Source organism: Paenibacillus sp. NRS-1782, from assembly GCF_050467685.1.
Classification (GTDB): domain Bacteria; phylum Bacillota; class Bacilli; order Paenibacillales; family Paenibacillaceae; genus Paenibacillus; species Paenibacillus terrae_A.
Genome location: NZ_JBITPH010000039.1, coordinates 1 through 57,671 on the forward strand (window position 1 = coordinate 1; position 57,671 = coordinate 57,671).

The 57,671-nt window shown below is 44.3% G+C and carries 42 protein-coding genes and 1 pseudogene (1 of these 43 running past the window's edge); 9 read left to right on the forward strand and 34 right to left on the reverse strand.

Annotated features, from left to right (window positions below):
* Window positions 1-83: 83 nt before the first annotated feature.
* Genes ACIFQM_RS14385 through ACIFQM_RS14405 form a run of 5 tightly spaced genes read right to left on the reverse strand, consistent with a single transcriptional unit; the run spans window position 84 to window position 4,880 of the window.
* Window positions 84-911: a glycosyltransferase gene (locus ACIFQM_RS14385; RefSeq protein ID WP_430041097.1), complete on the reverse strand. Its 828-nt coding sequence runs from the start codon at window positions 909-911 to the stop codon at window positions 84-86.
* A gap of 31 nt (window positions 912-942) precedes the next feature.
* Window positions 943-1,674, reverse strand: a complete 732-nt coding sequence (locus ACIFQM_RS14390; RefSeq protein ID WP_404580873.1) for an ABC transporter ATP-binding protein — start codon at window positions 1,672-1,674, stop codon at window positions 943-945.
* A gap of 14 nt (window positions 1,675-1,688) precedes the next feature.
* Window positions 1,689-2,465: an ABC transporter permease gene (locus ACIFQM_RS14395; RefSeq protein ID WP_404580874.1), complete on the reverse strand. Its 777-nt coding sequence runs from the start codon at window positions 2,463-2,465 to the stop codon at window positions 1,689-1,691.
* A gap of 14 nt (window positions 2,466-2,479) precedes the next feature.
* Entirely contained in the window at window positions 2,480-3,415 is a 936-nt protein-coding gene (locus ACIFQM_RS14400; RefSeq protein ID WP_430041096.1) for an NAD-dependent epimerase/dehydratase family protein, read from the reverse strand.
* A 46-nt stretch (window positions 3,416-3,461) separates the two neighbouring features.
* Window positions 3,462-4,880 (reverse strand): class I SAM-dependent methyltransferase, encoded by a 1,419-nt coding sequence (locus ACIFQM_RS14405; RefSeq protein WP_430041094.1) that lies wholly within the window; start codon window positions 4,878-4,880, stop codon window positions 3,462-3,464.
* 176 nt (window positions 4,881-5,056) lie between these two features.
* Here ACIFQM_RS14405 and ACIFQM_RS14410 point away from each other — a divergent pair, with 176 nt between their 5' ends.
* Window positions 5,057-7,513, forward strand: a complete 2,457-nt coding sequence (locus ACIFQM_RS14410; protein WP_430065710.1) for a Wzy polymerase domain-containing protein — start codon at window positions 5,057-5,059, stop codon at window positions 7,511-7,513.
* Between the two features lie 87 nt (window positions 7,514-7,600).
* Here ACIFQM_RS14410 and galU read toward each other — a convergent pair whose 3' ends face one another.
* From galU to ACIFQM_RS14435, 5 genes are all read right to left on the reverse strand, one after another.
* Window positions 7,601-8,482 (reverse strand): UTP--glucose-1-phosphate uridylyltransferase GalU, encoded by an 882-nt coding sequence (gene galU, locus ACIFQM_RS14415; RefSeq protein WP_430041092.1) that lies wholly within the window; start codon window positions 8,480-8,482, stop codon window positions 7,601-7,603.
* 124 nt (window positions 8,483-8,606) lie between these two features.
* Window positions 8,607-12,032 (reverse strand): SNF2 helicase associated domain-containing protein, encoded by a 3,426-nt coding sequence (locus ACIFQM_RS14420; RefSeq protein ID WP_430041090.1) that lies wholly within the window; start codon window positions 12,030-12,032, stop codon window positions 8,607-8,609.
* Between the two features lie 302 nt (window positions 12,033-12,334).
* Window positions 12,335-14,845 (reverse strand): DUF3656 domain-containing U32 family peptidase, encoded by a 2,511-nt coding sequence (locus ACIFQM_RS14425; RefSeq protein ID WP_430041089.1) that lies wholly within the window; start codon window positions 14,843-14,845, stop codon window positions 12,335-12,337.
* A gap of 673 nt (window positions 14,846-15,518) precedes the next feature.
* Window positions 15,519-17,432, reverse strand: a complete 1,914-nt coding sequence (locus ACIFQM_RS14430; RefSeq protein ID WP_430041088.1) for a stalk domain-containing protein — start codon at window positions 17,430-17,432, stop codon at window positions 15,519-15,521.
* Between the two features lie 48 nt (window positions 17,433-17,480).
* Window positions 17,481-18,722 carry a S1C family serine protease gene (locus tag ACIFQM_RS14435; protein WP_430041087.1) on the reverse strand — a complete coding sequence of 414 codons (1,242 nt, stop codon included), beginning with the start codon at window positions 18,720-18,722 and terminating at the stop codon, window positions 17,481-17,483.
* Window positions 18,723-19,064: 342 nt separating this feature from the next.
* Here ACIFQM_RS14435 and ACIFQM_RS14440 point away from each other — a divergent pair, with 342 nt between their 5' ends.
* Window positions 19,065-20,690, forward strand: coding sequence for a nitrite/sulfite reductase (locus tag ACIFQM_RS14440; RefSeq protein ID WP_430041086.1), 1,626 nt, complete (start codon window positions 19,065-19,067; stop codon window positions 20,688-20,690).
* 155 nt (window positions 20,691-20,845) lie between these two features.
* On the opposite strand, the gene ACIFQM_RS14445 is transcribed toward ACIFQM_RS14440, so the two are convergent.
* The 3 genes from ACIFQM_RS14445 to uvrB all read right to left on the reverse strand — a co-directional run bounded on the left by ACIFQM_RS14445 (window position 20,846) and on the right by uvrB (window position 27,489).
* Window positions 20,846-22,060, reverse strand: a complete 1,215-nt coding sequence (locus ACIFQM_RS14445; RefSeq protein ID WP_430045586.1) for a hypothetical protein — start codon at window positions 22,058-22,060, stop codon at window positions 20,846-20,848.
* 406 nt (window positions 22,061-22,466) lie between these two features.
* Window positions 22,467-25,328, reverse strand: a complete 2,862-nt coding sequence (gene uvrA / locus ACIFQM_RS14450) for an excinuclease ABC subunit UvrA (protein WP_430041084.1) — start codon at window positions 25,326-25,328, stop codon at window positions 22,467-22,469.
* A gap of 169 nt (window positions 25,329-25,497) precedes the next feature.
* Window positions 25,498-27,489, reverse strand: a complete 1,992-nt coding sequence (gene uvrB, locus ACIFQM_RS14455; RefSeq protein WP_430041083.1) for an excinuclease ABC subunit UvrB — start codon at window positions 27,487-27,489, stop codon at window positions 25,498-25,500.
* Window positions 27,490-27,697: 208 nt separating this feature from the next.
* Between uvrB and ACIFQM_RS14460 the strand changes: the two genes are divergently transcribed.
* Together ACIFQM_RS14460 and ACIFQM_RS14465 are read left to right on the forward strand one after the other, a co-directional pair.
* A complete protein-coding gene (locus tag ACIFQM_RS14460; RefSeq protein ID WP_430041082.1) occupies window positions 27,698-28,525 on the forward strand; it encodes a flagellar motor protein in 828 nt (275 codons plus the stop codon).
* A complete protein-coding gene (locus ACIFQM_RS14465; RefSeq protein WP_430041081.1) occupies window positions 28,509-29,321 on the forward strand; it encodes a flagellar motor protein MotB in 813 nt (270 codons plus the stop codon). The genes ACIFQM_RS14460 and ACIFQM_RS14465 overlap by 17 nt, the downstream gene beginning before the upstream one ends.
* 232 nt (window positions 29,322-29,553) lie before the next feature.
* Here the strand turns inward: ACIFQM_RS14465 and ACIFQM_RS14470 are convergent, their stop codons facing one another.
* Both ACIFQM_RS14470 and ACIFQM_RS14475 read right to left on the reverse strand, forming a co-directional pair.
* On the reverse strand, window positions 29,554-29,778 hold the full coding sequence (locus ACIFQM_RS14470; RefSeq protein WP_044646902.1) for an aspartyl-phosphate phosphatase Spo0E family protein: 225 nt from the start codon (window positions 29,776-29,778) through the stop codon (window positions 29,554-29,556).
* Window positions 29,779-30,023: 245 nt separating this feature from the next.
* Window positions 30,024-31,442, reverse strand: coding sequence for a DNA-binding protein (locus ACIFQM_RS14475; protein WP_430041079.1), 1,419 nt, complete (start codon window positions 31,440-31,442; stop codon window positions 30,024-30,026).
* A 257-nt stretch (window positions 31,443-31,699) separates the two neighbouring features.
* Here ACIFQM_RS14475 and ACIFQM_RS14480 point away from each other — a divergent pair, with 257 nt between their 5' ends.
* The gene (locus ACIFQM_RS14480; RefSeq protein ID WP_430041078.1) at window positions 31,700-32,059 is read left to right on the forward strand and encodes a helix-turn-helix domain-containing protein; all 360 of its coding nucleotides are present in this window, start codon (window positions 31,700-31,702) and stop codon (window positions 32,057-32,059) included.
* Between the two features lie 111 nt (window positions 32,060-32,170).
* On the opposite strand, the gene ACIFQM_RS14485 is transcribed toward ACIFQM_RS14480, so the two are convergent.
* From ACIFQM_RS14485 to ACIFQM_RS14505, 5 genes are all read right to left on the reverse strand, one after another.
* A complete protein-coding gene (locus tag ACIFQM_RS14485; RefSeq protein ID WP_430041077.1) occupies window positions 32,171-33,568 on the reverse strand; it encodes a helix-turn-helix domain-containing protein in 1,398 nt (465 codons plus the stop codon).
* A gap of 411 nt (window positions 33,569-33,979) precedes the next feature.
* Window positions 33,980-34,249 (reverse strand): hypothetical protein, encoded by a 270-nt coding sequence (locus tag ACIFQM_RS14490; protein ID WP_137060479.1) that lies wholly within the window; start codon window positions 34,247-34,249, stop codon window positions 33,980-33,982.
* A gap of 67 nt (window positions 34,250-34,316) precedes the next feature.
* Complete coding sequence (locus ACIFQM_RS14495) at window positions 34,317-34,484, reverse strand: hypothetical protein (RefSeq protein WP_430045582.1); 168 nt, start codon at window positions 34,482-34,484, stop codon at window positions 34,317-34,319.
* A gap of 139 nt (window positions 34,485-34,623) precedes the next feature.
* Window positions 34,624-35,295 (reverse strand): hypothetical protein, encoded by a 672-nt coding sequence (locus ACIFQM_RS14500; RefSeq protein WP_430065712.1) that lies wholly within the window; start codon window positions 35,293-35,295, stop codon window positions 34,624-34,626.
* A 2-nt stretch (window positions 35,296-35,297) separates the two neighbouring features.
* Entirely contained in the window at window positions 35,298-36,488 is a 1,191-nt protein-coding gene (locus ACIFQM_RS14505; RefSeq protein ID WP_430045579.1) for a HEAT repeat domain-containing protein, read from the reverse strand.
* Window positions 36,489-36,628: 140 nt separating this feature from the next.
* Here ACIFQM_RS14505 and ACIFQM_RS14510 point away from each other — a divergent pair, with 140 nt between their 5' ends.
* The gene (locus ACIFQM_RS14510) at window positions 36,629-36,868 is read left to right on the forward strand and encodes a hypothetical protein (RefSeq protein WP_430041073.1); all 240 of its coding nucleotides are present in this window, start codon (window positions 36,629-36,631) and stop codon (window positions 36,866-36,868) included.
* Window positions 36,869-37,221: 353 nt separating this feature from the next.
* Here the strand turns inward: ACIFQM_RS14510 and ACIFQM_RS14515 are convergent, their stop codons facing one another.
* Window positions 37,222-38,520 (reverse strand): helix-turn-helix domain-containing protein, encoded by a 1,299-nt coding sequence (locus ACIFQM_RS14515; RefSeq protein ID WP_430041072.1) that lies wholly within the window; start codon window positions 38,518-38,520, stop codon window positions 37,222-37,224.
* A 298-nt stretch (window positions 38,521-38,818) separates the two neighbouring features.
* Between ACIFQM_RS14515 and ACIFQM_RS14520 the strand changes: the two genes are divergently transcribed.
* Both ACIFQM_RS14520 and ACIFQM_RS14525 read left to right on the forward strand, forming a co-directional pair.
* A complete protein-coding gene (locus tag ACIFQM_RS14520; RefSeq protein WP_430041071.1) occupies window positions 38,819-39,394 on the forward strand; it encodes an RNA polymerase sigma factor in 576 nt (191 codons plus the stop codon).
* Entirely contained in the window at window positions 39,366-40,511 is a 1,146-nt protein-coding gene (locus tag ACIFQM_RS14525) for a DUF4179 domain-containing protein (protein ID WP_430041070.1), read from the forward strand. Before ACIFQM_RS14520 ends, ACIFQM_RS14525 begins: the two co-directional genes overlap by 29 nt.
* 57 nt (window positions 40,512-40,568) lie before the next feature.
* Here the strand turns inward: ACIFQM_RS14525 and ACIFQM_RS14530 are convergent, their stop codons facing one another.
* The 12 genes and pseudogenes from ACIFQM_RS14530 to ftsE form a co-directional block, all read right to left on the reverse strand.
* Window positions 40,569-40,931, reverse strand: coding sequence for a hypothetical protein (locus tag ACIFQM_RS14530; protein ID WP_044646908.1), 363 nt, complete (start codon window positions 40,929-40,931; stop codon window positions 40,569-40,571).
* A gap of 419 nt (window positions 40,932-41,350) precedes the next feature.
* Window positions 41,351-45,406: a glycosyl hydrolase gene (locus ACIFQM_RS14535; RefSeq protein ID WP_430041069.1), complete on the reverse strand. Its 4,056-nt coding sequence runs from the start codon at window positions 45,404-45,406 to the stop codon at window positions 41,351-41,353.
* Between the two features lie 229 nt (window positions 45,407-45,635).
* A complete protein-coding gene (locus ACIFQM_RS14540; RefSeq protein ID WP_430065714.1) occupies window positions 45,636-45,755 on the reverse strand; it encodes a glycoside hydrolase family 48 protein in 120 nt (39 codons plus the stop codon).
* 222 nt (window positions 45,756-45,977) lie between these two features.
* Window positions 45,978-46,361 carry a hypothetical protein gene (locus ACIFQM_RS14545; RefSeq protein ID WP_430041068.1) on the reverse strand — a complete coding sequence of 128 codons (384 nt, stop codon included), beginning with the start codon at window positions 46,359-46,361 and terminating at the stop codon, window positions 45,978-45,980.
* Window positions 46,362-46,573: 212 nt separating this feature from the next.
* A complete protein-coding gene (locus ACIFQM_RS14550) occupies window positions 46,574-47,785 on the reverse strand; it encodes a DUF4179 domain-containing protein (protein ID WP_430041067.1) in 1,212 nt (403 codons plus the stop codon).
* A pseudogene (locus tag ACIFQM_RS14555) lies at window positions 47,772-48,263 on the reverse strand (RNA polymerase sigma factor); the annotation flags it as partial. The gene ACIFQM_RS14550 and the pseudogene ACIFQM_RS14555, both read right to left, overlap by 14 nt.
* 233 nt (window positions 48,264-48,496) lie before the next feature.
* Window positions 48,497-49,054: a class I SAM-dependent methyltransferase gene (locus ACIFQM_RS14560; RefSeq protein WP_430041098.1), complete on the reverse strand. Its 558-nt coding sequence runs from the start codon at window positions 49,052-49,054 to the stop codon at window positions 48,497-48,499.
* A 176-nt stretch (window positions 49,055-49,230) separates the two neighbouring features.
* Window positions 49,231-50,541 (reverse strand): serine protease, encoded by a 1,311-nt coding sequence (locus ACIFQM_RS14565; protein WP_430041065.1) that lies wholly within the window; start codon window positions 50,539-50,541, stop codon window positions 49,231-49,233.
* 165 nt (window positions 50,542-50,706) lie between these two features.
* Window positions 50,707-52,173, reverse strand: a complete 1,467-nt coding sequence (locus tag ACIFQM_RS14570; protein WP_430045575.1) for a S41 family peptidase — start codon at window positions 52,171-52,173, stop codon at window positions 50,707-50,709.
* Between the two features lie 208 nt (window positions 52,174-52,381).
* Complete coding sequence (locus ACIFQM_RS14575; RefSeq protein ID WP_430041063.1) at window positions 52,382-53,665, reverse strand: murein hydrolase activator EnvC family protein; 1,284 nt, start codon at window positions 53,663-53,665, stop codon at window positions 52,382-52,384.
* Window positions 53,666-53,748: 83 nt separating this feature from the next.
* Window positions 53,749-54,666: a permease-like cell division protein FtsX gene (gene ftsX / locus ACIFQM_RS14580; RefSeq protein WP_430065716.1), complete on the reverse strand. Its 918-nt coding sequence runs from the start codon at window positions 54,664-54,666 to the stop codon at window positions 53,749-53,751.
* On the reverse strand, window positions 54,656-55,342 hold the full coding sequence (gene ftsE / locus ACIFQM_RS14585; protein WP_430041061.1) for a cell division ATP-binding protein FtsE: 687 nt from the start codon (window positions 55,340-55,342) through the stop codon (window positions 54,656-54,658). The genes ftsX and ftsE overlap by 11 nt, the downstream gene beginning before the upstream one ends.
* A 225-nt stretch (window positions 55,343-55,567) precedes the next feature.
* Here ftsE and ACIFQM_RS14590 point away from each other — a divergent pair, with 225 nt between their 5' ends.
* Window positions 55,568-56,986, forward strand: coding sequence for a VanW family protein (locus ACIFQM_RS14590; protein WP_430065718.1), 1,419 nt, complete (start codon window positions 55,568-55,570; stop codon window positions 56,984-56,986).
* Between the two features lie 95 nt (window positions 56,987-57,081).
* Here the strand turns inward: ACIFQM_RS14590 and ACIFQM_RS14595 are convergent, their stop codons facing one another.
* Window positions 57,082-57,671: the 3' portion of an S-layer homology domain-containing protein gene (locus ACIFQM_RS14595; RefSeq protein ID WP_430041059.1), read on the reverse strand. Its footprint extends 541 nt past the window's final position; the window shows 590 of its 1,131 coding nt (coding positions 542-1,131); the start codon falls outside the window, past its right edge; it ends in the stop codon at window positions 57,082-57,084.

A 57,671-nucleotide genomic window follows, 5' to 3' on the forward strand; every position in this document is an offset into this window, starting at 1 on the left:
TGGTACAATAACTGATACCTTTACTTCTCTGTCCATTACACCGCCTACTTACTATTTATATTCAGAGTTTATTAAGAATGGATCTAATAAATTATTTTTTTTACTAATCTCTTAAATGAATTGATGAACCAAAACAATAACATTGTAAAACCCAACATAAAACGTCTGTTTTTAAAGCCCCTACGAAAATATTCCATTCTTATTTTGTAGTCATACTGAATATGCTGCTTTAAATTCGAATTATTATAATTTGATTTTCCATCCATAATTCTTTTGTGATAATTAGAAAGCGGTTCGGCTATAAACCCCACATTACAATTCATAATAAATCTAATGTTAAATTCCCAATCACCCAAAACAGGTAAATCCTCTCTATAATTGCCAACTCCAACCAAAGAGTCTCTTCTATATACAAAAGAATTTGTAGTAAACAAGTTGCCTTTTGCAATTTTTAATAGTGTCAACTTTTTTAGGTTTGGGTTAAATACAACTTTAGACTTCTGGATTATCTTTTCATTGGATATTTCTTCATGAATTAGATAGGTTGAAGTTATAACTCCATCATATTCTATATTTTTTTCTAGATTTTCTATACAAATACTCAAAAAATCAGGACTCCATGTATCATCGTCATCCAATAAAGTAACAAACTCAGTTTGGCTATTAGCTAAGCCAATATTTGTAGCAACTTCCATATATAAATCTTTTTTAGTATGACTAACTTTTATTTTTCTAAGAAGATCAGAACTATATTGTTTTAGAAGATGTTGAAGTTGCTTAATGTCACCACCATTATTAATCAATTGAATCTCCCAATTGCCATAGGTCTGATTCATGACACTCTGAACTGCACGTTTTAATAAGATAGGTCTGTTTTTGGTTCTCATAATGATGGCTACTTTAGCTTCCACTCAATCACTCCTCTAAAACAACTCTTTGACATTAGACCATTGAGTATTGATCAACTACCTCATCAGCCGTACCTACCATTCTGACTTTGCCCTTTTCAATCCAGATCGCCTTATTACAAATCTCTTTTACCTGTGCAGAAGAATGTGAAACAAATAATACCGTTGTTCCTCTACTAAGCAAACTATTTATCTTAGTTTTACACTTCTCCTGAAACTTATAGTCACCAACGGCTAAAACTTCATCTACTATAAGTATATCAGGCTCAATTATAGTTGCGATTGAAAACGCCAGCCTGGCAATCATTCCCGAAGAATAATTTTTTATAGGCACATTCATAAATTCATGCAGTTCAGAAAAATCAACAATCTCATTGTATTTCAATTTCATAAAGTCTCTAGAGTATCCCAACACTGCACCATTGAGATAAATATTCTCTTCTGCAGAAAGATCAAGATTAAAACCGGCGCCTAACTCTATTAACGGTGCCATATTACCTTTAACAGAAACACTTCCCGTTGTAGGTTTAAGTACTCCCGCAATAATTTTTAAGAGTGTACTTTTCCCTGCACCATTTAACCCAACAAGACCTAAGACATCGCCCTTCTCCACTTTAAATGACACATCTTCAAGAGCAATAAACTCATTAAAAAACAATTGTCTTTTAACTAACTTTACAAAGTATTCTTTGAAGTTATCAATTTTTTCCGAGCTCAAATTAAACAACATGGAAACATTTTCGACCTCTATAATAGATTCCTTCATTAATTTTCTCCCTACTATACATGTAAAATAAATTTATCTTGTTTCTTATAAAAAACATAAAAGCCAACGATAAAAGTAATAAATCCGAACAAGAAACAGATCATATTTTCATAGATACTCGGAAAAGTTTGATACATTACAATCTGCCTAAAAAAATCAACCATATAGTATAACGGATTTATATAAAAGATAAACTGATAATTCTCAGGAAGTACAGATGCAGGATAAAATAATGGAGTGAAGTACATCCAAGCCGTCAGCAAAACTTCGTATAAATAACTAATATCTCTGAAAAACACTGTATAGGCAGACAACAATAAACCTACTCCTGTCGCGAATAAGAAAACGTAAAATATAGCTAATGGAACCAATAGAAGCACAGGAGTTATTTTCACACCTACAAATAGCATAACAACCAATAAAGCTATTAACGAGAATCCTGAATTGGCCAATGTTGATAGACATTTAGCAAGAGGGAAAATATATTTAGGAATATATACTTTTTTTATTAGGGATGCGTTTCCTACAATTGAATTCATAGACATGCTCGTGCATTGTGAATACATATCCCATATAATTCTACCTGTAAAAACATATACCGGAAAATACGGAACATCACTTTTGAACAAGTTAGAGAAAACCATCGTAAGAACAAACATCATCAATAGAGGATGAAGCACGCTCCAAACAATACCCAAAACAGATTTCCGATATCTTAGCTTAATATCATTAACAACTAATTCACGTAGAAGAAATCTATATTTCGAAAAATTTTGCCAATAAGTTTTCATTAAAAGCCCTCTCATCATACAAACTCATTATTAAATGCTTCGCTTCTGTAATAATCAAAAGTTTCTTTCAATGCCTCTTCTAAAGAGTATTTAGGCTTCCAGCTAAGATGCAAAATAGCCGAACTATTATCAAGACAGCTATGGATAATATCCCCTACTCTATTTTCTTGATAGGTCAATTCTACTTTTTTAGAATTAAACTCGGACATAATCCTCACAAGTTCATTCAAACTAATTGTAGTATTTGTACTCACATTAAATACCCCATTAATCTCGCTATCAATAGCTGCGATATTAGCATTAACAACATCTTGGACGTAAATAAAATCTCTTGTCTGCTCTCCATTACCATAAATAATAAGAGATTCGTTTTTTAACATCTTGTTTATGAAAATAGAGACTACTCCTCCTTCTCCAACATGATCTTGTTTAGGTCCAAAAACGTTAGAATACCTTAAAATAGTATATTTAAATCCATAAAGAGCAGCATAAGTTTTGATATACTGTTCAGGTACAAACTTGGATATACCATAAAAAGAGATAGGGTCAATAGTATGATTCTCAGCAATAGGTAAGTTTTGAGGAACACCGTAAACCGCCGCAGAAGAAGCATATATAATCTTTTTAACACCATGCTTCTTGCAATTTTCCAGTATGTTAACTGTTCCTTTAATATTAGTCTCCTCATCCAGCAAAGGGTCTTCAATCGATCTATTCACATTTACTTGAGCCGCAAAATGTAATACTTGATCAGGCTTAATCTGATTGAATAAGTTATTCAGTTGGTCAGATTTAATATCAGCTTCAAAAAAAACAGCTCTTTCATCTAAATTGCTTAAGTGACCAGTAGATAAATTGTCAATCACAAAAACATTATGGCCTAAATTTAGCAATTGTTCAGCAACAGTTGACCCTATAAATCCTGCCCCACCAGTTATTAGTATCTTCATATCAATCACTCCATAACAAAATTGTACTTTATGCGCTCATTATTACTCAAAAAGGACTCACAGAAAAAATACCCAACTCCCTAATTTTATCCGTCCCATATGTGTCGCCAATCTGTTTGTAATAAGTAAATTTAGAGTTCTGAGTAATGTAATCGATCTCCATTTGAGGATTATCGCCAGATTCCCAGATAATAAATGAAGTGATCAACTTATCAAGATTCTTGATAATAAGTTCTCTTTTGTCTTCGAAAAAATGATAAAAAACAGTTAAAAATATCGCAACATCGTAAGTTTCACTCGTTTCATACTCTTCAATTTTATCTTGAAGTAACGTAATATTTGTATGTGTAAGCTCCGTTAATAATTTTGCTAAATCATAGTGTTGTTTATCAGGTTCCAAAGCAGTAACTTTTGCTCCTTCTCTACTAAAAAATTGTGAATAATATCCTAGGTTTGAACCAATATCTAAGATCTTATAATTACTAAACCTCTTCGAATTGAAAAATTCAAGTATATGGTCTAATCTTGATTTATACGAATTATCACGATAAGCAGGCCTATCATAAAAATACGGATTACAAATAGGTGTATAAAACTCGCTTCTTACCTGATCATTAATTAATTCAAGACATTCCAAAGCTTTTTCTTTATTTATCCAATTTATAAATTCTTGGACGCTAACTTTTGCTGGAATCAACCTCATTCCAGAACAGTAAAGAAACATTGCGCGATGGTGACCATCGATTATATTAAAATAACCGCTAGGATTCCATCTGACCTCTATTGGATTATCAGTAAAAAAATCAATTCCTTTATTTAGCTCCTTGCTCATGCATTGAAATTCTCTATGACGTCTATCTATTACAGCTATTGAAGATTCCGCAATTAGCCCTCTTGAAGAAAATAAGTTTTCAAACCATTTAATATAGGCATCAGGGCTCTTTTCAAGGCCTTTAAAAAAATTCATCAGGTCCCGATGAGGTTTTAATCTAACCAAATTAATATTTTCCCAAACTGTGTTTTGATGCTTCCAGTCCGCCGTTATTTGATCCACTTTGGAATATGCCGTAATTTTGTCTTCTGTGAAAAGTAGCTCAACTGGAATGAACGCAACAACATGTTGATCTTCTGCAAGTCTAATGAAGGAATGATCTATGATACTCCCGTCCCCGTCTAAATAGCTTGAAATTTGATTTTCAAGCCTTTTCGCTTTACACTTCCAGTTAACAATTTCATTTTGCTTCAACAAGTCATCTTTGAGGCTCCTATCCGATGCAATTCTAGACACTAAGTCTGCGTTAATACGTTCCAATTCTAAAATCTTCTCATATTTTTTTTCGCTATCAAGAGCATATCTATTTCTCTCATCGACTATCTTGTTTAATTGTGGAATTTTTTTTGCTATTTTCTTTAACATAAAGTTAACCCCATCTCCAAGCAGAGCTTTATTTTTCAATACAATCATTAAGCATAATATCCTCGTTATTTGAACAGATCTACCTTTAATAAAGTTTAGTATAGATGGGACACAAATGTCCCCAAGTTCTATCATTATCTACACTGTCTAGGAGCATAGCTATGTAGAAGCAAATTTTTATGCTAAAATATTGACGTATCTACAAGAAAAGGAGATTGTAAACCTTGTCGAATCCAGTATACGGGAAACAGGCCAAAACGTCGACCCGTGACGATAAAAGGCCGGCTATATTTTGGGTGTTAATTGTTGGGATGATTTTGTTTTTAGCTTGGGCCCCCTTCCAGGCTGCACTTTTTAATGGACAAATGCTCGATTTTGAGAAGCCACTATATTGGGCTTTGATCATCAGCACGATTCTATTGATTTTAGGAATCTTAACCTATTATAAGAAATTCAAGCTGGAAGAGCAAAGGGATTGGCTGGCTGTATTGGTACTGCTGCTTCCCCTGACTTATGTGCTTTCGCTAATTTCAGCAGCTTCTCATTATCTCGCAATGAATATGGTAGTAGTGCAGTGCATATATGCCGCTCTGTTTATCATCTCAATTTATCTACTTCAGGATCGGTTAGGCAATAAGATTATTCACAATGTGATTATGACCATTGCTTATGTCATTGTCGGCTTTGGCTTTATCAACTGGTTCGGACAGTGGGTACTTGCCGGCAAGCTGGTGGGCTGGCTTAGCCAATATGTGTATAATGACCGCTATACCAATGCAGTCATGACAGATTCAAATGGGCTCCGGCTGACATCAGTGTTTCAATATGCGAATACATATGCCGCCTTTCTAATGGCTTTCCTATTCGCTGCCGTTTTTTGTCTGATGAAATCAAAATCATGGTATGGCAAAGCTACTCATGGCTTCATGTTGGTGCCAATTCTGGTCTCGCTATTCCTGACCCTGTCACGGGGCGGTCTGGTTATGCTGCCAGTCGTATTCGTGCTGCTCTTGCTTTTCTTTAAACCTGCACGCCAGATTATATGGATTTTACATTGCGCCATTGCAGGTGTAGCATCAATATCTATCTTGACTCCGATTACAAATATGGGATTACAACTCAATAAGACCTACAACGGCGGAGAGGCGGCCAAGGCTTGGGGATTACTTATTGGTGTCTCCCTTGCTGTTGCTGTCGTACTGTGGCTTGTTGAGCATTATCTGGCACCAAAGCTGGAGAATGCCCTCAAAGGCTGGACCTCCCGGAAGTTATCCAACCTGTGGCTGCCTGTCGGATCAGTTGTGGTGATTGGCTTGCTGGCTTTTCTGTTTATTGGAACTGGCCTGCGCAATGTATTGCCTGATAACGTCCAGGTCCGGTTAGAAAACATCAACTTCCGCCAGCATAGTGTACTGGAGCGGCTTGTATTCTATCAGGATGCTGCCAAATTGATTAAAGATCACCCTGTCATTGGAACCGGTGGTGGCGGTTGGGCTACTTTGTATGAAAAGTATCAAGATTATCCTTATACTAGCCGTCAGGCCCATAACTTTTTCATGCAGTATTTAGTTGAAGTGGGTATTCTCGGTTTCGTGATTTTCATGTCATTCATCTTATATATTTTCTACAAATATATTCGTAGCTATATTAGACAAAATGATGAAGATCGGGATTCTCACTTTCTGTATCTTATTTTGGCACTCTCGATCTTACTTCATAGCTTGTTGGACTTTAATCTCAGTTACGTGTTCATGGGCATACTGGTATTTATGAGTCTTGGTGGTATGGCCGCTGCTATGGATAGCAAGCCGCTTAAACGCCTATCCATGAGCGCTTCCGGTTTCCGGATCACATACAGTGCAGTCATTGGTATCCTGAGCATTGTGCTGCTATTTGCAGGTCTTCGCTTCGTGCAATCGGCTAATGCTGCCACATATGCCAAACAGATCATGGCAGCCAGCACATCATTTGAGGAAATTCAAAATGCTATTAATAAAGATCTTGAACTTCGTCCTACACATCCGGATTCGGTTATAAGACTGGCTGCACTGTACAAGAGTGTGTATCAGCAAACGAAAAAAGAGGAATTTTATAATGCTGCAATAGAGGTGCTAAATACGGGCCTGAAAGCAGAACCGTATAATAAATTCATGTATAGCTCCAAAATTAACCTTTTACAAATAAAGGGTGAGAATGAGCAGGCCCTCAGCATTTTGGAAAATAACATCTCCAACTTTAGATGGGACAATGACTGGTACAATATGTTGATCACTCAAGCTTATTCTCTTGGTGATAAGGCACGTGAGCAAAAGGACATCGCCAAGGAGCGAAAATATTTCCAGGCAGGTCTTGCTGCTTACCAGCAGGTTCTGGATGGGATAGCTCATATTAAGACGGTTCCACCTGAAATCCAATTGACACGTACTTTTGAAGTAACCCCAAGCATTGCGCTCAATGCTGGCAAAATTGAGTTCATGTCAGGTAAGCCTGCAGAGGCTGCCAACATTCTCAAAAACGGCTTGAAGGACGACCTGAGTATTGCTACGAATCGTGAGGTGGCTCGCTATTACGTTGCTGCCCTTCAACAGCAGGGGCAGGATGACAAGGCTTTGTACGATAAGCTGATAAAAGCTGATCCGAAGGAGAAAGAGCAACTTGATCAGTTGAAATCAGAGAAATAGAGCAATACAAAGAGACTGCCATGATATCACATCATTTGGCAGTCTCTTTTTCATACTAAGCAAGAAAGAACATATTGAAGCTACGTCCTATTTTTGTTGATCAATATCATCAATAACCTGTCTCATATAAGCCAGTACTTCATCTTTAATCTCAACATGCTGCAGAGCGTAATGAATGGTTGTTTCAATGAACCCCAGCTTTTCTCCAACGTCATGGCGATTTCCATCAAATTCGTAGGCCAGGATCGGATTCCTTTCACCCAGTTTGGACAATGCGTCCGTCAACTGAATCTCCCCGCCTACTCCAGCGGATTGCTGCCCAAGGATATCAAAAATATCGGGCGTCAAGATATAGCGTCCCATGATCGCCAGGTTGGAGGTTGCTTCTTCCTTCTTCGGCTTTTCTATCAGACGTTCTGCTTCCGAGATTTTGGCGGTAAGTGCATGGCCCTCAACAATCCCGTAACGATGAACCTCGTTCCAATCCACTTGCTTTACACCTACAACAGAGCGCTGATACTCGTCGAAAACGTCGATCATCTGTTTGAGACATGGATTCTCAGACTCAACGATGTCATCACCTAAAAGCACAGCAAAAGGCTCATCCCCTATGAATTTACGTGCACACCATATAGCGTGACCTAAACCTTTGGGCTCCTTTTGACGGATGTAGTGTATGTCTGCCATTTCTGATGGCTTGCGCACCTCATTGAGCAGATTCCATTTTTCCTTGGCGGCCAGATTATGCTCCAGCTCAAATGAATAATCAAAATGATCCTCAATCGCTCTTTTACCTTTACCAGTAACGATAATAATATCTTCAATCCCAGATGCTACAGCCTCTTCGATAATATATTGAATGGTTGGCTTATCTACAATCGGAAGCATTTCCTTAGGCATCGCTTTGGTAGCTGGTAGAAAACGGGTTCCTAATCCCGCAGCAGGAATAATCGCTTTACGGATTTTCATGGGTTAATCTCCTTTGTCTTCAATATAACGGATAGATATACTTCTATGATTATAACAGGAAGGTGGATTCATTTAATAGTATATGCCAAATTCCCACGAATCTATTGGACTCTATAATCCAGCCCTACACCCTCAGTAGTTGCCGAATGTCCTCCTCCGTGAGCGTTGAAGACGCGCCATCTACTGGATCAAGGATATCCTGGATAAGATCCTTCTTTCGTTGCTGAAGCTCCAGCATGGTTTCCTCAATGGTTCCCTCGGCGACCAGTCGTATAACCTGAACAACTCGTTTTTGGCCCATACGATGAGCACGACTGGCCGCTTGCTCTTCGACGGCAGGATTCCACCACAGATCGTAGAGAATAACAGTGTCTGCTCCCGTCAAGTTAAGGCCTGTTCCTCCTGCCTTAAGTGAGATCAGGAACACGTCATTCTCCCCTTCATTAAAGCGTCGGCACATGTTCACGCGTTCACGTGCGGGGGTACTGCCACTCAGGTAAAACACGCCTGTCCCCCTCTCTTCCAGCGCTGGAAGGATCATTTTCAGCATACTAGTGAACTGGGAAAAGATAAGCATTCGTCTGCCGTTGGCGCGGGCATCGGCCACAATCTCCAGAAGTTGTTCAAGCTTGCCAGAAGCACCCTGGTAGTCCTCTACAAATAGTGAGGGGTGACAGCACAACTGACGCAGGCGAGTAATACCAGCCAGAATCTTCATCCGACTCTTCTGAAAACCATCTGTCTGAAGATCCTGGATTGTGTCATTCCGTAGCTGGGAAAGAAATGCCGTATACAGCTTTTTTTGTTCGTCAGACAGCTCGGAACGCTGAACAGTTTCAATTTTTTCCGGTAGCTCCTCCAGCACATCCTTTTTCAGACGTCTCAGGATGAAGGGAGCCACTACACGTGCAAGCTGTTCTCGCGGGATGTCCCTGAAGTTTTTACGTCCGCTGAACAGAGCCGGAAATACAGCATCAAAGATAGACCACAGCTCCTCCAGCGAATTTTCAATCGGTGTACCCGTCAATGCAAAACGGTGTGAAGCTGACAGTTGTTTGACCAATTGTGCGGTTAGGGAGCCGGCATTTTTGATTGCCTGCGCTTCATCCAGGATAAGAATGCTGAACGTCTTGCCTTCATACCATTCAAAATCACGCCGTAAAAGCGGATATGAGGTGATAACTACTTCTGGCCCTACCTCTCCCTCTGCTGTGGCAAGCAAACCGCTACGTTGCTCTTTCTTTCCAGCAACAACCTCTACACGAATGTCCGGGGCAAAACGTTTAAACTCGTTTTCCCAGTTGTATGTAAGGGAGGCGGGGGTAACAACCAATACAGGACCAGGTGAGTGATTAGAAGCGAGCGGCTTGCCTATCTGTGCCTCGTTCCCTGTCTTGCAGTCCAACTCGGAACGAATATAGGCAATCGTTTGCAGCGTTTTCCCCAATCCCATATCATCTGCCAAAATCCCGCCAAAGCGGAAGGATGACAAATTCTTGAGCCATTGAAAACCCTGTACCTGATAGTCCCGCAGCACTTCGGACAGTGATTCTGGCAGATCATAATCCAGCCGCTCTGGATGTCGCAACCGATTCAAAAAGCGGCGCAGATGCTTGCCAATACGCAATGAGCTTGCGCCTTGGCTATCGTCAGACAATTGGAGAGCTTTCAAGGTGGCCAGTTTCACCGTTCCCCCCTTCACGTCAGCCCGCTTGACACTCAGTTCCTCAGCTATACGCCCAAAAGTTGCATATTCCTCCCCCTCCAATGACAGGAAGGCTCCTCCACGCAGACGAATATATTTTTTCTTTTCCATAATGCCAAACATGATATCCCGCAATTCCTGCTGGTTCATACCCTCTAATTCAAAGGATACGTTGAACCAGTCCAACTCACTCGTAAGCTCTGCTTTGATTTTGGGTCTACTCTGTTGCTTATAGCGAATGTTGCGAGCTGACTGCGAAATATATACTTCCGTCAACTCCTCAAGCTCAGGCAGGACGTGATACAAAGTGTCATATACTTCATCATCGGTTGTTGCGATCCATCGTGATCCGTTCCTACGCATACGTGAAGACTCCAGCGCATGCAGCACTCGATTCTCACCTTCCATATTTCGTATCAAAATGGTCTTGCTATGGGTGCGTTGCAGGCCTGCTTTATCCAGCGGATTCAAAAGAGTGCCCTCATAATCAAATTCAATTCGCACAAACAGCTTGTCATCGTCTCTATCCAAAAAGCTTTTACTCACCAATACAGGCTCGACAATCCGTTCTCTGACCCGCTTGTCGAGACTCACCTTACCTGTTTTGCGCAACACAGGCAGCGTTTGCTGCACGAAAAGCTCAATCTGGGCTGCGGATATATCCACACTATTCTCGCTCCCATAGGCAGAGAGAGTATCTCTCATTTTGGAAAGTTGTTTTAGCTTCACCGGATTTTCCTCAAAAATCCGTCCCCGAGTAACGGCCAAACCGTAGGAAGACAGCAATGCTGTTTCATTCAGCCCCTTGACATTCAGCTTATAGCTGTCGCTCATGCCTGAAACGACGTCAAACTCTATCGGCAAAGTTTCATCAGGAGCTGCCATCTGGGCATTCCCCAGTGTCCCCGTCCCTTCCCAGGTAACAGAATCACAATGCTGAAGCAGCTTGTACACCTCAGGCCAGTTCATGGGTGGTATGAGCAACGCACGAGAATTGCCCGGAGAAGCCTCCCCGATGCTATAGGGATTCAGTAGTCTCTGGTACATCTGTTCACCATTTTTGATGTCAATCAGCAATTCGAGTAGTTGCCGATCTGTATCAGAAAAACACTGCGTTGCAGGATCGTAAGAAAACAGCTTGGTAAAGCGAAGAGACTCGCCTTTTTCCACACTGTTCAAAAATGCTCTCAGCTTCTGCACAATATAAGCCCGCTTCGCACCTATTTTCATCTCTATACTAATCTGTTCACCACGATATGAACTATCCTCTACATGACAAATATATTCGACCTGAAGCTGCTCTCTGTGGATGCTTGTATATTCTGAGTCTGCTTGCAACAGACCTGCACCTGCCTGTCTGAACAATTCCATCAGCTGATCCGCAGTGCGATAGGATGTCTGGCGTGACGATTCAGCGTTATAACGAGAACTGGACGTTGCGGAAGACGGAACTGTCAAAAGAGAATTAGACCCAAAAATGGAGGTTGGTTTAGGTTGTTCCGCTGTGGAAACATCCAATTTATAATCAGGTACAATAATTTGGCTCACGGTTCCAGCCTTGATGATCCGATGTACAGCAATCAGCACAGCAGCAATATGCTTGCACCCCTCCTGATAATAGCTGTTTTGATAGGCGGGGCAGGCACATTCAGCATCCAGGCCGAATTCATCCAGATCGACGCTGACCTGATAATTCCGACTCCCTTTGGCTACAGCTATTATACGGGTGCATGATGCATTGCTTTTCAAAGATACAATCTTGCCCTTGTCAAAATATTCTCTCCCTTTGTTGTATGCCGATGTTCCACAAATGTCACGTACATCCTGTAATGTAAAATGACTCATTTGCGTGTCCTCCTTATATATACTATAAAAACTTGTTTATACCCCAAATGAAGTAGTGAGCGTGAATAAAGGCTTGCAGGCTACTGAGGGTCTCATTTTCGACACTTTCAACACGAATATAGTTACATTGTACAACATTAAACAATCCAATCCACCAAAATTAAACAATGGGAAAAGGTATATCTATTCATCTACAAGTAAAAACAGACCTCTCCCCGATAGTATGGGAAAGGTCTGTTGTCAGCTTACACTACAAAAATATTTTCAGGCTTACCGAAGTGACTTCTTGTACCTTTCACGTTCTACTTCACCAGTTGCCCGCGTGTAACACCCAACTGGTTCGTCGCTTTAAGCGTCTTCCAAACCTGTGTGCCGCTGATCTCTCCGCGCAAGGCACGGTTGTAGAGGTCAATCACCTCATGCACCTGCTCCGGTGTCTCCTCCAAAAACTCCACGCGGTAGCGGGACACGCCCAGCTCCATAAAGTTGGACAGATACTCGGCACCGGATTGCTCAATGGCGTTATATACCGTGTTGCGGCAGCCTTCGTCCACGCGAACGGGGTGAGACATACCAATCCGGTCGCGCAGGGATGCGTGATGGTCCTCACATGGACGTCCGCAGTTGGTGTAGTCCGTGCCTTCGCTCATGAAGGTGCAGTATACGCAATGTTCGGTATGGAACATCGGCATATGCTGCTGAATCACGATCTCCAGCTTATCGGTACGTGTGCGTCGGAGCATATCAACCATTTGCTGGATGTTCAGGTCATACGACGGCGTAACCAGGTCGCAGCCGGAATCCAGGAACAAATCAGCCGCTTTGTGGTTGGCTACATTCAACGAGAAGTCACCAATCAACTGCGGATGACGTGCGTCCGGATTTTCCAGCCGATGACGCATGTAAAAATACAGCGCCCCCGGATTGCGTACCAGCACAGCATCCGGTTTCAGACGCAGGATGTTGTTGTGGTAGCCGTTTTCACCCGGCATGTGAATACGCGGGGTCGCCAGCGCAATTCGGCGCCCGGCGGCGTGTACAGCCTCCACGGCTGCCGGGAATTGCTTGATGAACTCGAAGTCGGCGTAGATGAACTCCACGCCGGCCTCCAGCGCAGCCTCAACCTGCGGGATGCTGCGGCACAGCGCGGTCAGTTCTGCCTGACCGCGTGCCACTGGCGATGCGGGAACCGATGCATCGCCATACACCTCTACCGCCCGCTTCGTGTACACGGGCGGTTTGGGGCGCTCGCCCGCGAGCAATTCCACCGCCTGACGGCGGATGCTGTTCAGCTCGCGCATCGGCACGATGACGTCCCCATGCAGGTGGACGTCCATTTCTTCCAGCTGGAACACAGTTCCGCCCAGTCGGCCGAACTGCTCCTCAAGCAGTTCGCGCGTCATTGGACGCTTCTGGGCGATTTCAAGTTCCAGCTCGGAATCCACGCGGACCGTCGTGCCTTTCTGCACATCGGTCCACCAGGTCGACAGCGGCTGCCCTGGAGAGCCGCTGACACGCACATGTACCGGGAAGACGCGGTACGGCTTGTCGGTGTCATACGTCTGGCGCAGACGCTTGTCCAGCGCCGGGTCGTTGGTCTTCCAAATGCGGTCGCCGACATGTACACGGCGCAGATCCACATCGTTGCGTCCCGCTACGATGTCGATGATCCAGCCCTCTCCGGCTTCGCCTTCGATCTTTACACCCTTGCGGCGGATATCGTATACGCGGCCGCCTTCTTCTTTTTGCGTGGGATCTCCCGCATCGAATACAATACCGTCGCCACGCTTCAGCGGTGCATCAATACGGCATACTACGCCGTCACGAAGGATTTGTTCTACCCGCCCCAGATAAACACCCCGGCTTTTCGGGAACGTACCGTCAACCAGCTTCTTGTTATTCGTTCCTTCCAGAAACCCGTGCGTAAAGCCACGTGAAAAGCTTTGCTGAAGCTCGCGGATATCTTCTTTGCTGGTCTTGGAAGTGTCACCATCAAAATACTTATCAATCGCTTTACGGTACTTGCTGACCACGTTGGCTACATATTCAGGCGTTTTCAGTCGTCCTTCGATTTTAAAAGAAATGACGCCCGCGCCAATCAGCTCCGGCAGCAGATCAATGGCAGCCAAGTCCTTAGGTGACAGCAGATACGTCACATCAGCCATCGGCTTTTGCACGCCATCCACCATCAGATCGTAAGGCAAACGGCATGCCTGTGCGCATTCGCCACGGTTCGCAGAGCGTCCGCCCCACATTTCAGAAGTCAAGCATTGACCCGAGTAGGATACGCATAACGCGCCATGCACGAATACTTCCATCGGAAGTCTCGCTTGCTCACCTATTTTTTGAATCTGTTTCAAGTTATTTTCACGTCCGAGCACGACCCGCTCAATGTTGTATGGTTTCGTAAACTCTACCGCCTCTGGCGAGGTAATCGTCATCTGGGTAGAGCCATGGATCGGAAAATCCGGCGAAATATCGCGGATCATTTTCACCAAGCCCATATCCTGTGCAAGCAACGCATCCACACCTGCATCCACGCAAGCATCGACCAGTTCCTTGGCGTCCTCCAGCTCGTTTTCAAACACCAATATATTAAATGTCAAAAAGCCCTTAACCCCATAACTATGCAAAAACGCCATAATTTCAGGCAGTTCGTCCATACGGAAATTGTTCGCCCGTGCCCGAGCATTGAACTTTTCCACCCCGAAAAATATCGCATCGGCTCCATTCGCCACCGCCGCACGCATACAATCCCAGTCACCGGCTGGTGCCAGAAGCTCGACGTCTTCTCTTCGTACTGCTAATTTCATCATTGTCCTCCCTATATGCTGAAAACGAATGATCACCCATTGGCTAATCGTTGTTTTCAGGGCAGCTATGCTGCTTACTTGGTAATCTTATGAGAATTCATCGACTCATTCCAAAGCTGATCATGCTGAGTCAGGGAAATCAAAGTCTATTAAGAATCACATTTTTAAATCCTATCTGTTTCTATCATCTTGTCCGATCATCCACACTCTGAACCATCGGTTCCTCGCATGAATTACATCCAACTCAAAAAATCCGCATCACAAATCTGCGGCATAATCATTCCTATCTTGTAACTAATCTAGTGTACCAGACTGCGCCCCAAGCTTCTACACTTTCCAAGCGATTCCTCGCAAAAATATCTACTAAAAACAAAAAGACACCTCCATATCCGTCAAGCGGTGCTTTGGAGGTGAGTCATATAAAACTAGAAGGAAACGAAGTAAATATCTCTGCTCAGACTACTTCTTAAAAAAAGGAAAAGTAGGTAGGATAGGCAACCTAGTAAAACGTGCAGCCTTTGCCCTTCGCTGCTCACCTCACTCTTTAAAAAGATTAGCACTCTTATGGCGGGTGCCAGCGGAGCGGGCCATTTGAATCGGGAGAAGCGTCAGCGATCGAAGGATCAAATGGCACGCGTAGCACTCTCCCACCATAACTCGCTAATTCTTTCTCCTACTTCACAAACATAAACGAACTCAGCGCTGAATCCAGTGCATTAGACTGAACCCCCGTATTGTTCGCGTCATTCAGCGTCGTTGTCACGGTATACGTTTTTCCGTCGCGCTCCAGAACGATTTGACGGCCTGTATAGCCAATGCCTTCTTCCACGCGGTGGAATGTAAAGGAGGCTGCCGAAACCCCGGCGAACGTTACGTCCTTAACCTCTTCAACCTTGAGGTTTTTGTAGCTTTTACCCTGCTTATCGTAAAAGTCCTTGAGCTGGGATACCGTTAACTCGAACGATTTGTCATTGTCTACTTTGATAGAGAAGCTTCCACCGGTAAACTGGTACTCCACATCACCCAATTCAAACTGGTCGCTGATCGCTGTCCAGTATCGTGGAATATTCACCGTGTACTCATAGGCTTTGGAGGTCTTTTTGACCGTTTTCGTTTTGTCTGCCAGATAGTCGTCCTCTTCCAGTTGTCCGAAGTTGCTCGCTACAGTTTGGAAATCAATTTGAAGCGAGGAAATGAGCGCATTGAACTGATCATTCCCTTTGCTCACTTTTTCCGGCACAGCGTATTCAGCCAGATAGCGGTATCCATTTTGCTGAATCAGCACATTGTATTCCTTAACCCATCCGTCACCAAAATTGTAGCGATACTCCTTAACCAGCCCCTGAACCCCCGCAACCTCAAGTGGATACGTCTTCTGGGCCTCATAAGCTGTAGAGACAAATGAATCACTCAGCCACTTTTGCAGCTGTTGGCTCCAGTTTTCCAACTTGGCATCAGCCGGAGCCGAGGTCACTTTCAAGCGGAAACTCGATCCATCATTACTTTCGTACTGCATCCGCTGATCGTCCATTTTCCAGCCTGCCGGTATGCTAAGCGACACGCCATAGTCCGGGTTTCCAGCCTCACGTGTGCCCCCCACAACGGTCGACAGGTCTTTAATGCTTTTATCTTGTGCATTGAAGGAGGTTTTGAAGGAATTTAACAGGCCCGCATACTGTGAGAGATCCTTATAATTCGTTGCTTTGGCATCAGAAAAATAAATGACATACAGTCGCCCATTGTCATAATACTGACGGTTTTCCCACAGCACGCCGTCTCCACCCTTCGTAATGACACGCGCATAAGGCACCTTCGATTTTGGGAAGGATTTTCGATCTACAACGATTTCTCCCGTCTCCTTGGCTGTTTGCACCAATTGTTGGAGAAGGTCGTCCGCATTCAACGGAACCGGCTGTGAAGCCGTATGCACTTCCAGATAATACGCACTATTCTCATCCATAAATGTAGAGATGCTCTCATCCCCGCCACCCTGACCGATGACCAATCCTGTCGGATAGTTCATGGACCAATCGTAGTAGCTGTTCCCGATCTGCGTCTTGCCCTCATCATTATCAATGCTCGGCGTCTCTTCCTCTACCTTGCCTGCGTCTTCTTGCGCCTCCATCCGAATGATAATTCCCGCACCATTCTTCTCCAGCTTGCCTCCGAGACCCTCTGCTACTTGACGCAACGGAACCATCAGGATACCTGACGACATTTCCGGTGGAGCCGGAAGTGTCACCTTGTGACCTCTCACCCAGGCAGTACGGCTCCCAATGGTCAGCGATACGACGTGAGCGCCACTACTAATTTTGACCACATTACCTTCAGCCAGCCGAATTTTGCTGTTAAATGCTTTTTTGAACACACCAGCTGGAACCATCAGTGCACCACTTTTGGAATAGGGTTTGGCAATACTTGCATTCTGGCCGTTCACGATGGCTGTGTTGCTGCCGCCTTGCAAACGCAGCTCCAAGATCGTTTTATCACTGTCCGCCGCAACTGCCGGCAAAGCAGATAGCAGAACAGACAATGCAACGGCGCCAGCTCCCAGCTGATGCATCATTTTTCTTTGAATATGCTTCACATTAATCTCCCTCTAGCTATATTTGATATCATAACGCTCCGTTTTCAATTACTTTCCTGTAACGGCCGCCTGTTGGACTGACTCAGATGCTTCCTTGGAAGGCGCTACATTGCCAGCACCAGCCGACTCATCCGAGTCCCCGGAATCCTCTCCGCCCTGAATAGATTCATAGATTTCGCCATTATCCTGTGACAGTACCAGCTTGCGTTTTACAATATCGCCGTCCGTCTGCATGAGCAAGCTCACCGTCTGCCCAGGCTGATAGCTTTTAAGCAACTCGTTGACGTCGATAGCGGAAGCCACACGCTTGCCGTTTATGCTATACAGCTCGTCGCCTTCCTTGATTTTGGCCTGAACAGCACTAGCCGAAGTAATTTTTGTGACTTTCAAGGGGTCCTCTGTAGGCAGCCCCACGATCGCCGACCAGCTCTCTTCCAATCCTAGACCAAGACTGGCACGCCGAACCTCACCATACTTGAAAAATTGACCAATCACATATTTCACCGTATCCGAAGGAATCGAAAAGCCCATATTTTCAATACCAACAGCCGAAAATTTCATCGTATTGATCCCGATTACCTCACCCTTGAGGTTTACAAGCGGACCGCCGCTGTTACCAGGATTGATTGCGGTATCGCTTTGGATGAGACGATAGGCAGCGTTGACACCACGATTCAATCCACTGACGACACCCGAGGTTGCCGAATTACGCAGGGAAAAAGAGATAGGCGTTCCGATAGCCACTACCTGCTCCCCCACCTGAAGATGATTCGGCGAGCCTGCTAGGGTAGCCGGTTTGAGGCCGCTTGCTTTGATCTTGACCAATGCCAAGTCACTGACCGGATCGCTGTAGCTATTTGTAATACCGTAGGATTTACCATCCGAGGTTACGACCACAGCATCATTTAATCCTTCAATAACGTGCGCATTCGTGACAATCCATCCATCTGTCCGAATGATGACCCCTGTACCGTGAGCAAGGTTGTACCGATCTCCGCCTGCCACGGCTTGTCCCGTTGCTGAGCGGCCGATGATGCCTACCACAGAGGGAGATACGTTTTTGACCACCTGCGGCACACGATCGGCCGATAACGTATATGTACCATTTGCGCTGTTATACGCGCCGCTGGTTCCTAATGCTTTATTCACATCGCCTACATTGACATAGACACCGCCGTTAATGACCTTTGCCTTCAAAGCGGTTCCGCTGCTGGCTGCACCTGCTGTTCCAGATACACACAAAGCGCTGCCCAAAGCCAGTATGACCGCCCTTTTCCCCATCTTACGCATATGTTCACCTTTTCCTCTCTAACATGACCCTGTTCTATCAGTTAGTCCAAATCTACCATAGAGGAGACACGCATACAATCGCTTTTAGCCCTATCTTTAACTAAAAAAGCTATGTTTGCCGCTAACATGACCCCTCATGTCATTTATACTATAAAATTACCAAATCCTTATATCAAGAAAATAAGCAAAAACGATAAATAATCGTTATAGCGTTTGGGCCATTCCTTCGTTTACGGGCACAACCAACTATGATACCATCACATTATATCTTAGTTGTGTTGTCGGAAATAAAATTATAATCTTGAATCCCTGCAAATAACGCTTATGAAGGAGGCTAAAAGGATGGCTTACGAACCAATATGGACCGCTCATTCCGATAAACTGAATAAATTCGAATTTGCCAAGCTGGAAAAGGATGGCCTCGACGTCATACGCACCATTATCGAAAGCTATGCGAGTGAAGGCTTCGATTCGATCACTGCGGACGATATGGATCGTTTCAAATGGGCTGGAGTGTATCAGCAAAAGCCCAAGGATGGCCATTTCATGATGCGTGTCCGCATCAACACAGGTATCATGACATCAGCGCAGGCACATGCATTGGCGGACATAGCCACGCTGTACGGACGCGGCCTCGTTGATGTCACCACCCGTCAGGCTATTCAGTTTCACTGGCTGACGGTTCAAGACTTACCTGATATTTTCGAGCGGCTGGAAAAAGTCGATTTGTACTCTTTTGAGGCTTGCGGCGACTGCCCGCGTACGATTGTTGGCAATCCACTGGCCGGCATTGATCCCAATGAACTGGTCGACACCAAGGACATTGTGGATGAAGTCAACCGTTTTTTCCTATTAAATAAGGACTTCTCCAATCTGCCGCGCAAATACAAAATGTCCATCTCCGGTAATACGTACAATAACGCGCAGGCTGAAATTAACGATTTGTCCTTTACGCCAGCCACTAAAGTAATCGACGGGGAAGAAGTCATCGGCTTCCATGTGATGGTCGGTGGGGGCTTATCCGCCAAGCCGCATTTGGCACAATCGCTGGACCTGTTTGTCCGTCCTGAAGAGGTTTTGAAGGTTTCCATTGCAGTCACTACCATTTTCCGGGATTACGGCTATCGGGAAAAACGACATCATGCCCGCCTGAAATTCCTCATCGCCGATTGGGGCCCGGAAAAGTTTTTAGCCAAGCTCACCGAGTATATCGGCGAAATGCCCGGCCGGGGCGAGGATAAAACAATCGGCTGGCAAGCAGCCTACTTTGACGGTGTGCATCCACAAGCGCAGCAGGGTCTAAACTATGTCGGTCTGAACGTGCCCGTCGGCCGTCTGGATGCTGACGAGCTGCATGAGCTGGCCGACCTGGCTGACCGCTACGGTGATGGACAGATTCGTACCACCATGTCGCAAAATATTTTGCTGAGCGGTGTGCCGGACGACCAGGTGAATGAATTACTACAGGCTCCTGTGCTGCAACGCCTGACGCCACAGCCCAAGCATTTTATGAGCCGTACCGTTTCATGCACCGGGAATGAATTCTGCAATCTGGCGATTGTGGAGACTAAAAAGCGGGCGGTTGACGTTGCCGAGTATTTGGATCAGCACGTAGAGCTGGATGAAAAAGTGCGCATTCATTTCATCGGCTGCCCGAATTCCTGCGGACACAAGCATATTGCAGACATCGGTCTGCAGGGCTCGCTTATCAAGACACCCGAAGGCATGGTCGACGCGTTCGACATTGCTGTCGGCGGAGCACTCGGACCGGGTGCCCAGTTCAATAAAGCGCTCAAAGGCCGCGTACGTGGTGATCAGGTCGGCCCTGTGCTGGCAGAACTGATTCTGTTTTACAAGGAAAATAGAAATACCGGTGAAAATTTTTATGCGTATGTACAACGGGTAGGCATTCCGACTTTTCAGGAAAAGCTGTCTGCTATTTTACAGTCCAGCACCGTCGCTTCCTGAGGCTTGTAAGTAAGGCTCTTCTATAATGTGTTCTCTTAACCTAATAGGCCTTCCAAGGCAGCCTGTTTGTATCTAGCATACATGCAGGCTGTTTCCTTTTGGTCAAAGCATGGCCGCAAAAGGTCATCTTCTGCGCTTTAAAAAAAGACACCGAATTAATCCGGTATCCATATTTTAGCAAAATCAAGCACTGCCGGTTTTTCGGCGCCACCGGATGTGGATGTAACCACTGCATAGCCTGTCGGTATTTTGTATATGAGTCCTGTGTCATATCGGATGCCGAAGGAATTGTCTTCCTTGTAATGAGTAGCGGCTTCCCAAACCTTCGCACCATTTCCTTTCAAGCCAGTGATGGTGATTCCATGCATCTTCGTGGTGCTTCCCAGCGGATCATACCGGTCACTAAACCGAACGTACACCTGCTCCTCCGGCAGATATACCCGGTCAGTCGGATAATCCTCTGTAGCACCGAACAATTGCAGTCCGTTGCTCAAAATCTGTGTACGCTTGCTGTTCCCTTTAAGCCCTGTCACAGCGATATGGCCTCCAGGCAACTCACGTACTTCTGCAATGTCTTTCCCCGTGCCCAAGTCAAAATGGATATTACGGATTTCTCGACCATACACATCTGCCTGTACTCCTACCGGGCCATGAGGACTGTTCATAAGTGTATAATATCCATCGTGATTGCCGACCAACCAACCCGAAGTTACCCCGTCCTTCGTTCGATTCCACAGCTCCTCACCAGCTTCTGAATATTTGAGTACGGTAAATGCTTGCTCATCCCGGTTCAGAGAGGATACAAGAAATCCGCCGTCCGCAAGCGGTTCCAAACCTATAAGGGAGTTGTGTCCATGGGATGTCAAGCCATCCGTTTGTAATGTTTTGGACCACACGGCATTCCCGTCCACATTCAACCGTGAAGCCTGTAACTCCCGTATCCCATCCGGCTTCGTGTAGTCGATAAGCAACAGCGAGCCACCATCCGACGTCTCCCGCTGGACTCCCCTACTGCTTGCACCTGACTGTACGTTCAGATCCAGCTCATGCTTCCACACACCCTCCAGCGAGCTGTCCAGCTTGCCGTACGTGACATGCGCCACGCTTGCCTCAGTGTTGTCTTCGATGTTCAGCACCAGAAATCCACCATTCGCTGCCGGCTGAATATAATTGTGTGGATTCTCTTCATCCTCAAAGCTTCCAATTGCCGCGCTTGTTTCAATCTCAGCTTGCTTGGGCACGGCCGTCTCGGACACCTCGGATGCATAAGACGGAATAGCGCTAAACCCCATGACCAATGTCGCTAAAGCAACTCCTGCTGTCCATGAATAAACACGTGTTCGTAGAAACCCGTTTCGCGTTCCCTTCAAACGTTCCAGCTCCCTTCATGACTTTACCTCAGAGATGTTTTTAAAAACCTTAGATGTGATAAGACTACAAACGGTTTCGCTTCAACTTGTAATGGTTGTCACGTGGGCACGGAACTTCATGCGATGCTATACAATCATGAGTTATTTATTTACCTCTTCAAGTCCGAGCCCAAACAATTGAAACTCCAAAATGGAGACTGCTCAGATACTTTCTTCCAATGAGTATACATATAGATTTATTATTCCAGTGCTTGGTAAACTATGTGTTACATGCTTTAACGCAAGATTTGCATAAAAGTTCTCTTTTTTTACAAAATAAAGCCCCAACCAGTCAAAGAATGAATACGCTAATTCGCATTCTACCTTCATACCTGTGTGGGGCTTACAAGACTTATATTAATGATGTTTACAGATCGGCTGTATGAAGCGCTAGGCTGCGCTGTGTATCCCGTTCAAGAATCGGCTTCAAATACCGTCCTGTATAGGATTCCTCAACCTTCACGAGCTGCTCAGGAGTTCCAGTAGCCAAAATCGTTCCACCGCCGCTACCGCCTTCCGGTCCCAAATCAATCAGATAATCGGCTGTTTTAATCACATCCAGATTATGTTCAATGACCAATACGGTTTCTCCCGAATCCACCAGGCGATGTAGCACCGTCAGCAATCGGTCAATATCATGAACATGCAGCCCCGTAGTCGGCTCGTCCAAAATGTAAATCGTCTTACCCGTGCTGCGACGATACAGCTCGGAAGCCAGCTTCACACGCTGCGCTTCACCGCCAGATAAGGTAGTCGCAGGCTGTCCCAGCTTGATATATCCCAAACCTACATCCTTCAACGTCTGAATCTTGCGATGAATCTTAGGAATATTTTCAAAAAACTCTGTCGCATCCTCTACTGTCATCTCCAGCACATCGGCAATACTTTTACTCTTGTACTTAACTTCAAGAGTTTCCCGATTATAGCGTCTGCCCTTACACACTTCACACGGGACGTATACATCCGGCAAAAAGTGCATTTCAATCTTGATAATGCCGTCGCCCTTGCAAGCCTCGCAGCGACCACCCTTAATGTTAAAGCTAAAGCGACCTTTTTGGTAACCTCGGACCTTAGCCTCATTTGTTTTTGAAAATAAATCACGAATATCATCAAATACCCCGGTATAGGTTGCCGGATTGGAACGCGGCGTGCGGCCGATCGGAGACTGATCAATCTCAACGACCTTATCGATATTTTCAAGCCCACGAATTTCCTTATGCTGACCCGGACGCACTCTCGCCCGGTTCAGATCACGCGCCAGCGTTTTGTACAGAATTTCGTTGACCAGCGTTGACTTCCCAGAACCGGATACGCCAGTAACAGCCGTGAAAACACCTAACGGGATTTTAACATTCAAATTTTTGAGATTGTTCTCCTTAGCCCCGCGAACCTCCAGCCACTTATCCGTAGGCTTGCGCCGTTCGGTATTGACCGGAATGAACTTGCGTCCACTCAAATATTGCCCGGTCAAGGAATTCGGGTCTTCCATGACTTCCTGCGGAGTCCCCTGTGACATGATCATTCCGCCGTGGATTCCGGCCCCCGGACCGATATCAATAATATAATCGGCCGCCATCATCGTATCTTCGTCATGCTCCACCACAATCAGCGTATTCCCGAGATTCCGCATATGCTCCAATGCACTAATCAGGCGGTCATTATCCCGCTGATGCAACCCAATGCTTGGCTCGTCCAAAATATACAGTACACCCATCAGGCTGGAACCGATCTGTGTCGCCAACCGGATACGTTGTGCCTCACCACCGGATAACGTGCCTGCTGCACGACTTAAGGTGAGGTACTCCAATCCAACATTAACGAGAAATCCCAAACGGCTGTTAATTTCCTTAAAAATAAGATTGGCAATGGACTGTTCCTTCTCACTCAACACCAGCGTTTTGAAAAATTGAGACGCTTCACCAATGGACAAATCAGTTACATAGGCAATGTTACGCTCCTGAATAGTCACCGCCAGAGTTTCTTTCTTCAAACGATGTCCCTTACAGGTGTTACATGGCTTTGCGCTCATAAATCCTTCAATAAATTCACGGATACCGTCAGAAGCTGTGTCACGATAGCGACGCTCCAGATTCGGGATAATTCCCTCGAAGGTCACATAGGCTTCCTTGCGTTGTCCAAAATCATTTTCATAACGGAATCGAATCTTCTGGTCACCCGTTCCATGTAATATGGTGTTCATTTGCTCCGTGGTCAGCTGGCTGACAGGAATGTTCTGTGGAATACTATAATGCTCGCATACAGACTGCAAAAATTGCGGATAATAGGTGGAGGTTCCTCCACTCCACGCCTGAAATGCTCCACCTTCTACACTTTTCTCCGGGTCAGGAATGAGCAGGTCGGGGTCAACCACCATTTTAACGCCCAATCCGTCACAATCCGGGCAAGCACCGAACGGACTGTTAAAAGAAAACATCCGTGGCGACAGCTCGTCTATACTGAAACCACAGATCGGGCAGGCAAAATTAGAACTGAAGCGCAGCTCTTCTTGCCCCATCATGTCCACCAGCAACTGACCTCCTGAAAGATTCAACGCTGTCTCAATAGAGTCGGACAGACGTGCACGCACATCCTCCTTCACTACGATCCGGTCTACAACCACTTCAATGGAATGCTTCTTGTTTTTCTCCAGCTCGATCTTTTCGGACAATTCACGCAGTTCGCCATTGACACGCACCCTTACAAAGCCTTGCTTGGCAATATCCGCGAATAGCGTTTTATGCTCACCTTTGCGTCCCGAAATCAATGGGGCCAAAATTTGCAGCCTTGTCTTTTCAGGGTATTGCAAAATGCGGTCTACCATTTGTTCAACCGTTTGTGATGTAATTTCAATGCCATGCTCAGGACAATGAGGGTGACCAATTCGGGCAAATAGCAACCGCAAATAATCATAAATCTCTGTAACCGTACCGACAGTAGAACGCGGATTACGGCTCGTAGTCTTTTGGTCAATGGAAATTGCAGGAGACAGTCCATCAATGGAATCCACGTCCGGCTTCTCCATTTGGCCCAGGAACTGACGCGCATACGCGGATAAAGACTCCACATAACGCCGCTGTCCTTCTGCATAGATCGTATCGAAAGCCAGTGACGATTTACCTGAGCCACTTAGCCCCGTGAGGACGACAAATTTGTCCCTTGGGATAGTCACGTCAATATTTTTGAGATTATGCGCCCGAGCGCCTTTGATGATGATGCTTTCATTCGCCAAATGTTTCATCTCCTTAGCCATAGTTCACGTCATGCTATACTGCGATGGAATACCCCATACAAGTGATATATCGCAAAGAGAACGACCGCATGGGCCGCCCTCTCTATTTTCAAAAGCAATCATCCATTTCATTTTCAATGTGTTCGCGCTACTAGCTGCCCCTGAAAGCTTAATCAGCCCGCAGCTCCAACAAAGCGTCACGCAACTCGGCAGCCCGCTCGAACTGAAGATTCTTGGCCGCATCCTTCATCTCCGCTTCCAAACGCTGAATCAGCGACTGACGCTCCTTCTTGGAAAGTTTACCCGTCTCGCCAGGAAGGTAATCATTACGTGCCTCGGCCACCTTGGTCGCTTCAATGACATCACGAATCTTTTTACGGATCGTTTGCGGGGTAATGCCATGGTCTTCATTATACTGAATTTGAATCGCACGGCGGCGATCCGTTTCTTTTATCGCTTTATCCATAGAATCCGTAATTTTGTCACCGTACATAATAACACGACCATCACTATTCCGCGCTGCCCGTCCAATGGTTTGGATGAGCGAACGTTCGGAGCGCAGGAAGCCTTCCTTGTCCGCATCCAAAATCGTCACCAGTGATACTTCTGGCAAATCCAGACCTTCCCGCAACAGATTGATCCCAATCAGTACATCAAAGGTACCCAAACGGAGGTCCCGTAAAATCGCCATCCGCTCCAGTGTCTTAATGTCTGAATGCATATACCGGACCTTAATACCCACTTCTTTTAAATAGTCGGTCAGATCCTCAGACATCTTCTTGGTAAGCGTGGTGACCAGTACCCGTTCCTCACGCTCCATACGAAGCCGTATCTCGCTAATGAGATCGTCGATCTGTCCCTTACTTGGACGAACCTCGATGATGGGATCAAGTAGACCTGTAGGTCGGATGATCTGTTGCACAGTCGTTTCGCATTTCTCCAGCTCATAGGGGCCTGGTGTAGCAGATACGTAGACGATCTGACTCACCTTGTCCTCGAACTCTTCAAACTTCAGCGGGCGGTTATCCAGCGCAGATGGCAGACGGAAACCATGGTCCACCAGTACATTCTTACGTGCTTGGTCACCATTATACATCGCCCGAATCTGCGGCAACGTAACATGAGACTCATCAATCACGATCAGCATATCATCCGGAAAATAATCCATCAGCGTATACGGTGTCGCCCCCCGCTCGCGGAATGTCAGTGGACCTGAGTAATTCTCGACGCCGGAACAAAAACCGACCTCTTTCATCATCTCGATATCATAGCGGGTACGTTGCTCCAAACGTTGTGCCTCCAGCAGCTTCCCCTGTTCCTTCAGCTCCACTAACCGCTCTTCAAGCTCACGTTCAATGTTGACCAGTGCTACCTTCATCGTATCCTCATGAGTAACGAAGTGAGATGCAGGGAAAATGGCAATATGATCACGTTCACCGATCAATTCACCCGTAAGCACATTAATCTCGGTGATCCGTTCAATTTCATCCCCGAACAGTTCTACCCGTATAGCGTGTTCCCCATGGGAAGCCGGGAATATTTCAACAACATCCCCCCGTACACGGAAAGTACCCCGCACGAAGTTGATATCGTTCCGCTGATATTGAATATCGACCAGGCGGGACAAAATCTGATTGCGGGGTTTCTCCATGCCGACTCTAAGCGAGAGCAGCAGGCTTGAATATTCTTTCGGGGAACCCAGACCATAAATGCAGGAGACACTCGCTACAATAATAACGTCACGACGCTCAAACAGAGAGCTTGTGGCTGAGTGGCGAAGTTTATCAATCTCCTCGTTGATGCTGGAATCCTTCTCTATATACGTATCGGAAGACGGAATGTATGCTTCCGGTTGGTAGTAATCATAGTAGCTGACAAAATAATCGACTGAGTTATTCGGAAAAAAATCCTTAAACTCACTCGCCAGTTGGGCAGCCAAAGTCTTGTTATGCGCAATAACCAGAGTAGGCCGATTCAATTTGGCAATCGTCTGTGCGATAGTAAACGTCTTACCCGTTCCCGTAGCACCCAACAGTGTTTGATGCTTTTTTCCTTTTGTAATCCCCTCTACCAGTTCAAGAATGGCATGAGGCTGATCGCCTTGAGGCTGGAATTCCGACTGAATTTCAAAAGTCTTATCGCTAACAACGATATCACTCATTGCCCTGCATCACCCTTATCGTCTAAAATGGAAACATCATGTTTCTACAACAGTCGAGCTGAAACGTCTTTACCTGTAAACCTATGTCGATATTTCCCGAGCAATGATACTTGGGAAATATGGTTGGATAGGAATGTTTGTTCCCGTATTATACCTCTTTCTTTCCTTGGATGCAAACGATAAGTCTTGAATAGGAGTGAATTAAATTTTGGATATCACCATCGTATTGGGCATCATCGCCGGAATCATAGCATTAATCGGTGGCTTCTTATGGGAAGGCGGGCAATTTACAGGGCTGCTTCAAGGTACAGCGGCCCTGATTGTGTTTGGCGGGACGCTCGCAGCAGTGGTCATTAGCTACCCCGCCTCTAAACTAAAGACCATACCAGCTGCCCTTCGGATGGCCTTTAGCCGTGAGGACAACCTCTCCGAGCAATATATTGAAGATTTGGTTTCCATGGCAGCCACCTCCCGCCGATCCGGAGTGCTTGCGCTGGAGCGTATTTCCTCAGAACATCCGAATGCATTTCTGCGCGAAGGTCTTCAACTGGTTATTGACGGCACCGAGCAGGAACAAATTAAACAAATTCTGGAACTCGAGTTAGATACCATTGAGCATAAGTACGAAGGATATGCCAAAATATTTGAATCCGCAGGCGGCTATGCCCCTACGATGGGGATTATCGGTACTGTGATGGGCCTGATCCATGTACTCGGCAGCCTGACTGAGCCAACAGCGCTTGGACCGTCTATTGCTGTCGCTTTTATCGCCACACTTTACGGCGTTGCCAGCGCCAATCTGATTTTCCTGCCCATCGCATCCAAAATCAGAGCATGCAGCGAAGGTGAAATGGTCACGATGGATTTACTTCTGCAAGGCATTCTCGCCATTCAAAACGGAGAGAATCCGAAGCTTGTACGCAAAAAACTGGAGTTCTTCATCCGCTCAGAGCAAAATCTGGAGCCTAAGCCGCCTCGTCGCTCACGTTCAGAGGACGCTACTCCAAAGGAGGACTTCCATGAGAGCGCGCGCTAAGCGCCGCCAACGTCAAGGAGGCGGGGACCATCGTGACCGCTGGATGATTACTTACGCCGATCTGATCACACTGCTGCTCATTTTTTTCGTAGTAATGTACGCTATGAGCAGCCTGGATGCGAAAAAATACGATGTCGTTGTTCAATCCCTACAGGATACGTTCCATAAAGGCGATTCTATTTTGGAGCAAGGCTCAGGGATTACGGGGACTGCTGACCGTTACACAAGCAAGAATCCGCCCACAGCCAAGCAACCTTCATCCGATAACAAAGCAGCCGGACCGAGCAAAATGACCGAACGTGAGCAGGCATTTCACAAGCAGGAAAAAGAACTGCAAAATCTGATGGGTGTCATTGAGCAATATATTTCGGATAATAAGTTGCAAGATCAGATTTTCGTATCAGATCAGCCGCGCGGTATTGTCATCACCCTGAACGACCGCTTTTTATTCGATCAGGGCAGGGCTGCACTCAAGCAAGGCTCTGCAAACACGTTATCCAAGCTGGCCAGTCTGTTCCGGGATTTGAAAACGCCGATCAGTATCGAGGGCCATACGGACAATATTCCGTTCACACGCACTTCAAACGCTTCGACCTATAAGGACAACTGGGAGCTTTCCGGGGCGCGGGCGCTTTCCGTGCTTCGATTCTTTCTAGACAGAGAAGGATTATCTCCTACAGGATTTCAATACGCAGGTTATGCCGATACACGACCGGTTGGCGATAATACGACCGAGGCCGGACGACAAAAAAACCGCCGTGTCGAAATTACCGTACTGCGCCAGCTTCAACAGTAAATACCAAAAACCTCCTCAGTCACACTCAACGTGAACCGGGAGGTTTTTGTATACAATGTTATAGTTCTACATGGCTTCCGCTCTGATGACGCAGAACAATAAACCGTACGAACAGCGTTGTATAGAGCGACGTACGAGAGATAAGGGAGGTTATTTTGTTTAAGTCTATATTCCCACTATGTATTAGAAGCCAAGGTGAAGTTAGATAAAGCCTGGTCATGATGCTGGAAAATCAATAAGATAAGGCAAACTCGTGTTGCTTCTCTCGCACTGGTGAAGTTTTGGAGATGCTCTGCTTGTGATAGCTATATTTCCAATCGCTGTACAAATTAAGGAGCCGATCCAACTCCATAGACTTGGTCAACACCTGTCGATCCTTCAATCCCACTTCTTTCGCCAAATCATTTAATTCCTTACGCTTTTCTTCGATGCAATCCTCCAATTCTTTCAATTTCACATCAACAAACCTCCTGTTTGGTATGGTATTTACAGTTAGTTTACAAGCTGATACCTTCCCTACAGGTTAATAATATAATAAAACCCATTTCATCCCTTTAACGGGATAAATCAAAAAGCCAACCCCTTGGGATCGGCCTGGAAAGTACATAGATGTAACAAGCGTCAAACCTTTTAAATAACGCCTAACAACCAACACCATGTGCAAATAAGGTTACCTCGTTCACTAGGTGACTAAGGCTACTACTAAGTCCTATTAACAGCATGAAGAACATTGTTTTTCTGTGCATTGCTTAGTACCTCCTCCATAATATACTGATACTCTGCTTTCTGAATTGGGGTAGCCGCATGTCTGTACTTTTCAAATAAAGCAGTACCTTGCACAAAATTTGGCTTATCATTTATTTTCAAATAAGTCTTCAAGCTCTTCAGTACATAGTTAATTCCTGCTGTATTATTGGAATAGTTAAAATGATATATAGCAATCTGATGAAATAAATTAGCACATATATCTAGACTTGAAGATTGTGGATAGTAACTATCATGTATTGACGAAACATCACCAACACCCTCTATTTCCTGAGAAAACTCAATAAGCGTATTATTTATTGGGAATCCATATTTATTAGCTGATTCTAATATAGTCAACAAACCAGGTATTATTTCTGGGGGATTTTTTTTCAAAAATTCTTCATAAGGATGCAGGCTATCAACATCACCCATAAGAATATGGAGATTAAGTTTGTTAGCCTCAGCCCAAACTTTAAACCTTTGAACCTCTTCTTGACCAACTTCATCCAAGTCTTCAAACCAGCTTAAATTTTCATAGTAACGAATATATTCCATAGCCTCTTCAAAGAATCCTTGCTTTTCCAAAGCAGCACTTTTGATTAGATAGCCCTGACCATAATAAACTACCAAGTGTCGATCTGTGTTAATTGGTTTCTTACCTGATTTATTCTTACCCTTATAAACTTTTAATGAGAGGACAGTAGAAGTAACACTTCTTAATTCATCAGCGTATCTCTCAGCTTCTTTCCATTGATGAAGATAATAATATATATTAGCCATCTTTAATAAACCATCTAATTGAAAGTCTACTGGCAAACGATTCCTAAAAGGTATAAACCTCAAAACTGCCTCTAGGTTCGTTTCTAAATTTTCGCTTACTGAAATTGAAAAAATCTTATAGTGACTGATGGCCAACCTCTCGGAATGTTGGTACTTCTCATTTTCGATTACACATTCATAGAAAGGAACTGCTTCTTGTAGCTTCCCTTCTTCATACAACTCCTCTGCCAAAGCAAAGATCGTTGGAATGTGGTTAAGATCTTCCATTAACCGTGAAAGCACCTTCTCCACGCACCGCAGATTCCCCACCTCAACACAACGAATCAGGAATGGTTTAACCCTTTTCCAATGAGGTCTTCCATCGTAAAAGCATTCATCTACGTATAGGTCATACAACCAGTCCTCTGGATAGTTAAGCGCTTTAGTGATTAAGTCCATTTGTCTTACAGAGATCGGTTTAGGCGGATTTCCATTAAGCATAGCACTAAATATACCACGGTTAAGGCCCGTAGCTTGTCCAAAACTATTAAAAGTGTAACCACCAAGTTTTAATTCTTTCTCAATTTCCGAGCGGATCGTGGTTGCATTTTCCAATAAAAACACCCCCGGTGTATTCAGATGATTTTTTTAAAATCACCATCCTCGACGAACAATTACAATATACTAGAAATTATATGAATAAACTGGATGATGGTCAACCCCTTTTTTTACACCGTTTTAATATATAATGGAATTTAATGTGTGTTTAATAGTCTTTACAAGAACTTAATATTATATTATTTAGGCAATTCAATTACCTCCACGCCTGAAGTCCCTTTGTCTACACTCATATTATAGGAGTGTGGATGTCTATGGAAACAACAAAACTCATAGGAGCGAAAATTCGCCAATTTCGGACGTTGCGTGGTATTACACAAGAACAACTGGCGGAAGCATCCGATTCAACGGGTTCCTATATCGGCAAGTTGGAGCGTGGTGAGGTCAATGTACAGATCAAAACACTAGAGAAAATAGCCGAACCCTTGGGAACAAACGTATTCGCATTTTTTGACTTCAATCCATATGAAGAACTCAAAAGTCAGCCCTGGATATGGGAATGTGTTCATTTACTCTCCCAGCAGAATGAAGCTGATCAAAATAAGGCATATCGGATATTGAAGGAACTGTTCACCTCTTCAGAAAGCGGGCTTACAGCAAGTAACCCCGATTAATCCAGCGAATAACGAAAATAATTAATTTTTTCCCGATTGGTCATGAACATAATATTTCAAAAGGGCTATGTTACTCTACCTTAGTAGTAGGTTACATAGCCCTTTTATGTTCTAAGAAGTCATATGCTTGATGTTATATTCTACTTCTTTAAGCACTTTTTCATATTCTGCCCGTTGCTCCTGTGTCGAATGATCTTTATATTTCTCAAACAACAACGTAATGGACTTGATATAGTAAGCCTTATCGTTTAACTGTGAGGATGCTTTGAGACTATTCAACATACTGTCGATCGCCTCAGAGTAGCTCCCTTTATTAAAATAGTAGCGACTAAGCTCAAGAAAAAAACGGGAATAGGTCACCAGATTGTAATTTGTATGATAATAAGAAATATTTGTACGCAAGTCCCTAAACTCATTAATATTTTCTGCAAAAAGGAGCAGAATATCGTCTATAGAGTGATTGTATTTATTGGCCGATTCCATAATGGTTAGTAGCCCCTGAAGTATCTCTGCAGGATTACTTTTAAGAAGATCGACATAGGCAGGCAAACTAGCCATATTTCCCATTAGAATTTCTAAATTTAAGCGGTTTGCTTCTGCCCACATTTCAAATTTCCTCGCCTCTAAAATTCCCATTTCATCCAGTCCTTCAAAACCAGTCAAATCTGCATAGTAAGGTATGAATTCCATTGCTTCTTCATATAGTCCTTGCTTTTCGCGGGCATTCCCCTGCATTAAATAAGCTTGACCAAAATATACGATTAGATGTCTTTCTGTATTTAGAGGTTTAACTTCACGATTTTTTAATCTAACTTGAATCTGCTGCTGATAAACATTTGTGGCAATTACCTCAAGTTCTTTCGCATATTGCATAGTTGTCTCACAGTCATAAGCTTGAAAGTATACGTTTACCAGCTTTAAAAGAGCGTCCAGTTGATGATTTTCAGGCAAATTTTTACGATAAGGAGCAAATTTTATAGCCAGTTGGCGATTTTTCTCTAAATCTTTGCTTAAAGAGTAAGAAAATAACCTATACTGACTAATTGCTAGCCGCTCTGAATGGTAATATCTTTCGTTCTGTACTACACACTCGTAAAAAGGAACTGATTCCTTTTCCTTTCCTTCTGCGTGTAGCTCCTCTGCAAGCTCAAATATAGTCGGCACATAGGACAAATCCTCTGTCAGCCTCGACAATACCTTTTGAATGAAGTCCTGTCTTCCTAATTCCACACAACGCAACAGAAACGGCTTAATCCGTTTCCAATGCCCTTTTCCTCCATAAAAGCATTCATCTATGTACAACTCATATAGCCAACCGTCAGGATAACCCAATGCCTTGGTAATCAAGTCCATCTGTCGAACGGAGATCGGCTTCGGCGGGTTGCTGTTCAGCATGGCGCTGAATGTGCCACGGTTAATACCGGAGATTTTACTAAAACTGCTAAATGTATAGCCCCTTTGCTTCAATTCTGTCTCTATCTTTGAGCGGATCGTAGGTGTATGTTCCATGCTAATCCTCCTCAATAAGTTTTAGACATATCATCAGTGATACTTTATATGTAAACTCTATCCTAAAGGTAATTCATTTCAATACAGAATCACGTAAATAGTGAAATATATGGTCTATATACTCACTCTAATTTATGATGCCTTAGAAAGAAGTCTTTTTTTAACGATTCCCGTGATAATTGAAAAGTTTAATGAAGTACATAACTTTTAAATCCTTCATCCAATATAAATTGAATCTGTGGATCGGCTATAGTTAGTTGAACAGATAAAAAGAAGTTAAGTAGCATGAAAGCAATAACGAAACGAAGGAGCCAAAAGCTGGAGATAAAAAAAGAATCGGCAGAGGACGCTTCCCTGAAAAAATAAAAACGTTCCTGGGGAAATTGAACTTCCCCAGGAACGCGTATGGAGCTAATTACTTTTTCTTCTGAGATACTTGGATGCTGCTGCTGCAACAATCACAAATACCAATATGGCAAAATAAGGATATGAATCGGAGCTGCCAGCATTGTTAAAAGCTTTGATAAGCGCATACAATGCCACCAATCCAATGAGACCAACAACGAATTGGGCACTTCTTCGTGCTGGCTGCTTTGAACGCTTAAATATGAACAGGACAGCAGCAACGCCCAAAAGAGCATAAACCATAAGAAAAGCAGTGACATAAAAAATTGGGTTCATAATCACCTGCCCCTTCTTTTACAGTATATACAATATTATAGTAAAAGTAAGGTGTTTAGTGCAAATCTTAGTTGGAATTAACCGTGTAATAAGGAGCTGGCAACCAGTGTAGATTGAGCGTAGTACCGCGTGAACCGTTATAGTTGTCCAAGTTTGAAGCAAGCAAGTCTGTTCCTAAAGATACCAACGCAGCTCCGGCACTGGCACTTATGCTGTCATTGGTAAGCAGGCGCAATGTTAGCTCCTTTATGGAATCCATATGAAGAAGCCTTAAATAAAATTGATTGTTTCTATACCGAATGGAGTCAGATAGAATAGTGGAATATCTTCATTGAAATATTATATAGTACTCTATCAGTTTAAATCATGTGATTTTACGAGGTTCTTGGGCGTAATTGAGTCCATCTAGTAGGGTTATTTACGGTTGCCGCTCCACGCTGTACCCTTGGACTAACTTCAATCCAAGGCTCATCATATCCTAAATTTGCATGGTATTGTACATTTACTTTAGTTGATATATCAAAATCTGTTGGATTCCCTGAGTTTGTTCCAGTACTAGATGGCCCCCAAACATAAACATCATTATATTCATAGGCATACTCGATAACTCCATCGCAACGTATATCTGTGATTTCATCAACATGGACATATGCTGATGAGCGATGATCGTCGTGCATAAGTTGCGCTTGAGCAGTATAAGTAATCTCCGGGTCGGCGCTCATTGCAGCAACCATGCTTATAATATAGCTTCTTTTAGTATCTGTTATAGAAGGATTGGTATAAAATCCGTAAAACGTTTTACCAGATTTAAAGCTATCAAAATCACTCAATACAACTCCACTACCCCAATAACCTTTAATTTCATAAACCACACCACTATTTCCGCGTACGCCACCATGGTCACTTCCAAACGTAAGCCATCCCCCCTCTCTATATCCTGCATCACCTCTATCTGCCGCGTGAGTGTAACTAGTTCCTAGTAAAACTAATAGTGGAAGTAGTATAGCTATCAGTACTTTTTTATTTAGAAGCGAAATATTATGCATTATTATTTCCCCTCCCACTTCTTAGTATTAAACTCATCAACAAGATTCTCCGGTATAATCGCCTCTAAAGCGTGTTCTGCTGCTTTGATAACCTCTGAGTTTTTAGAATTTTTATGGATTTCCTTTATGCGAGGGTATGCTTCTCCATAATTGATAATCTCTGACGCTTTCAAAGCTGTTATGATTTCATCATCAGATTGGCTCTTTAACATGGATGAAATGGTATTCAAATTTCTTAATAAGGAGTATTTACCGACTTCCTCTGCATTTCCCTTAAACTTTCCCTGATGCTGTACAACTAGACTTACTGCTTCCTCACCACCAGAAACACCAAGCGCGTATATTGTACTTCCAAAAACTTGCTCATCCTTAGTTTCATTAAGAATTTTCTTCACAACTTCCGTATAATTTTCTAGCTCTCCGGCTTTTGCAGCGCTTGTAACCAAAGTGCGAAGTAAAGGATCATTCGCGTTCTCACTTTTGCTTAAAGAAGATAAGACCACTTTAAAATCAGGATCGTTTAACCTCCGCATAGCTGTAATTGCCGCGGACCTTACTTGAACAGATTCATTAGAATCATCAAATATTGCTTTCAAATTAATAGACTTTTCTTCAGCACTTAATGCAGCATCTTTTTGTGGCTCCAGTTGCAATAAAGCATATCTTCGAAGATTTTCGTCCTCACTCTTATTTTCTACAACGGTTTTAATCTTTTCGAGACTTCTATTATCCAATTTGTTACCATTAGCCAGTATATCTATAATAAACGCTCTTAATTTTGAATTATACTCTTGGTGAGTTAAGATATCTGAGACTCCAGCAGGCACTTTTCCCTGCCATTGTTTTTTTAAATAGGGTAAAATGGATTCTGCATATTTTTCAAAATTTGGCTCGTCATAAATGGAAAGTTCACCAAGTGTCTCGAATAACTCATTACCATTTAATGTTTTCAAATATTCAGTTTGTTTTCCCCGGCTATCTGAATCACCATACACTGATAAGTTGACTGTTTGAGCGTTATTGAGCGATTTCAATACTTCGACATGATCTAAATCTTTAAGCGACGATATAGTTGGTTTAACAAAGCCTGTTGATTCTTTTGAGGCAGCATTTAACGCTAGAGCAGCAGGAACGACAGAGGAAATTAAGAGAATGGTAGTCCCGATTGTTACAACCGTCTTATTTATTTTCATCACTTGACCTTCTTTCATGTTTAATGAAAATTAACTCATACTATCCAAGAAGTAAGTGTATACTTAGTTGTATTATTTTTTTGCGACTATGACGACTATATGTTATGTTAACTGTAAATATTTGTTTGGAGGTATGGTCAATGAAATCATTTCGCTTTTGGTTGGTTATAATCTCGATTTTAGTAATTATTGTAAACGTTTTGGGCTATGATGACTATAATATACTATTGGCTATCATTAGCCCGTTGGTTTGGATGTATGAATCATTTAGATTTGTGAGAGAAGCAGATATTCCAATAGCCGTTGTTTACCTAACTACACTAGGTTTCTGGTATCTTGTTGGTTTGGTTTTGGATCGTCTAATAAAAAATACAAGATAATTTATTCCAAAATGCGACACTACCTTATGTCCTTTGAGCATGAGGTACACAACAGATCGGCACCTCTATAAAACTATTTCAATACCTACGAACTCCTTTCAAACAAGTGGTTTTAGCTCCTTTGTTAAAATGCAAGTTCCTTTTAGCAAGTTCCTTCTGATAGTCGTCCCTTCATCCACTGAGCCAACTACTTTAAATCATACATGGTTATTCATCTTAAAAGCCTATCCTCCTTCCCACCAGCTCTAAAGAAATTGTAATTCTTGATGTGTTACAAGAATGATAAAAATAAACAAATCATTTCTTTTTTTTACAAAATAATCAATAAAAAAGGCCAATCCTGTAAGATTGGCCTAGTCTAACTGCATATGATTTTGAATACTCTCCATAGAAACTGGTGGCTTAAACCAATTTCTTTGCTTGGATAAAGAAAGATAATCAAGGGTATCCTTTTGCCCTTTTAATATTCTACCACGTCTGTAATGGTAAATGGCAAGCTGATACATGTAACAATAATAATAGGTCATTTGTTTAACATCCTCAGACTCTTGTAACCTCTTTATTCGCTCTGAGTATTTGTCAATGATAGAGTCTACATCAAAATTATACTTATTGGCAGCTTCTAGTATAGTTATGAGTCCGGAACTTACTTCTTCAGGGTGATTTTCGAGGAAAGCAATATACTCAGGAAGGATATCTCTATTACCCAATAGTAAATCTAAAGTATACGAGTTGGCTTTAGCCCACAAACGGAATTGCTCTACATCTGCTTCACCTTCTAAATCAAGCCCTTTAAACCAACTTAAATCTGCATAGCCCTCAAGCTCTGCCTTTGCCTCCTTAATATATCCTTTCTTTTGTAAAGCTGTTGAGACAGAAAGGAATCCATAACCGTAGTAAAATACCAAATGCCTTTCTGCACGTGAGCAATGATCTGCTCTTCTTTTTTCCTTACTTATTTGCCGATCCATATAGATTACGTTAGCCAGCTTCTTTAATTCATGACCATACTTCTCTACCTCATCCCATTTGTGCAAGTAAAAATATATATTTGTGATCTTGTGAATCGCCTCCAACTGATAATGCTCAGGAAGCAGATTACGATATGGTGTAAATTCCATTACAAACTCAAGACTCTTTTCCAAGTCAGACATTGTATAAGCTTTAAACCTTTTATATTGACTTATAGCCAGCCGCTCCGAATGACGATATTTTTCATTTTCGATTACACATTCATAAAAAGGGATCGCTTCCTTTTCTCTGCCTTCGGAATGTAATTTTTCTGCAAACTCAAATATGGTCGGCACATAGGACAAATCCTCTGTCAGCCTCGACAATACCTTTTGGATGAAGTCCTGTCTTCCTAATTCCACACAACGCAATAAAAAGGGCTTAATCCGTTTCCAGTGCCCTTTTCCTTCGTAAAAGCATTCGTCTATGTACAACTCATACAGCCAGTCATCAGGATATCCCAACGCCTTGGTAATCAGATCCATCTGCCGAACGGAGATCGGCTTGGGCGGGTTGCTGTTCAGCATGGTACTGAATGTACCACGGTTAATTCCAGATATTTTACTAAAGCTGCTAAAACTATAGCCTCTTTGCTTCAATTCTGTCTCTATCTTTGAGCGGATCGTAGGTGTATGTTCCATGTCAATCCCCCTCATTGAGTTTCAATCATATGAATAATGTTTCTTTTTATGTAAAATACGTCCTATAAGTAATCTTAAAATAATACAATAGTGTGAAAAAAGAGAAATAAATGGTTTATATACTCACTCTAATTTATGATGCCTTAGAAAGAAGTCTTTTTTTAACGAATCCCGTGATAATTGAAAAATTGAATGAAGTACATGAAGAGAAGCATTAAAAGCAATCTTTAAGTTTTTTTATTTGAATGTCACAAATACATCCCTTTTTCAGTTATATAGGCAGAAAGGAGGGAAGCTAATGGAAAAACTACATGTAAATAAGCAAGATGCAGATATCAACCTTGTAATAGAACAGGTACAAACGGGCGACAAACAAGCATACACACATATCATACGGCGTTATCAACAACAGATCTTTTTATATTGCTACTATTTACTTAAAAATCAGGAAGAAGCGGAAGATGCTGCTCAAGAAATATTCATCAAAGGGCTTGAGTACATCCATCATTTTGTACCTACAGTTTCCTTTTCAGCTTGGCTATACAAAATCGCTCAAAATCACTGTAATGACTTATTAAAAAGAAACACTAGAACGTTTAAATCCTTCATCCAGTATAAATTGAACCTGAAGCAACAACCAATACACGAATATACAGATTTAATTCACGAGTTAATGGATCAGCTAACGTTAGAAGAGCGACAAATCTTATTGTTACGCTCACTGGAGGAATACAGCTATGAAGAGATTGCTACAATTATGGAACTAAAACCATCAACCATCCGAAAAAAATATGAGCGACTCCGTAAAAAACTAATTCACCAAAAGGAAAAGGGAGGAAAAAAGTATGAACATTCCTTTAAAACCGGAAGATAAAGAAATCGAGCATTTACAAAAGCTTATTCGGGATACTCCATTACAAGTGGATTTAATTGATAAAACGATGGAGCGCTATGGGAAAGTAGAAGGAAAACGATATAAGCGTATTACCACTCGACCAAAAAGATTACGCAATGCAATTGTCGGTACTTCTGCTTTGCTTGCGATGTGCTTTACACTTGTCGTTGGTACTGGATTTATTTCTCCAACAATGGCTGCATCCATTAAACAGATTCCAGGAATGGATTCTATATTTCAGTTGGCAGGTGATCTTGGTTTAAAAACGGCAGATGAAAAGGGAATCCTGTCAAAACCAAATCTTAGTGACACCCATGATGGTCTGACTCTCAGCGTACCAGAGGTCATATTCGACGGAACACGAGTATCTATAGCATTAGAGCGAAAAACTTCCGATAAAAGATTTTTAAACACCGAATTACCCTTATTACTTGATGATTTAATACTTTCCATTAATGGCGAAGAAATTAATTCTTCTTATGTACCTACAAACACCAGCAGCTCCATTGACTCATATACGATACCTGGAAAAAATTCGAATTCAACCATTATACAATTTTCAGATTTACGTAATCAAGGAGGAAAACCTTTTCCAGATAAGTTTGATTTAACAATTTCCATGCCTGTCTCCGGCATTAAGCAGCCATTTAAAATAGAAATTCCTGTGGAAAAGAATACTAATAATAACTTAGTTTTTACACCATCCCTTAAGCGAGAGTATAAAAACATTGACTATACTCTAGAAAAAGTTGAGCTCACGCCGATTACAACCAGCATCACAACTCGCATAAAGCTACCTGCTAATTCAAAAATTTCTTCGTCACTTCCTTTGTTCTTGAGTTATGAAATTTACGATGATAAAGGAAAGCAACTAAATTTTATTAGCAACAATGGTTGGAGTGCAACTGATGGCAACGTTCTGATAAATGATTCACGATTTGAACCTTTCCTCTCTCTTCCCAAAGAAATTACTATAAAGGTTTACAAATCTATCTTAAAAAAGGGTGATAGGAGTAAATTCGAACTAGGGAAAGATGGAAATCCAAAAAAGGAGTATTTCCCTGATTTAGAAATTACTTACCCAATTAATCCATAAAAATTAAGTAAGTGAAGGAAGTGAAGCGTACTTCACCTCCTTCACTGCATACAAATACTATCTTTCAACCTTAAAAGTATAAACCCCAAGTTTGTCTCCATTAGATTTATATGCCGCCACTTGAGCTGTTCCGTAACCTATCATTTTAGCCTTATTGCCATGAAGTTCGACAACATCACTTCCGTACAAAATCATCCAATTTGAACCTTCCATTTTATATGTGCTACCTATGCCTAAACGAAGTACGGGACTATCCTGCTTTGTAATGGGTGCTTTTTCTCCTGTTGCAAGTTCAAAAGTTACTGTCACTGTTGCTGGTTTTACATCTGATGCCGTTGAACTTACTGGTGAAGCGGCAGCTACTCCTCCTAATGATAACGCTAGCGCAGAAATTGATAATGCTAAGATGGCTTTTTTCATTTGTCATTTCTCCTCTTTAATAGTCTTCTTTCTAAGCTACTAAATGCCTTGCTTTATGTCTGTGACTACGTTTCTGTTGTTCTCAAGCTATTAGTACTTTACTAATCAAACATTGAACTTCCAAGCTATTATAGACATCAAGATATCAACCTTTTCATTTCCCCACCTCCTTTCTTCTAATTAATTCCATTGTAATTCTTGATGTGTTACAAGAACGATAAAAATAAACAAATCATTTCTTTTTTTACAAAATAATCAATAAAAAAGACCAATCCTGTAAGATTGGCCTAGTCTAATTGCATATGATCTTAAAGACTCTCCATAGAAACTGGTGGCTTAAACCAAGAGAAGAACGTAATGCCCCCTCTCTTGGCAAAAAATCGGTTGATTCACATGTTGCCGTATAACGGACGCTTGTCTTAATTAGCTGTCGGTTCGGTTCCCCAAACAAGTACGCCATTATGATACAACGTAGCTTTTGTATGATCAGCATATGAAGTTTGCGTGCCTTTATACGAGTAATCGTCACTTTCATTATAGTTCGACCAGTCTGTTTTATGAATACGGGTTTGAATTTCGCCCGTGCTTCCTCCAGGTGCTAACACGCCTGCATTCGAGTTGAAGCTGACTTCCAAATAGTAATCAGCACCTGTTACAGATTTATCCATTTTAACCAGCTTGCCATTCAGCTTCGAGCAGCTCAGCGCGGCATAGTCGCAGTTGAATGTCTGCGCGCGGTCGCCGTCGATCGTGTAGTAGTAGCGAATTTTCAACTCGTTGATCGGTACGGAGGTTGTACCTTTGTTTAAAATTTGGAAATGCGGCTTCAATTGATTGTCGTTCACATTGGTATCCGCTGCGCGATACTGGAGCAACAGTCCCTTGGTCGGCTCCTGAGCATCCGCTTTCGGCGCTGCGCTAGCCGTGTTCGAAACCGTTTGTCCTGCATCGTTCTTCGCTACGACTTGGTAGTAGTACGTCGTGTCTGCCGTTACGGCTGTGTCGGTGTAGCTGCTTCCGTATACATCGCTCGCTACTGTGGCGAACGCGCCATTTTCAGCTGTCGAACGCTTCACTTCATAGCTTGCCGTATTCGCCGATGCTGTCCAGCTCAGCTTTACTTTCGCTGTTTCGCCTGCTGCGTTCAGCGTGAAGCTGCCCGGTACTGACGGCTGCTCAGTAATACCATATGTTTTTAAGTTAGTCGGGAGCTTTTCAAGCGTAATGACGTTCGGATGATTATACACTTTTTTCAGATGCTCAAGACTGTTTTGTTTGCCGTCTCTCAAGAAATCCCCATACCATGTAGCGAACCAGCTCCAATGGGCTTGATACGCCTTCATCAGGTCAGGATCCGGGATAGGTCCATTTTCGCTCATGGCAACTAACTTTTTGTCTTTGCCCAATGTAACAAGGTCTTCATATTTTGCAATTTGCGGACTGTAGTCGCCTGCTTGCGGATAAGAATCGAAGCTCAAAATATCCACATAGTCGTCTCCCGGATACCAATCGGGAGCAACAGAGTTCCAGACCCAGATCAGATTGTTCAATTTGTGCACATGAGTCAAACGGTCGTGCATCAAAATATACAATTTCTTAACAGGCTCAGGACCTTTAGCGCCCCACCAGAACCATTTGCCTTCCGCTTCGTGTAAAGGACGGAACAGGACAGGAACTTTCGCATCCTGCAACTTCTTCAATTGCCCTGCAATCACATCGATGTCGCGAATAAGCAATTTATAATCTTCGGACTCTGGATTATTCATCGCATATTCTATATCGAATGTAGTCGAATCGGCATAGAAGCCTCTCCACCATTCTTTTCCCTGCGTATCGATAAGACCTTTCGGCGCGTTCCAGTGCCATGCAAAGGTAACAATGCCCCCTTGCTTATCCCATTCAATCGCCTTTTCCGTCTCTGTGGAACGAAGACCGTGTTCCGCTCTGCTTGGCGAATAGTCAATCAGGTCAAGCGCCGCAATAGCCGGCTTTTTACCTACATTTGCTTGAAGCCAATCAATTTCGGGCATATCCTCTTGACCGGAAAGCATATTCTTCCCGTATTGATCAACCAGGTAGTTCATTAATGCTTTTGCTTCTACCGTCGCATTCGGATTGATGAGCGTTTTGGTTACCGCATGCGGTGGACGGTCAGCAGCTGGCTCCAGCTTGACGTAGTCGATATCGTACCAGCCCCAGCCCGTTTCAAAACCGATCGTATTCGCCCCTGCATTCAACAGAACCTTGCCACCGGAAGCTTCTTTAAAATCAGCCGATTTCCAAAGCACCAGCTCACCAGACGCTTTGCCGTTTAAAGAGAAATTCGTGCGTTTGTCATCATAAGGAGAACGGTAGCCGATTGCAAGATTGTACAAGCCTGCCGCCTCTGCCTGAATCGTCATCGTCAGGGAATCCCCTGCATTGTGGAAATTAGTTACGTAACCAGTACCGGAGAAGCCGGTCCCGCTGGATTCCACAATGGTTCCCTTCAGCGTGCCGTCTTCGGCTTCATAGCGAACCGGGCCGTTTACAGGCGCCTGCGGAACCGCTTTCAAGACATTGGAATTGCTCATTCCTGCATTGGTTTTGGCGGTTACTTTGTAATAGTAAGAAGTGCCGTTCGTTACGTTAGTATCCGTATAAGACGTTTCGATCAAGTTGGAGGCTACAGCAGCAAAAGGACCGTCTGCATACGTTGCACGCTGTACACTGTAACCCACAGCTCCGTTGGAAGCGTCCCAGGACAAATCTACTTTCCCGTCGCCAGCCTCAGCTCTCAGCGCAAAGCTTTCAGGTGGCACAGACGTATCATTGCTGGCAGTCAACACGATGTGATAAGTCGTCAAAGGCGGTACGGTATAGGTAAAGCGGTTGCCTGAAATTTGCGTAATTGGCGCTGCTTCCTTAATTTCCGAGCTATTGTTGTCGAAGCCCCAGACTTTACCGGAACCGTAAGTCGTCTCCCCAGAAAGATCAAATTGGGCGTCGAATGCGCTGTCCATGCTTTTATTCATGACAACGAGGTGCAGTTCTTTGTAGGATGCATCCGTTACGGAAGCATGCACCGAGCTATTGACAATATCTGACGTTTGCGCATTAACGCTGATATCACCGAAAGTAGAGCTTTTTCCGTCATAATTGCGGTAAAGCTTGTAAGCGGCACTAACGTAGCTGTTGGCACCCTCCTTTAACCTCCAGTAGTTTGCCATATAAACATCGTTTTTGCCCAAGATGCCCAGCACATCGGTCATAGCGATCCCACCGGAAATATCATTTTCGCCGCCATAGCTATACTCGGTCAAAGCCAGCTTGGTTCCCGGGTAATACTTATCCACCGACTGCTTCAATCGAGGCAGTAAAGGCAAGAATTCGCTGTTCCCCTGAGCGATCCAGCTATCCTCATTGTAGGTCGGATCCCACAAAGTACGTGGCGCTTGCATTCTCGCTTTCTTCGTTTCGTCGTTGCCCACCTCATTTGTAATTCGTATGCCTCCGCCCATCGCTTCGGGATACCAGTGTACATCGAAAACATCCAGTAATCTTTTGCCTTCGGCTTGCGAGCTGAGGCGCATTTGATCCAGATAATAGTCCACGAACCAGTTGTAGCTGCCTTTTACAGAATTCCAATCAGGTGCAGTTTGAAGATCTTTATAGGCGCCAAAACCGTAAAGAACCGGGCCAAAAATTTCTGCACCCGCGTCAACCGCTTTAACAGCTTTGGATAAACTTACTGACCGGTCTACCAACTCTTTCGCTCCGACCTTTTCACCATGAATGCGCGGATGCGTATGCGACCAGAGAGCGGGTTCATTGTCGAGCGCATATCCTTTCACACCCGTCTTTGTTGCAGCAACGCCGTATTTTTTCACTAAAAAGTTGACAAATTCATCCGCATAAACCCGATTGTCATTCAGATCAGGCTGTAGTTGGAACGACGCATTTTTGGTGTTTACGACCTGATCCCAACGAGCAGAAGGGGCCTTTTCGCTTTCATCCACACTTCCGTTTCCATCCTTGGCCACATAACCAGCCATCGGTAGCGTGACTAAAGTATAAGTGCCAAGCTTCAGCGATTGATCATGAAACGAAGTCGTCACCGCTCCCGGCTTTTCACATTCAGCTTGTGTCAGACCGCCATTATTGCATAAATAGTCATCACTGGATTGCTTCCAATCGCTTCCTGCATTGGACATATTGTTTTCCCAGTTGTATCCGGTTATTCGATTACCACCAAGTCGTCTGACAGTCAGATTCTCATCGCCTGCCAAATCCTGATTCGTACCGTATATATAAGGGCTAATCGGCTTACGATCCTTGGATGTATCAACTTTGATGGTAACGGTCTTTGCCGTTTGACTGTGAACTACAGTTGGAGCCGGTAGAGCCCCCCCTACTATAATCGTGCATGCCATGACGACAGGTAGCCATTTGGAACGCTTGGACAAAATAATACTACTACTATTTTTCGCCTTCATGCCGCTTTCCTCCTTTCAATTTGAAAAGAGCGGCACCCATACGAGTGCCGCTCCGTCAGGCTATAAGGCTCCTGACCCCAAACGAGTTTATCGTTCTGGTACAACGTCATCTTACTCTAATCTGCAAATTAATTTGTTCTCCTCTCCGTCCGAAATCCAAAATTGGCCCGGATCTTCAAGTGTTGCAGCAGCCGTATTCACACCGCACATGATGGGTTTGCCGTTTGCATTATGGTAGTACCGTTACCGGCTTCTTGTTGACAATTGTGTAATAGTACAGCTCTGCTATACATTCTATCGACCAAGCCTGCATATCGAACCATTGGTTGGACCGAAGGTCCATATACATAGATTATTCCAGATACCCATATAGTAGAACATGAATTCGCCACAAGGTTGTTCTAGCTATATAGGTTATCTATTTATATTTAAAACATGGTGGTGTAAGAATGCTGCATTGCCTTCCAATGCTTTTACGAATACTTAAAAGTCATATTGCAGTATATAGCTTTTATCATCTCAAAGTAAAAACCATTCCTCATGAAAAATTTTTGATTTATACCCTTCTCCCCTACCGTACCTTATCCTTTTGAATAAGCTCATAATAGATGCGTGCAGGCTCTGATTCTCCAGTGGATAAAATATATTCTGCCAAGGGGGCGCACAGCTTTTGAAGATAGAAGGAATATAACAGCTCCGCCGTATCAAAATGAATTTTTAATACCTGCTTCATCAATCCATCAAATTTGGGGTAATCCAGTTCTTCCGGGGTAATATCAAACGGGTATTCGGGAAAGGTTTTTTTCTGGATTTCGATGAACTGATCCCTGAGCTTTGGCTGATTGCCTGATCGCGCGGCTGAGAAATTCATCATAAAAAACGATATAAAATCTGTTTCACGATCACTTAATTTATAATACTCACACCAACGCATGAACATCAGCGGTTTTACCATATATAAATCCCCTTTTAACAAAGTTCAGATTAATCGGTAGATCACACAAAATCTAACAGGTTCCAGCATATGTAATATATAGGTTAAGTCACATTTTAAAATATGATTCCTTAAACAAATTTTGCATTTAAACATATCCCTATATCTCCAGAAAGAACTCTCCAGATCTACTTCATCCGAAGAGTTCTCCGTATCTACCTCAAACTCAAACCTTACTTGAGCTTATTTTCTCCAATTGGAATTTTCATTTCCAGTTCAGGCAGGTATGTTCTTTTCCAATTCCCTTGTTCATTGTATACAGGTTTGCCTCCCGGACCGATTACATTAAAATAGGGTTTAATGGTGATGAATTTGGGTGTTTTCTCAAAGGGAGTTACGAGGATTTGGTGAATACCTGTCCTTGTTTTAGTTCCAGGACGTCCTAAATCCCCATTAATCCATTGTTGTTCCTGCCCCTTATCATCCAAAATCGCATAGCTTAGTGTATTCATAGCCAGTCCATACCCGTATGCCTTACTCCCATGCGTAGTCGGGCCTGGGCTTATGTAATGGGTCTTAGTCACGATCATGGTAGACATCGGTGTCATCTCTAATTTTTCCACAACCAAACGGGTAAAATCATTTGATTTTTCCATTCGAGGTGTGAGCACCAAGTTTTTAGAAGGAATCTTTTGCACAGGTAATTCAAGCTTAAAGGGCTGTTTTATTCCTGTAATTTGTATTTCTGCCGTTAGTTTAAATGGGTCAGGAAGTCCTTTGCCTGTCGAGTACATTCTTTCCAAATCACTATAATAAACGATGACGGAACCCGGAGTGCCTCCAGAGTTAGTAATTAGCGAAGGGCCATCAAATTGAAATGGTTTGCCATTGCACCATAATGTGATATCTTCAATTCGATCATGCAGCGTTGTGCCCAAGTCCTCCCGGTTACTTTCCAGCGTCAGAGCCATACGGACACCATCATAAGCAACTTGAGAGATACGGAGTTGGGTTCCGTTATGAGTGCTGCTGGCCGCCACTTTTGTTACAAGTCCTGCTTCTTCGACCTGCTGAAGTCCCAAGTCACCCGCTCGCATAAATGCACTCCCGCCTGCTGTTGGAATTCCCCAGTTACTAGCCAATTGCAAGACACTGTTTACCAATGGAACTTGCCACAACGATTTCGCTATCGTAGGGGAAACAAATGCTGGGGCTATCATTCCACTGCTCATTACTGTAACTAAAGAAGCTGTCAGGGCGATTCTCTTGAATTTGTGGCGACGAGAGGCTGAATCCACAGAATTCGTATTTTGATAGACAAAACCTGTTTCAATCTGGCTATATACCGTTTCCAGCCGTTGACGCACATATGGGGTAATGACATGCTTGTTGCGGGAGCATTCTTTAGCTGTTTTCCACTCATCATCCAGATTAATATCTTCCATGGATCGGTGTTCCCCTTTCTCCTGGATTTGATAACTTGCGCAGCAGGGATTTCCGCGCACGATACAAACGCGTTTTAACCAGACTTTCTGAAATGTCCAATGCTTTTGAAATCTCCTTAATATTCAGATCATAAAAGTATCTCAACATAATAACGATTCGCATCGGCTCCTCCAACTGCTCAACTGCTTCATGCAATTCAATATTTTCATACTCTCCTGGGATACTCATTTGATGGTGTGAAAACTCAGATACCGTACCAGAGCGAGAACGCTTGTTAGCTATTTTATTCGACTCGTTGATTACAATCCGATACATCCAGGTTTTAAAGAGACTTCCATCCCGTAGTGTACCCAAAGACTTGTATGCCCTGAGTATTGCTTCTTGTAGAGCATCAGCACTATCTTGTTCATTTCGCAGGATAGAATGCGCCATTCCATACAGGTCGCTCTCCACTTCTCTGATGATGTTCACAAAAGCTCGTCTATCCCCGCCTTACGCCTTTTTGACCTCACTCTCGATATTCAAAGGAGTCCTCCTTTCAAGTTGCTTATCTATTAGATCATTTGAAAGGGCAATGCGTTACAATTTTCTTCCTAAACGCTCAACAAAAAAAGACCTTTTCAACATCTTAATGACGCTGACCAGGTCTTCTCATGGAAATCCGTATTTTCACATTCGTATTTATTTTAATCCTCTACATAGCTAACCGATTACAGACTGCACGTGAAAACATAGGCGGGCGGGACGTTGTAATGTACCTTTTTGATCTGGATATTGCCAAAGAAGGTACGAAAGAAATTGTGTTTTACCTTACTATACTGGAACGTAATAAATTTGCCCTCCTGACCCAATACTTCGGCCGTTTGTCCCAAAATCAGGCTGGATAAGGCGGCAGGCAAGCTGGTAAAAGGGAGTCCTGATACGACGTAATCCACTTTCGAGACATGATACTGTTTCATATACCGGGCTACATGCTCGGCCGATCCATGAATGACGTGTACTTGCTCCAAGTGTCCGTACTTGCTTTGCAATGTTTTGTAAAACGATTCATTGGCCTCAATCACTAGCAGTAGCGTATCCGGGCGCTTGTTCTTAATCAGTTCTTGCGTAAACACACCGGTACCTGCGCCATACTCAATGATGCACGATGCCTGGTCAAAGTAGATTGGTGTGGTAATTTGCTTGGCCAACTGTCTTGAGCTTGGTATGACAGCGCCTACGCTGCGTGGATGCCTGATATACTCTCGAATAAAATGAATCGCATTCATCTTTCCCTCTCCCTGCTTGACACACATAATAGGCATTCGGTTCATCCAGATATCGCATTACATATTCATTGTATCTTGATCAGAATAGTCATTTCAAGCAGGCTACAGTCTGAATATAAAAAGAGGACAGTCTTATTCAAATCTAGTCAAATAAAACTGCCCTCTCGCTGTAATTTTTATTTTTCTATCGTGTCCACACTTGGACTCTCCGTCTTGGATGCCTGTCCACCTTTACGCCGTCGTGCGCCCAAGCGCATGGCAACAATCCGGTAGATGGAGGCAGGACGTATGGATACAGCCCAGCTTGCGTCCGCATCCGGTGCAAGCACGACTCCCAACTGATGATGATCGCCATCGTACATACCGCGCTGTACAAACTTGCTCTCACCTTGAAGGTTGCGTACCTCCAGCTTGCAAAAAGCGGAGTTGATCCGCAAGGCTTGATGCAGCTCGTTGCGGCTGTTCACGACGACGCTGTTGACGCGGTAAATAGCCTCACCGGGCAGAATGCCCATCGCCGTCGCCGGACTATCCGGCAGCACAGCCAGTACACGCAACCCTTGCTCCGGATGAACAAACATAGGGCTGAGACGGCTCTCTTCCATGTTGCCGTACCAGATCAGCGCCTCATGGGCGAGGAAGGAGAACAACGCTGCCACTAGCGTCAGCGGACTCCACCACGCCGCCAGCAGGCTCAGCAGGAGCAAGGCTACACTGTAGAGAAGCAGGCGGTTGGACGTTAGCACCGCCTTCTGGCGTGGCAACTGGCCTAACGTCACGCTGCTGAACCCCATAAGAACAGGCAAGGCTGCCAGCATATATCCGGTTCCATCACCAAACAGCGGCGTCCACGGAAGCGCAAAGCCTCCCTGAACAGGAACCAGCAGCAACAACGGAATGGGCCAGAGGTCTTCCATCCGGTAGCCACCGACCAGCCTTCCCCGCTTGCCCTCCACGAACAGTGGGGTTGCGGCCTTTCCTCCCTGCCAGCGAACCAGCAGCGCCTCAGCCACATGCAGCACAGCAACGAGTACCAGCAACGCTGGAATATCCAATCCACGGATGGCTGCCACCGATGTTCCAAGCGCTCCCTCAGGCTGCCAGCCCTCCGCCACGTTCAGAGCAAACTGGGCTACACCCAGCAGGCCCACCGAATAGGCAAGGCACAGGTAACGCACGCGTACCAGCATAAGCAGCAATGTGGTCACCCACAGGCATACGATGGAGGCTGAGGTCAGATGCACACTTACGAACATTCCCAGAGCAGACAGGGCCAGCCCCGCAATTAGACCACTCCAGACTACACGCCACGTTTCCCCCGGCCAATTGTGCAGCCTGGTATGAAAGAGCTTGCGCTCCAGCAGCATTTGCCGACGATAGCCAAGCGCGACAATGAGTATTGAGATATAGTAAAACGGCTGCAAAAGCAGGTACAAGCAAGCATTTAGAACGCTCCATCCCCATTGTAAAGCCCATTCCAAGTTCATTCACACTCCTTATGCCCCTGGCCCGCTGTTTAGCGGATCACGTACATTTCATATCCATTTATTCTATATGAAATTGCCAACGTAGGGAAGACAATCCGGCAGACTGCAAATAAATCCCACAATAAAAGGAGGCTGTTTCCAGCCCCCTTTGTTGTAGCCTTATTATTATTTCGCTGCGCTGGTCTTCATTTCCTTCCGAATCTCTTCAATCCCCTGCTTGAGTTGATTGTCATTTTTCGGATCGCGGATTTTTTCGATCAGCTTGGCTTCCATCGCCGCTGCTGTCTTCGCATCAATCACACCGTTAACCGTCAGCTTCGCCTGTTTTTGAAAAGCAAGAACGGAGCTTTCCGTCACTTTATCAAAATAGCCGTCCTCGCGGCCTGGCTTGTAGCCCAAGCCTTGCAGAATGATTTGCGCATTTTTCACATCGCCGCTATTCATATTGTATTTCAACGGCTTTTCCTTGTTGAGTGGCGCTGCTGTGAAGAATTCAGGCTGATCCACCGCAATATTCGGTTTAATTCCTTTTTTGTGAATCCACGTTCCATTTGGCGTCAGCCATTTGGCAATCGTGATTTTGAGCAGACTACCGTCGCCCATTTGCTTGTCATAGCTGGTTTGTACAGTACCTTTACCAAAGGAATTTTCCCCGATCAATACTGCGCCAGCCGATTGCTGGAGAGCGCCTGCCAGGATTTCGGATGCGCTTGCGCTACCTTTATTCATGAGCAGCGTCACCGGATATTTCTTACTTGATCCTTTGGATTTCTCTTCTTCACGCTTCTGATTCTTGTCTTCCACTTGTACAATCGTTTTGCCAGCAGGTACAAATTGCTGTGCGATATCAATCACGACGGAAAGTACGCCGCCCGGGTTATTACGCACGTCGATGACGAGCCCTTTAAGTCCCTGTTTTTCCAGCTTCGCGAGTTCTTCTTTAAAACGCTCTGCTGTATTCAAGGAGAACTGGGTAATCGTGATGACACCTACACCACCGCTTTCCATATGAGCTGTCACGGTTTCCATATCAATACTGTCACGGGTAATGGTGTATTCCAACGAATCAGGAGAACCGTTGCGCTGAATTTTGACCTTGGCCTGACTACCTTTAGGTCCACGTATTTTGGAAACGGCCTTGTTCAAATCCAGACCATCCAGCGTTTCGCCGTTAACAGACAAAATAATGTCCTTGGAACGCAGTCCCGCCTTCTCGGCCGGTGAGCCTTTAATTGGCGTTACTACGACCACTTTTCCGTTTTCTGCCGCTACCTCAGCCCCGATTCCGGTAAAGGAGCCTTCAATGGACTGTTCAAACTGCTGTGCTGTTTCTTTGCCCATATAAGAGGAATATGGGTCGCCGAGCGATTCCATCATACCATTGATGGCTCCGTCCACCAGCTTGGTACGGTCGACGTCCTGATAATATTGCCCCTGGATCAGATCCATCGCTGTCTCGATTTTGCGGATATCACTTCTGGAGGTGGAACTGCTACCTGTCATGCTCGCCAGCAATCCTTCGCCCAGAGCGCTGCTTCCCACTGTCGTCGTTCCAGTATAAGCAAAAGTGAGCAGGCTACCGCCAAGCAGCCCAATCACCATCAAGAGTACCGCTGTACTTTTTTTCAACATCTAATCGTCCACCGCCTTCTATTGATCTTGTATACTATTGCCTTACAACGCATATCCATCCACGCAGTATACGACTAGCTTGTACGGAATATGTTAATTGTATCCTACTCCGTGTTTCAATGCACATGTTCTGCACCGGGTATCAAGCTATGAAGGTAAAGCCCTATCTACAGCCGCATTGGCTACAAATAGGGCTTCCCTTTTTCAACTATAGATAGTTCATCGGATTTACTGGTTTGTTATTCTCGCGCACCTCAAAATGGCAGTGAGGTCCTGTTGAATTGCCCGTCGAACCAACTTCTGCAATTTTTTGACCGCGTTTCACAGTCTGTCCTGTACGTACCACCGTACCGCCATTGCGAATATGTCCGTACAGAGTCCATAATCCGTCTCCGTGATCGATCACGACCGTATTGCCATAGCCACTCCACCATTCCGCAACAATGACAACACCATCTTCTGCTGCATGAATATCGGTTCCCTGTGAAGCCGCCATATCAATGCCTGTATGGCCTTTAAGCTTGCCGGTAATCGGATGTACCCGCATACCAAACGTAGATGAGAGTCGGTAATTGGATACAGGCAAAGCCAACGTGCCCGATCCACCCGTATACGTACTGGCTGCCGCATGACTGGAATTGGAGCCTGCGCCTGAGGATGAAGAAGCATATCGCTTGGCTTCAGCAGCACGTGCAGCCGCTCTAGCACGTGCTGCTTTGGCAGCCTGCTCCGCTCTGAGCTTGTTTTTCTCCTGCACCAGACCCACACGTTTGTTAGCGAGGGCTACCAGCATATCATTTTGCTCTTCACTGATTTCATCCGACTCAGCAATATCATGATCATAATTGGCTATCAGTCTTTGCTTCTCTTGCTCCTTCGAATTCAGCTCAGCTTTGGCGCCCTGTTTGAGGGCATACAGCTTCTTGGCATTTTTATATTCTGTGTCGAGTTGCTTCTTCTTGCTGACTACCAGAGCCTTGTCCTTTTTATGCTCGTCCAGCAGGATTTGGTCCTGCTCCACGATCGTTTTCAGGGAATCGACCCGGCTGAGGAAATCGCTAAAGCTGGCCGAAGACATAAGCACGTCCATATACGAAACAGTTCCGTCCGTATACATCAAGCGCACACGGGTTTCCAGCATCTTTTCACGTGCCTGGATGCGGTCAATGGCTTCAGATAAATCTTTTTTGGTTGCACGCAGATTATCTTCGGTTTGATCAATCTGAACTGCTACACGAGTCAATTGGTCGCTGACGCTGTTAATCTGGTCGAGTACCATTTTCAGGTTTTGCACGGTTTTATTTTTGTAATGTTGGGCATACTGTTTATCTTGAGCTGCCTTTTCCTGCTGTTGCTTGGCAGATTGGGCCTGCTTTTCCAATTGATTCAGTTGCGAATTGATTTCATGCATGCTTTTGGCATATCCGTCAGAGGGCTGGATTAGCAATGCGGCTACCAGGGTAGCGGCCAACACAGATCCTGTTTTTTTCAACTTGCACTCCCCATCCTTTATCGCAAAATAACACCGGCTTCCCCGTTCTAAAGAATACCGACTGTGACATCCACCAATGAATCTTATACTTTCAAGAACTTGCGCATGGACAGGGTACTGCCTACAATCCCGACGAGCATCCCCAAAATGATTAGCAAGGCACTCAATTGAATCCAAACGCCCTGAAGCGGCATAAGCTTCAACATGCTCAGCGCAATATCTCCTTGAACGGCTGTAAGCAAACGCTGATAACCAGCAAACAAAATACCTACGGTAATCACGGAACCCATCAGGCCAATAAGCGCACCTTCAATAAAAAACGGCCATCGTATAAAAAAGTTGGTCGCACCAACCAGTTTCATAATGCCAATCTCTTTGCGTCGTGCCAAAATGGTCACGCGGATCGTATTCGAAATCAGGAACATGGACATAAGCCCCAATCCAGCTACGAATACAAAGCCCACATTACGGATGAGCTTGGTAATGGTGAAGAGCGTTTCTACGGTGCCTTTTCCGTAACGGACCTTTAAAATCGGTTTCTCCGGATGTATCGTGTTCAGCTTCTCAATCTTCTCAGCCACAAATGGGACCGTCGTCGGTTCAATGACCTCTACAACGATTTTGTCTGGAAGCGGATTGCTGTCCTTATCAAAACCCTCCAGCAGCTCCTTGCCGCTGTCTCCCAAATCTTTTCGCAGCTCCTCCAAGCCTTGAGCTTTGGTGATAAAGGTGGTTTTGCTAATTTCCGGCATTGCCGCAATTTCCTTTTGTAGCGTTTCACGCATGCTTTGCTCCACATTCAGCTCCAAAAATACGTTAACCTCCACCTGGCCATCCGCTTGGTCAGCCAAGGAATTGACGTTGAGCACCAGCATAATAAACACGCCCAGTATAAGCAGTGACACAACAATCGAGGTGACGGATGCCACGGACATCCAGCCATTGCGGAATATATTTTTGAAACCTTCCCGCACATGACGCAAGAAGGTATTAAAAGTCATATCCGTACTCCCCTCTCACCTGATCCCTTACGATGTTGCCATTTTCGATGGCAATGACGCGTTTACGCATAGAGTTTACGATGTCCTTATTGTGTGTCGCCATAACAATGGTCGTGCCGCGAAAATTAATTTCGTCCAGCAGTTGCATGATCTCCCACGATGTTTCGGGGTCCAAATTACCTGTGGGCTCATCGGCAATGATCACGGACGGATTGTTGACGATAGCCCGTGCGATAGCTACGCGTTGCTGCTCCCCACCAGAAAGCTGGGCAGGCTCACGATTCATTTTCGTTTTCAAGCCAACCAGTTCGAGCACTTCCGGCACCCGCTTGCGAATCAGCTTCTTGGGAGCCTCTATGACTTCCATCGCAAAAGCGACATTCTCATAGGCCGTCAAACGCGGCAAAAGCCGGAAATCCTGAAAAACGACTCCGATGTTACGACGAACGTAGGGAATTTTACGCTGCTTGAGCTTCCCGATATTAAATCCATTAACTGAAATTTGCCCCTTGGTCGGTACTTCTTCTCTATAAATAAGCTTCATAAAAGTCGATTTACCCGCCCCGGACGGGCCGACTACGTATACGAATTCATTACGGTCAATTTTGACCGATACTCCCTGAAGTGCGTGGGTTCCATTAGTATAGGTCTTCCACACATCCTGCATTTCAATCACTCGATCACTTCCCGCTGCTTAATCAGATTACGTATAACTTAATTATCCATTCGACATATTCCATGCATTTCCTTTAAAAAGTCCTGTATTTCATCATACCGTTTATCATTGTAACAAATTTGTTACCTGAATAGTACCGAAAGTTTTCTGCTTTTGGCACATATATATAAATATTATGGCACATGAATACGCTGCCAAGCTTACGAGACAGGAGACAGCCGTATTATGAAAAAAATTCATTTATCCTTCATCTGGATATGGACTGTAATTCTGGCGCTAGCCATGTTGTGGGGAGGACTACATTTGTACGCCGACAGGCAAACGCTGCCGAAGGGCGTAACAGTCGGAGGAGTCAATGTGGGAAATATGGATAAAACAGCCGCGCTCCGACTGCTGGATACAAAGCTGAATGATTTGAAGCAATGCCCCCTGATCCTGATGGACAGCGACAGTAGTGCGCAGGATATCAAGCTTACGCTCGGGGAAGCGGGTATCCACTATGAAGCGAAGGCATTCCGCGATGCCGTAAACGCGCTCGTCTCAGAGCATCTTTGGACTCGTGCGCAGACGCGGTTTTCCTTTGGAAAAGAATGGACCATCACACCTTCCCGGCAGGAGTCAGCCTTGCAGGCCAGGTTCGGAGCTAATTGGGAGGAACAGCGTTACGGCAAGCCTGTCAATGCCGTGCGCCAGATCGACGGGGACGATCAGATTCGCTATATTCCCGGCCGCTCTGCCAGGCGTCTGGAATGGTCCAAACTGGGCGTAGCGCTGGATAAGGCGCTGCCCAAGGACTTTACTGCTTTCGGGGAGCCGGTGCGGGTGGAGTTGCCGTTTCGTCAACTAGAGCCGGACATTACGGTGGACGGTCTGCGGAGCGAAGGGATTGAGCGCAAAATTGTCCAGTTTTCCACCAGCCTCAGCAGCAACTCGGAAGGACGTGTGTACAACGTCAATTCGGCGGCAAGCACCGTTGACGGTTTGATTCTCAAGTCGGGCGAGATATTCGATTATGGTCAGATCATTGCCAAGGCTGAACGCACACATGGCTTTCGTGAAGCTCCCGTGATCGTAAACGGGCAGCTGGAACCGGGCATTGGCGGCGGGATTTGTCAGGTATCCAGCACCGTCTATAATGCTGCGCTGCGAGTCGGTCTGAACATTGTTGAGCGCCGCAACCACTCCTTGCCGGTCAGCTACCTACCCAAAGGTCAGGATGCAACTTTTGCTACAGGATCTATCAATTTCCGCTTCAAAAACAATACAGGCAAGCATTTGCTCCTTCGTGCCGCTGTCCAAAACCGGACGCTTACCGTCAAATTTTTCGGCACATTCCCGTCCAATGTGTCCTATGAGCTGGAATCGCGTACGGTTCGTGTATTACCCATCCCAGAGAAAACAATCCGTAATGACTCACTCTCCCCCGGCTTCTATCAGGTGCTTCGGCAGGGCAAGGCAGGATACGTGGTGGAAACGTACCGAATGAAGATCGTAGATGGCAAGACCGTGGAACGCACCCGAATCAGCCGTGATACCTATCGTGCGCAGCAGCGTATTGTGGCTGTTCACAGCGGAAGCACATCGCCTGAGCCGCAAACACGCGAACAGCAGGAGCCTATTGTAGAAGATGGCATAAGTGAATAAAGCATGCATACAAGCATAACAAAAAATCCCCCTTCGACTACCGCCTGGATGGGTATCAGCGGAGTTAAGGGGGGATTTCAAGTGACGGGATGGTTTTACTCGCTGCGTTTGCCTGAAACAGAAATTTCTACAGGCGCACTTTCGCTTCCGTCTGCATCCACTGCTTTGACAACCAGCCTAACAGTGGCTTTTTGAGTAAGCACGCTAATGCTAAACGTACCATCGTCCTTGGCTACTGCACTACCGATTGGAAGATCGTTGGAATAGACGGTTACTGTGGAACCTGCTTTAGCTGTCCCCATAATCGTACCTTCGCCATCATGCACTTCGTTTACTTTAAGTATATCACTGGAAGCTACCGCATCAGTGTTTGTATCTGTCGTTGTACCAGTGCTTGTGTCTGTCGTTGTGGAGCTGTCCGTAGTCGTATCCGTGCTGTCTGTGCTGGTGCTGCTGTCTTGTGTTTCGCTTCCAGAAGTAGACGTGTTACCAGAACTCGAATCCGTAACGTTACTATACGTGGAATCTGTTACCGTGCCGCCAGGAGTCGATGTGAGATTATCAATCGCGCTCAGGTTGTAACCGGAAGCTGCGTCCAGAATAGCAATCGCTTCTGCACGTGTCAGCGACTTCATTGGCTGGAATTTACCATCAGGATAACCGTTGATGATTTTTTGCTCCGCAG

Bases quoted from the DNA above. Each gene is read 5' to 3' on its own strand.
- ACIFQM_RS14560 (WP_430041098.1), bottom strand. From the start codon at position 49,054: ATGAATGCGATTCATTTTATTCGAGAGTATATCAGGCATCCACGCAGC.
- ACIFQM_RS14565 (WP_430041065.1), bottom strand. From the start codon at position 50,541: ATGAACTTGGAATGGGCTTTACAATGGGGATGGAGCGTTCTAAATGCT.
- ACIFQM_RS14520 (WP_430041071.1), top strand. From the start codon at position 38,819: ATGGAAAAACTACATGTAAATAAGCAAGATGCAGATATCAACCTTGTA.
- ACIFQM_RS14420 (WP_430041090.1), bottom strand. From the start codon at position 12,032: ATGAGTCATTTTACATTACAGGATGTACGTGACATTTGTGGAACATCG.
- ACIFQM_RS14510 (WP_430041073.1), top strand. From the start codon at position 36,629: ATGAAATCATTTCGCTTTTGGTTGGTTATAATCTCGATTTTAGTAATT.
- ACIFQM_RS14540 (WP_430065714.1), bottom strand. From the start codon at position 45,755: ATGTATATGGACCTTCGGTCCAACCAATGGTTCGATATGCAGGCTTGG.
- uvrB (WP_430041083.1), bottom strand. From the start codon at position 27,489: ATGAGTGATATCGTTGTTAGCGATAAGACTTTTGAAATTCAGTCGGAA.
- ftsX (WP_430065716.1), bottom strand. From the start codon at position 54,666: ATGACTTTTAATACCTTCTTGCGTCATGTGCGGGAAGGTTTCAAAAAT.
- ACIFQM_RS14505 (WP_430045579.1), bottom strand. From the start codon at position 36,488: ATGAAAATAAATAAGACGGTTGTAACAATCGGGACTACCATTCTCTTA.
- ACIFQM_RS14390 (WP_404580873.1), bottom strand. From the start codon at position 1,674: ATGAAGGAATCTATTATAGAGGTCGAAAATGTTTCCATGTTGTTTAAT.
- ACIFQM_RS14515 (WP_430041072.1), bottom strand. From the start codon at position 38,520: ATGGAACATACACCTACGATCCGCTCAAAGATAGAGACAGAATTGAAG.
- galU (WP_430041092.1), bottom strand. From the start codon at position 8,482: ATGAAAATCCGTAAAGCGATTATTCCTGCTGCGGGATTAGGAACCCGT.
- ACIFQM_RS14435 (WP_430041087.1), bottom strand. From the start codon at position 18,722: ATGCGTAAGATGGGGAAAAGGGCGGTCATACTGGCTTTGGGCAGCGCT.
- ACIFQM_RS14395 (WP_404580874.1), bottom strand. From the start codon at position 2,465: ATGAAAACTTATTGGCAAAATTTTTCGAAATATAGATTTCTTCTACGT.
- ACIFQM_RS14590 (WP_430065718.1), top strand. From the start codon at position 55,568: ATGAAAAAAATTCATTTATCCTTCATCTGGATATGGACTGTAATTCTG.
- ACIFQM_RS14425 (WP_430041089.1), bottom strand. From the start codon at position 14,845: ATGAAATTAGCAGTACGAAGAGAAGACGTCGAGCTTCTGGCACCAGCC.
- ACIFQM_RS14545 (WP_430041068.1), bottom strand. From the start codon at position 46,361: ATGGTAAAACCGCTGATGTTCATGCGTTGGTGTGAGTATTATAAATTA.
- ACIFQM_RS14485 (WP_430041077.1), bottom strand. From the start codon at position 33,568: ATGGAACATACACCTACGATCCGCTCAAAGATAGAGACAGAATTGAAG.
- ACIFQM_RS14525 (WP_430041070.1), top strand. From the start codon at position 39,366: ATGAACATTCCTTTAAAACCGGAAGATAAAGAAATCGAGCATTTACAA.
- ACIFQM_RS14400 (WP_430041096.1), bottom strand. From the start codon at position 3,415: ATGAAGATACTAATAACTGGTGGGGCAGGATTTATAGGGTCAACTGTT.
- ACIFQM_RS14550 (WP_430041067.1), bottom strand. From the start codon at position 47,785: ATGGAAGATATTAATCTGGATGATGAGTGGAAAACAGCTAAAGAATGC.
- ACIFQM_RS14570 (WP_430045575.1), bottom strand. From the start codon at position 52,173: ATGTTGAAAAAAAGTACAGCGGTACTCTTGATGGTGATTGGGCTGCTT.
- ACIFQM_RS14535 (WP_430041069.1), bottom strand. From the start codon at position 45,406: ATGAAGGCGAAAAATAGTAGTAGTATTATTTTGTCCAAGCGTTCCAAA.
- ACIFQM_RS14490 (WP_137060479.1), bottom strand. From the start codon at position 34,249: ATGAACCCAATTTTTTATGTCACTGCTTTTCTTATGGTTTATGCTCTT.
- ACIFQM_RS14530 (WP_044646908.1), bottom strand. From the start codon at position 40,931: ATGAAAAAAGCCATCTTAGCATTATCAATTTCTGCGCTAGCGTTATCA.
- ACIFQM_RS14465 (WP_430041081.1), top strand. From the start codon at position 28,509: ATGAGAGCGCGCGCTAAGCGCCGCCAACGTCAAGGAGGCGGGGACCAT.
- ACIFQM_RS14405 (WP_430041094.1), bottom strand. From the start codon at position 4,880: ATGATTGTATTGAAAAATAAAGCTCTGCTTGGAGATGGGGTTAACTTT.
- ACIFQM_RS14480 (WP_430041078.1), top strand. From the start codon at position 31,700: ATGGAAACAACAAAACTCATAGGAGCGAAAATTCGCCAATTTCGGACG.
- ACIFQM_RS14440 (WP_430041086.1), top strand. From the start codon at position 19,065: ATGGCTTACGAACCAATATGGACCGCTCATTCCGATAAACTGAATAAA.
- ACIFQM_RS14500 (WP_430065712.1), bottom strand. From the start codon at position 35,295: ATGCATAATATTTCGCTTCTAAATAAAAAAGTACTGATAGCTATACTA.